The organism is Streptococcus sp. HMSC067A03, from assembly GCF_001814295.1.
In the GTDB taxonomy this organism is placed as follows: Bacteria; Bacillota; Bacilli; order Lactobacillales; family Streptococcaceae; genus Streptococcus; species Streptococcus constellatus.
The window spans coordinates 104,535-162,205 of the sequence record NZ_KV815682.1; the positions used below are offsets into that span (position 1 = coordinate 104,535).

The 57,671-nt window shown below is 36.5% G+C and carries 53 protein-coding genes and 1 pseudogene (2 of these 54 cut by a window edge); 53 read left to right on the forward strand and 1 reads right to left on the reverse strand.

Going from position 1 to position 57,671, the window contains the following annotated elements; translation table 11 throughout:
* The 47 genes and pseudogenes from HMPREF2963_RS08295 to HMPREF2963_RS08515 all read left to right on the forward strand — a co-directional run.
* Nucleotides 1–927, forward strand: partial view of an LCP family protein gene (locus tag HMPREF2963_RS08295; RefSeq protein ID WP_003068586.1) — the 3' portion only. The gene continues 408 nt to the left of window position 1, outside the view; the window shows 927 of its 1,335 coding nt (coding positions 409–1,335); its start codon lies beyond the left edge, outside the window; the stop codon is at nt 925–927.
* A 73-nt stretch (nt 928–1,000) separates the two neighbouring features.
* A complete protein-coding gene (rlmD, locus tag HMPREF2963_RS08300) occupies nt 1,001–2,356 on the forward strand; it encodes a 23S rRNA (uracil(1939)-C(5))-methyltransferase RlmD (protein WP_003068589.1) in 1,356 nt (451 codons plus the stop codon).
* A gap of 260 nt (nt 2,357–2,616) precedes the next feature.
* On the forward strand, nt 2,617–2,832 hold the full coding sequence (locus tag HMPREF2963_RS09750) for an N-6 DNA methylase (protein ID WP_410002516.1): 216 nt from the start codon (nt 2,617–2,619) through the stop codon (nt 2,830–2,832).
* Between the two features lie 32 nt (nt 2,833–2,864).
* Nucleotides 2,865–4,472, forward strand: coding sequence for an Eco57I restriction-modification methylase domain-containing protein (locus HMPREF2963_RS08305; protein WP_410002517.1), 1,608 nt, complete (start codon nt 2,865–2,867; stop codon nt 4,470–4,472).
* 280 nt (nt 4,473–4,752) lie between these two features.
* A pseudogene (locus tag HMPREF2963_RS09685) lies at nt 4,753–5,877 on the forward strand (recombinase family protein).
* On the forward strand, nt 5,877–6,284 hold the full coding sequence (locus HMPREF2963_RS08315) for a hypothetical protein (protein ID WP_003068598.1): 408 nt from the start codon (nt 5,877–5,879) through the stop codon (nt 6,282–6,284). The pseudogene HMPREF2963_RS09685 and the gene HMPREF2963_RS08315 overlap by 1 nt, the downstream one beginning before the upstream one ends.
* Nucleotides 6,285–6,432: 148 nt before the next feature.
* On the forward strand, nt 6,433–7,188 hold the full coding sequence (locus HMPREF2963_RS08320) for a DeoR/GlpR family DNA-binding transcription regulator (protein WP_003068600.1): 756 nt from the start codon (nt 6,433–6,435) through the stop codon (nt 7,186–7,188).
* A gap of 184 nt (nt 7,189–7,372) precedes the next feature.
* Nucleotides 7,373–7,798: a galactose-6-phosphate isomerase subunit LacA gene (gene lacA, locus HMPREF2963_RS08325; protein WP_003068602.1), complete on the forward strand. Its 426-nt coding sequence runs from the start codon at nt 7,373–7,375 to the stop codon at nt 7,796–7,798.
* Between the two features lie 16 nt (nt 7,799–7,814).
* Nucleotides 7,815–8,330 (forward strand): galactose-6-phosphate isomerase subunit LacB, encoded by a 516-nt coding sequence (gene lacB, locus HMPREF2963_RS08330; RefSeq protein WP_070669380.1) that lies wholly within the window; start codon nt 7,815–7,817, stop codon nt 8,328–8,330.
* 12 nt (nt 8,331–8,342) lie between these two features.
* Nucleotides 8,343–9,272 carry a tagatose-6-phosphate kinase gene (locus HMPREF2963_RS08335; protein ID WP_003068606.1) on the forward strand — a complete coding sequence of 310 codons (930 nt, stop codon included), beginning with the start codon at nt 8,343–8,345 and terminating at the stop codon, nt 9,270–9,272.
* 3 nt (nt 9,273–9,275) lie between these two features.
* Nucleotides 9,276–10,256, forward strand: a complete 981-nt coding sequence (gene lacD / locus HMPREF2963_RS08340) for a tagatose-bisphosphate aldolase (RefSeq protein WP_003068609.1) — start codon at nt 9,276–9,278, stop codon at nt 10,254–10,256.
* 391 nt (nt 10,257–10,647) lie between these two features.
* The gene (locus HMPREF2963_RS08345; protein WP_003068611.1) at nt 10,648–11,481 is read left to right on the forward strand and encodes a PRD domain-containing protein; all 834 of its coding nucleotides are present in this window, start codon (nt 10,648–10,650) and stop codon (nt 11,479–11,481) included.
* Nucleotides 11,482–11,501: 20 nt separating this feature from the next.
* Nucleotides 11,502–11,819, forward strand: coding sequence for a PTS lactose/cellobiose transporter subunit IIA (locus HMPREF2963_RS08350; protein ID WP_002894735.1), 318 nt, complete (start codon nt 11,502–11,504; stop codon nt 11,817–11,819).
* Nucleotides 11,819–13,525, forward strand: a complete 1,707-nt coding sequence (locus tag HMPREF2963_RS08355; RefSeq protein WP_070669381.1) for a lactose-specific PTS transporter subunit EIIC — start codon at nt 11,819–11,821, stop codon at nt 13,523–13,525. The genes HMPREF2963_RS08350 and HMPREF2963_RS08355 overlap by 1 nt, the downstream gene beginning before the upstream one ends.
* Nucleotides 13,526–13,620: 95 nt before the next feature.
* Nucleotides 13,621–15,027 (forward strand): 6-phospho-beta-galactosidase, encoded by a 1,407-nt coding sequence (lacG, locus tag HMPREF2963_RS08360; RefSeq protein WP_070669382.1) that lies wholly within the window; start codon nt 13,621–13,623, stop codon nt 15,025–15,027.
* A 96-nt stretch (nt 15,028–15,123) separates the two neighbouring features.
* Nucleotides 15,124–16,017, forward strand: a complete 894-nt coding sequence (locus HMPREF2963_RS08365) for an aldose 1-epimerase family protein (RefSeq protein WP_070669383.1) — start codon at nt 15,124–15,126, stop codon at nt 16,015–16,017.
* A 224-nt stretch (nt 16,018–16,241) separates the two neighbouring features.
* Complete coding sequence (locus HMPREF2963_RS08370) at nt 16,242–16,463, forward strand: helix-turn-helix domain-containing protein (protein WP_003068620.1); 222 nt, start codon at nt 16,242–16,244, stop codon at nt 16,461–16,463.
* 276 nt (nt 16,464–16,739) lie between these two features.
* A complete protein-coding gene (locus HMPREF2963_RS09690; protein ID WP_306665188.1) occupies nt 16,740–16,868 on the forward strand; it encodes an SHOCT domain-containing protein in 129 nt (42 codons plus the stop codon).
* Between the two features lie 55 nt (nt 16,869–16,923).
* A complete protein-coding gene (locus HMPREF2963_RS08375; protein WP_070669384.1) occupies nt 16,924–18,705 on the forward strand; it encodes a recombinase family protein in 1,782 nt (593 codons plus the stop codon).
* A 223-nt stretch (nt 18,706–18,928) separates the two neighbouring features.
* Nucleotides 18,929–19,216, forward strand: a complete 288-nt coding sequence (locus tag HMPREF2963_RS08380) for a hypothetical protein (RefSeq protein ID WP_070669385.1) — start codon at nt 18,929–18,931, stop codon at nt 19,214–19,216.
* Between the two features lie 623 nt (nt 19,217–19,839).
* Complete coding sequence (locus HMPREF2963_RS08385; RefSeq protein WP_070669386.1) at nt 19,840–20,325, forward strand: acyl-CoA thioesterase; 486 nt, start codon at nt 19,840–19,842, stop codon at nt 20,323–20,325.
* 346 nt (nt 20,326–20,671) lie between these two features.
* Nucleotides 20,672–21,598: a glycosyltransferase family 2 protein gene (locus tag HMPREF2963_RS08390; RefSeq protein WP_037596781.1), complete on the forward strand. Its 927-nt coding sequence runs from the start codon at nt 20,672–20,674 to the stop codon at nt 21,596–21,598.
* A gap of 75 nt (nt 21,599–21,673) precedes the next feature.
* On the forward strand, nt 21,674–22,525 hold the full coding sequence (rfbD, locus tag HMPREF2963_RS08395) for a dTDP-4-dehydrorhamnose reductase (protein WP_003068630.1): 852 nt from the start codon (nt 21,674–21,676) through the stop codon (nt 22,523–22,525).
* A 641-nt stretch (nt 22,526–23,166) separates the two neighbouring features.
* The gene (locus HMPREF2963_RS08400) at nt 23,167–24,423 is read left to right on the forward strand and encodes an MATE family efflux transporter (RefSeq protein ID WP_039677221.1); all 1,257 of its coding nucleotides are present in this window, start codon (nt 23,167–23,169) and stop codon (nt 24,421–24,423) included.
* Nucleotides 24,423–25,403, forward strand: coding sequence for a glycosyltransferase family 2 protein (locus HMPREF2963_RS08405; protein WP_037591155.1), 981 nt, complete (start codon nt 24,423–24,425; stop codon nt 25,401–25,403). Before HMPREF2963_RS08400 ends, HMPREF2963_RS08405 begins: the two co-directional genes overlap by 1 nt.
* 29 nt (nt 25,404–25,432) lie before the next feature.
* A complete protein-coding gene (locus HMPREF2963_RS08410; RefSeq protein WP_003068638.1) occupies nt 25,433–26,404 on the forward strand; it encodes a glycosyltransferase family 2 protein in 972 nt (323 codons plus the stop codon).
* Nucleotides 26,405–27,121, forward strand: a complete 717-nt coding sequence (locus HMPREF2963_RS08415) for a glycosyltransferase family 2 protein (protein WP_037591025.1) — start codon at nt 26,405–26,407, stop codon at nt 27,119–27,121.
* A complete protein-coding gene (locus HMPREF2963_RS08420; protein ID WP_070669387.1) occupies nt 27,121–27,480 on the forward strand; it encodes a DUF2304 domain-containing protein in 360 nt (119 codons plus the stop codon). Before HMPREF2963_RS08415 ends, HMPREF2963_RS08420 begins: the two co-directional genes overlap by 1 nt.
* The gene (locus tag HMPREF2963_RS08425; RefSeq protein WP_003068644.1) at nt 27,470–28,252 is read left to right on the forward strand and encodes a glycosyltransferase family 2 protein; all 783 of its coding nucleotides are present in this window, start codon (nt 27,470–27,472) and stop codon (nt 28,250–28,252) included. The genes HMPREF2963_RS08420 and HMPREF2963_RS08425 overlap by 11 nt, the downstream gene beginning before the upstream one ends.
* Before the next feature lie 23 nt (nt 28,253–28,275).
* Nucleotides 28,276–31,263 carry a rhamnan synthesis F family protein gene (locus HMPREF2963_RS08430; protein ID WP_070669388.1) on the forward strand — a complete coding sequence of 996 codons (2,988 nt, stop codon included), beginning with the start codon at nt 28,276–28,278 and terminating at the stop codon, nt 31,261–31,263.
* Nucleotides 31,235–32,542 carry a DUF2142 domain-containing protein gene (locus HMPREF2963_RS08435; RefSeq protein ID WP_070669389.1) on the forward strand — a complete coding sequence of 436 codons (1,308 nt, stop codon included), beginning with the start codon at nt 31,235–31,237 and terminating at the stop codon, nt 32,540–32,542. Before HMPREF2963_RS08430 ends, HMPREF2963_RS08435 begins: the two co-directional genes overlap by 29 nt.
* A 3-nt stretch (nt 32,543–32,545) precedes the next feature.
* Nucleotides 32,546–33,793, forward strand: coding sequence for a glycosyltransferase family 4 protein (locus HMPREF2963_RS08440; RefSeq protein ID WP_070669390.1), 1,248 nt, complete (start codon nt 32,546–32,548; stop codon nt 33,791–33,793).
* A 185-nt stretch (nt 33,794–33,978) separates the two neighbouring features.
* Nucleotides 33,979–35,127: a beta 1-4 rhamnosyltransferase Cps2T gene (cps2T, locus tag HMPREF2963_RS08445; protein WP_070669391.1), complete on the forward strand. Its 1,149-nt coding sequence runs from the start codon at nt 33,979–33,981 to the stop codon at nt 35,125–35,127.
* Nucleotides 35,124–36,059, forward strand: coding sequence for a glycosyltransferase family 2 protein (locus HMPREF2963_RS08450; RefSeq protein WP_049482562.1), 936 nt, complete (start codon nt 35,124–35,126; stop codon nt 36,057–36,059). Before cps2T ends, HMPREF2963_RS08450 begins: the two co-directional genes overlap by 4 nt.
* A 2-nt stretch (nt 36,060–36,061) precedes the next feature.
* Complete coding sequence (locus HMPREF2963_RS08455) at nt 36,062–36,868, forward strand: ABC transporter permease (protein ID WP_150202626.1); 807 nt, start codon at nt 36,062–36,064, stop codon at nt 36,866–36,868.
* The gene (locus HMPREF2963_RS08460; protein ID WP_006270670.1) at nt 36,868–38,070 is read left to right on the forward strand and encodes an ABC transporter ATP-binding protein; all 1,203 of its coding nucleotides are present in this window, start codon (nt 36,868–36,870) and stop codon (nt 38,068–38,070) included. Before HMPREF2963_RS08455 ends, HMPREF2963_RS08460 begins: the two co-directional genes overlap by 1 nt.
* 14 nt (nt 38,071–38,084) lie before the next feature.
* On the forward strand, nt 38,085–39,752 hold the full coding sequence (locus HMPREF2963_RS08465) for a rhamnan synthesis F family protein (RefSeq protein WP_070669393.1): 1,668 nt from the start codon (nt 38,085–38,087) through the stop codon (nt 39,750–39,752).
* Nucleotides 39,752–42,217 (forward strand): LTA synthase family protein, encoded by a 2,466-nt coding sequence (locus tag HMPREF2963_RS08470; protein ID WP_070669394.1) that lies wholly within the window; start codon nt 39,752–39,754, stop codon nt 42,215–42,217. The genes HMPREF2963_RS08465 and HMPREF2963_RS08470 overlap by 1 nt, the downstream gene beginning before the upstream one ends.
* Nucleotides 42,218–42,560: 343 nt before the next feature.
* Nucleotides 42,561–43,250: a tRNA (adenine(22)-N(1))-methyltransferase gene (locus tag HMPREF2963_RS08475; RefSeq protein WP_003068665.1), complete on the forward strand. Its 690-nt coding sequence runs from the start codon at nt 42,561–42,563 to the stop codon at nt 43,248–43,250.
* Nucleotides 43,237–44,034, forward strand: coding sequence for a Nif3-like dinuclear metal center hexameric protein (locus tag HMPREF2963_RS08480; protein ID WP_070669395.1), 798 nt, complete (start codon nt 43,237–43,239; stop codon nt 44,032–44,034). Before HMPREF2963_RS08475 ends, HMPREF2963_RS08480 begins: the two co-directional genes overlap by 14 nt.
* A gap of 12 nt (nt 44,035–44,046) precedes the next feature.
* The gene (locus HMPREF2963_RS08485; protein WP_070669396.1) at nt 44,047–45,144 is read left to right on the forward strand and encodes an NAD(P)/FAD-dependent oxidoreductase; all 1,098 of its coding nucleotides are present in this window, start codon (nt 44,047–44,049) and stop codon (nt 45,142–45,144) included.
* The gene (locus HMPREF2963_RS08490; RefSeq protein WP_070669397.1) at nt 45,145–45,615 is read left to right on the forward strand and encodes an 8-oxo-dGTP diphosphatase; all 471 of its coding nucleotides are present in this window, start codon (nt 45,145–45,147) and stop codon (nt 45,613–45,615) included. It begins immediately after the preceding gene.
* A 142-nt stretch (nt 45,616–45,757) separates the two neighbouring features.
* Nucleotides 45,758–46,627, forward strand: coding sequence for a glucose-1-phosphate thymidylyltransferase RfbA (rfbA, locus tag HMPREF2963_RS08495; RefSeq protein WP_070669398.1), 870 nt, complete (start codon nt 45,758–45,760; stop codon nt 46,625–46,627).
* Between the two features lie 3 nt (nt 46,628–46,630).
* Nucleotides 46,631–47,224: a dTDP-4-dehydrorhamnose 3,5-epimerase family protein gene (locus tag HMPREF2963_RS08500; protein WP_020997880.1), complete on the forward strand. Its 594-nt coding sequence runs from the start codon at nt 46,631–46,633 to the stop codon at nt 47,222–47,224.
* Nucleotides 47,225–47,255: 31 nt separating this feature from the next.
* On the forward strand, nt 47,256–48,302 hold the full coding sequence (gene rfbB, locus HMPREF2963_RS08505) for a dTDP-glucose 4,6-dehydratase (protein WP_070669399.1): 1,047 nt from the start codon (nt 47,256–47,258) through the stop codon (nt 48,300–48,302).
* A 34-nt stretch (nt 48,303–48,336) separates the two neighbouring features.
* Nucleotides 48,337–49,356 (forward strand): UDP-glucose 4-epimerase GalE, encoded by a 1,020-nt coding sequence (gene galE / locus HMPREF2963_RS08510; RefSeq protein WP_006270663.1) that lies wholly within the window; start codon nt 48,337–48,339, stop codon nt 49,354–49,356.
* 257 nt (nt 49,357–49,613) lie between these two features.
* A complete protein-coding gene (locus tag HMPREF2963_RS08515) occupies nt 49,614–50,195 on the forward strand; it encodes a class I SAM-dependent methyltransferase (RefSeq protein ID WP_049481084.1) in 582 nt (193 codons plus the stop codon).
* A 522-nt stretch (nt 50,196–50,717) separates the two neighbouring features.
* Here the strand turns inward: HMPREF2963_RS08515 and HMPREF2963_RS08520 are convergent.
* A complete protein-coding gene (locus HMPREF2963_RS08520; RefSeq protein WP_003068682.1) occupies nt 50,718–51,800 on the reverse strand; it encodes a M24 family metallopeptidase in 1,083 nt (360 codons plus the stop codon).
* Nucleotides 51,801–52,064: 264 nt separating this feature from the next.
* Here HMPREF2963_RS08520 and ccpA point away from each other — a divergent pair, with 264 nt between their 5' ends.
* From ccpA to vicK, 6 genes are all read left to right on the forward strand, one after another.
* Entirely contained in the window at nt 52,065–53,069 is a 1,005-nt protein-coding gene (ccpA, locus tag HMPREF2963_RS08525) for a catabolite control protein A (RefSeq protein ID WP_037596820.1), read from the forward strand.
* A gap of 91 nt (nt 53,070–53,160) precedes the next feature.
* Nucleotides 53,161–54,159 carry an LTA glycolipid anchor biosynthesis glycosyltransferase, IagA/BgsA family gene (locus HMPREF2963_RS08530; protein WP_003068685.1) on the forward strand — a complete coding sequence of 333 codons (999 nt, stop codon included), beginning with the start codon at nt 53,161–53,163 and terminating at the stop codon, nt 54,157–54,159.
* A gap of 1 nt (nt 54,160) precedes the next feature.
* The gene (locus HMPREF2963_RS08535; RefSeq protein WP_006268747.1) at nt 54,161–55,474 is read left to right on the forward strand and encodes a glycosyltransferase family 4 protein; all 1,314 of its coding nucleotides are present in this window, start codon (nt 54,161–54,163) and stop codon (nt 55,472–55,474) included.
* A gap of 26 nt (nt 55,475–55,500) precedes the next feature.
* On the forward strand, nt 55,501–55,833 hold the full coding sequence (locus HMPREF2963_RS08540; RefSeq protein WP_006268722.1) for a hypothetical protein: 333 nt from the start codon (nt 55,501–55,503) through the stop codon (nt 55,831–55,833).
* Between the two features lie 310 nt (nt 55,834–56,143).
* Nucleotides 56,144–56,845, forward strand: coding sequence for a response regulator YycF (gene yycF / locus HMPREF2963_RS08545; protein ID WP_003035055.1), 702 nt, complete (start codon nt 56,144–56,146; stop codon nt 56,843–56,845).
* Nucleotides 56,838–57,671: the 5' portion of a cell wall metabolism sensor histidine kinase VicK gene (gene vicK / locus HMPREF2963_RS08550; protein WP_037596825.1), read on the forward strand. The gene runs 519 nt beyond the window's last position; 834 of the gene's 1,353 nt are visible here — the first part of the coding sequence; its start codon is at nt 56,838–56,840; its stop codon lies off the right edge, out of view. Before yycF ends, vicK begins: the two co-directional genes overlap by 8 nt.

Consider the following 57,671-nt stretch of genomic DNA (forward strand, 5'->3'; position numbering starts at 1 on the left):
ATGTTTATAAAAGGCTTGAACACCTCTAAAAGCAATCCAAATGCAAAAGCTGCTCAAACAGAGATTTTTCATGGGAAAGATACAAAAGACGGCGTGAATATACTTATTTTGGGTACAGATGGACGAATTGGGCAATCTTCTTCTGAAACGCGGACAGATTCGATCATGGTCTTAAATGTCGGTGGAAAAAATAAAAAAATGAAACTCGTCAGTTTCATGAGGGACACGCTCGTTCACATTGATGAAGTCAGCCAAGGATCGGGTTATGATCAAAAGTTAAATGTAGCGTATGCCATTGGAGAGCAAAATAAGAATCAAGGCGCTGAATTAGTACGCCAAGTGTTAAAAGATAACTTTGATATTGACATTAAATATTATGCCTTGGTTGATTTTTCGACCTTTGCAACAGCGATTGATACACTTTTTCCAAATGGTGTTGAAATGAATGCGAACTTTTCAACTATCAATGGCGAAAAAGTGAGTGAAGTTCAGGTGCCGGATGATCTTAATATGAAAGACGGCGTGGTTCCAGAGCAGACGATTAAGGTTGGCAAACAACGAATGGACGGTCGTACGCTTTTGAATTATGCGCGTTTCCGTAAAGATGATGAGGGAGATTTTGGACGTACACGTCGCCAGCAAGAGGTGATGAGTGCGATTATTCAGCAAATAAAAGACCCAACGAAACTGTTTACAGGATCTGAAGCACTTGGAAAAGTCTTTGCGTTAACTTCGACAAATATTCCCTATAGCTTTTTACTAACACATGGCTTATCTTCTCTTACCAATGCTCGTAATGGTGTTGAAAAGATGACTATTCCTAAAAATGGTGATTGGATAGATGCTTATGATATGTATGGTGGTCAAGGATTGCTTGTTGATTTTGAAGCTTATAAGACTAAATTAGCAAAACTTGGACTCAGATAATGATATAATAGAAAGTGATAATTTTGTCGCTTTCTTTTTTTGGGAAATGGCAGAGCAGATAGAAAGAGAAAATATGTTAAAAAAGAATGATGTGATAGAAGTTGAAATTGTAGATTTGAGTCATGATGGTGCAGGAATAGCTAAGGCAGAAGGGTTGGTTTTCTTTGTAGAAAATGCCTTACCAAGTGAAAAAATCCTTATGCGGGTTCTCAAGGTCAATAAAAAAATCGGCTTTGGTAAAGTAGAGGAGTTTCTTCGCACTTCAGACCAGCGTAATGAGAATCTTGATATGGCTTATCTGCGTACGGGAATTGCGGACTTGGGACATCTGAGCTATCCATCCCAGCTGGCCTTCAAACGCAAGCAAGTCAAAGACAGTCTCTATAAGATTGCTGGTTTGTCCAATGTTGAAGTGTCGCCGACACTTGGTATGGAGCAGCCGCTGGGCTACCGCAATAAGGCTCAAGTGCCTGTCCGCCGTGTCAATGGCCAGCTGGAAACAGGATTTTTCCGCAAAAATTCCCATGACCTCCTGCCGATTGAAGATTTCTATATTCAGGATCCAGTCATTGACCAAGTTATCCTCTTTACACGTGACTTGCTCCGTCGCTTTGACCTTAAACCTTACGATGAGCAGGAAAAGACTGGTCTCATTCGCAATCTAGTTGTTCGCCGTGGCCATTATTCTGGTGAAATCATGGTGATTTTGGTGACAACCAGGTCCAAGATTTTCCGAGTGGAGCAGCTGATTGAGCGTTTGGTAGAGGCCTTTCCAGCTATCGAGTCCATCATGCAGAATATCAATGATCAGAATACCAATACTATTTTTGGAAAAGACTGGCAAACGCTTCACGGTCGAGACTATATCACAGACCGCATGCTGAATAATGACTTCCAGATTGCTGCGCCAGCCTTTTACCAAGTTAATACTGAGATGGCAGAAAAACTTTATCAGACAGCTATTGACTTTTCCGAGCTGGCAGCAGATGATGTGGTGCTTGACGCTTACTCAGGCATCGGGACTATCGGTCTGTCAGTCGCTAAGCAGGTCAAGCAGGTCTATGGTGTAGAAGTGATTCCAGAAGCTGTCGAAAATAGCCAAAAGAATGCAGAAATCAACGGCATTACTAATACCCATTATGTTTGTGATTCAGCAGAAAATGCTATGGCTAACTGGAGTAAGCAAGACATCAAGCCAGACGTTATTCTGGTTGACCCACCACGAAAAGGCTTGACAGAAAGCTTCATCGAATCCAGTGTTAGTATGGAACCAAAGAAAATTATCTACATATCCTGCAACCCAGCAACCATGGCGCGTGACATCAAGCTCTACCAAGAACTGGGTTATAAACTGAAGAAAGTCCAGCCGGTTGACTTATTTCCTCAAACGCATCATGTGGAGTGCGTAGCTTTGCTCGCGAAAGCCTAGAAACCTTTGAACTAAAGCCATTTTGAAAAGCCTTGATTCCAAGGCTTTTTGTCGTATAGGGGGAGTATCAGAGTAAGAAAAAATAAATATAAGAATATAGACCTGATAGATGGAAGCGGTTAAGATTTGTTTCCATAAACTCATGGTGGGTAATCCTATGATAGAGACACAGTCATCTGTTAATAGTATATCATATGGAAGAAAGTATTGAACTTTTATTTTAGATAAACAATAATGTAAATAATAATAATTTTGATTTTATAAAACAAATTTATGAATCTGTTGTTCCTAAAAGTTTTAGACATTCTTTAGGGGAGTACTATACACCAGATTGGTTGGCTGAGAGAACTTTATTGAACTCAGTTAAAGAAATTGATACTAACATTCAAGATGTTTCAATAGTCGATCCAACTTGTGGCTCTGGAACTTTTATATTTAAATCTATTGAGCTAAAACGTAATGCTGGTAAGACCTAGGACAAATAATTCGTACGGTTAAAGGTTTTGATATAAATCCACTGGCCGTACAAACTGCTAAAACAAATTATATATTGTCAGTTTTGGATTTACTTTCATTGGATTCAGAATTTCACATCCCTATATATTATAATGATGTATTAAAATTAAATTGCCCAGTGGATAGTTCACAATCAAAAAACGAATTTGTAAATAATGTCTTAGATTCAAAGAGAAGGGACCTCAATATTGTCGAAGAGCTTGATAGGGTAGATTTAGTAGCAGGTAATCCACCTTGGGTAAATTGGGAGTACATGCCTGAAGAATATAGAAAATTGAATCAACACTTGTGGATTGACTATAATTTATTTTCAGCAAAAGGTAGAGATCTAAGTTTTTCAAAAGAGGATATATCAGTTCTAATTACTTATAGAGTGATTGATAGATTTTTAAAATATGGTGGCATACTCGGATTTGTAATCAGACAAGGAGTTTTTAAATCTTCATCAAACGGAGTAGGGTTTCGACATTTTTATGTTAAAGACCTTTTTGAATTAAAGGTATTACGGGTTGATGATTTATCAAAAATAAAAGTATTTGATAATGCAAGTAATACTACGGCAATGTTTTTCTGTAAAAAGGGAGAAAGAAATACTTACCCAGTTCCATACTATTTTTGGGAAAGGAGACATAATTTAAAAAGATTTAGCTATAATTCTTATTCTACATTAAAGGAAGTAGAGAGTCAGATTAATATTAAACCTCAAATTGCAGTACCTGCAATTGAAGATGATTTAACATCATTATGGCTAACTACAGAAGAGAATAAATTGTATGAACTAAAAAAAGTATTAGGGAGCAATGACTATCAGGCAAGAACTGGTGTATTTACAGGTGGTGCGAATGCAGTATATTGGCTTGATGTTATTTCTCGAAAGTCTGACTTAGTGAAAGTAAGGAATATTACAACTCGAGCAAAACGAAAAGTCGAAGATATACAGATGGACATAGAGCCAGAGTATATTTTTCCAATGTTAAAAGGGAGTAACGTAAGAAAGTGGAGATATGAATATAATTCATACTTACTATGCCCACATTCTATGGAAACGAAAATGTGGCCAATCTCCGGAGAAGAATTAAAACAATCCAATCCTAGGACTTATAGCTACTTAGAACATTTTAAGAATAATCTAGATAGTCGAAAAGGTTTTGCAGGTTGGGAAAAAGAAATACAAAGAAAAGAGTTTCACGCAATACTAAGAGTAGGAGAATATACATTTTCTAAATATAAAGTTGTCTGGAAATATATTGCATCAGAGTTTATCTGTGCGGTGGTAAGTGAAGTTGAAGATACGTTGTTAGGCAAGAAGATGCTGTTGCCTAATGAAAAAGTAATGTATGTTAGTCTTGATAATGAGTTAAAGGCTTATTACTTATGTGGTGTATTAAGCTCTTCTCTTATAGCAGAATGCGTGCAATCATATATGAATCCAACAAGTATATCAGCGCATGTTCTAGATAAATTAAATATTCCTAAATTTGAGGCTAACAATACTATTCATTTACAAATTGCTCAAGCTTGCAAACAGGGGCATTTAGATGGAGATATCATAACAAACACCAAAATTATAGATAGCCTTATAATGGAATTAGTGAAATAATACAATCTAATCTAGGTTATGTTAAAATTTAATTTCCTATGTCTATAGAAATGACTTTGAGAGATAAGGTTGCAAAATAGATTGTTTTAAATAACCCATATGCCAATTTCTTAACAAAAAGGAATTAGAGTCAGTATTTCTTAAAAATGTGATTCTGAGTCTTTTATAGTTTCATCAGAGTCTTTTTATTCATTTTCTTAATTACAATTTTATTGATATGCTTCTAATCCCTCACTTCTTTTCTTATAATAAAGCTGCAGATTTCTGGAAAGGAGGAAAAATGGTCAAAAGGAGTTCTAAGAAATTAACGAAGAAGCAAGAGCGTATCCGTAATGCCTTTGAATCTGAGAGAACGGTAGAGGTCATTCCAGCAGTTGTGCAGAATGCTAGCTTGGGAGAGCAGAAGACCCGTGTGGCAGCTTATTGTCGGGTGAGCACTTTTGATGAATCCCAATCAGGTAGTTTTGAACTGCAGAAACAAACTTATTTGGAACGGATTCAGAATACTCCCAACTGGGAGTTGGCTGGTATTTATGCTGATCAGGGCGCATCTGGTACTACCATTAAGCATCGTGAGCAGTTTCAAAAAATGCTTGAAGACTGTAGGCAAGGGAAAATCGATTTGATACTGGTCAAGAGTATCAGTCGGTTTGCTCGGAACCAGCTTGACTTCATCAGTATCTACCGAGAGCTGAAAGCTTTACCTCGTCCAGTAGGTATTTTAATAGAAGACATAAATCTAAATACGCTGGATACCAAAGGTGAGCTGGTATTAGGAGTTATGTCTATAGTAGCTCAAGGCGAGAGTGAACAGAAGAGTGCTTCAATTACCTGGTCGATTATTGAGCGTTTCAAATGTGGCATTCCGATTATTCCGACACATAACCTTCTGGGCTACACCAAGGACAAGTATGGTTAAATCGTGATTGATGATTCGGAAGCCAAGGTAGTAAGGTATATCTATGATTTCTACATGAACGGCAGGACTGCGCGTGAGATTGCTGATGCGTTAATGGAGCACCATATTCCAACGGTCACCGGACTTGAAAACTGGTCTACCCTTGCTGTCAACAATATTCTTAGGAATGAGAAATACAAGGGTGAGATTATTATGCAGAAAACCTATACGGTAGACTGCTTTAGTCATAAGACACGGAAGAATAATGGTGAACGGCCGAAATACCGACTGAGAAATGGAATTCCTTCAATCATATCTGACTCTGACTGGAGTTTAGTACAGGAGCTACTCTCTCAACCGAGAAGAAGAACGAAATCTGCAAAGTTAGCTGTTGTGCCAAAACTCTATGTAAAAAAAGTGAAGTCAGGTATACTGAAGGATTTTATTGTACTCGATTCTTTATGGAAGAAGAAGGAGATTCGAACTGTATTTAAAGGAGAAGAGTGATGAGATTTTCAGACTACGACTTACAGGTTATTACCATTGAGAAAAATGCCAGTGATTACAGTATGACTGTAAACAAGAACTTTGTGACCTTTAGTAAGGCCATAGCTGCTGAGCTGAATTACCCAAGTCATGTCATTGTGGCCTTCAACAAGGACACAAAGGTTATGGGAATTCAAGTTTGCCATGCCAATACCAAAGGCGCTTATGAGTTCTGCAAGTCTAAGAAGGTTAGAAAAGGTGTGGTTCAGATGGTGAACAAGAACCTGAAAGAAGCTCTCTTGACCATCATGCCAGATTGGGAAAGTAATAAACGCTACAAAGTACCAGGTATTCACATTGCTGAAGATAGGGCCTTTGTCTTTGAGTTAAAAGGCTATGAGGTTCTTGAGGACTTTAGAAAGAAATAAATCTAAATCAAAGCAAAAAAAGAGGTAGAGCCTATCCAGACTCTGCCTTTTTATAATGAGTAAATTATGTTTAAAATAAACATAATATGTGGAGTTTTCACAAAAAAAGAGTTATAATGAAGAAAAAGAGAAAAGGAAGGAGTTAGCCATGAATAAGAATCAACGATTGGATGAATTAGTAAAATTAGTTGATAGAGCGGGTTCTGTCACCGTTTCAGAAATTATGGAAAGTTTGAAAGTTTCTGATATGACAGTGCGACGTGATTTGACTGAGCTGGAAAAACAAGGAAAAATAACCCGTATATTTGGAGGAGCTAAAAGTAATAAACCTTCACCATACCGTGAGATTCCCCATGAGGAAAAACTTTTCAAAAATATTGAAGCAAAGCGAACTGTCGCAAAAAAAGCTGTGGAGTATATTAAAGATGGGGATACGATTTTCCTTGGTCCGGGCACCTCTGTAGAAGTGCTGGCTGAAGAAATTTCCAACCGAAATCTGCGTGTGATCACCAACTGTCTGCCTATCTTTAATGACCTGCTCAAGAAAAAATCAGATACCTTTAAAGTCTTTCTTCTGGGTGGGGAGATGAGGGAAGCCACCCAGGCTTTTGTGGGGGAAATGACTAACGCTATCATGGACCGTATGTACTTTACAAAGATGTTCTTTAGTGGCAACGGCATTAAGAATGGTCAAATCATGACTTCCTCTTTTGAAGAAGCCTATACTCAAAAACTAGCTTTGGAACGCTCGACAGAATCCTATCTTCTCATAGACTCGTCTAAGGTTGGTAAAGAAGATTTTACCACTATCTGTCCCTTGTCTGAAATTACAGCTGTCATCACGGATCAGACTTCTGATACCTCACATGAGGAATTGGAAACCTATACCAAAGTTATTTCATAAGGAATTCGAAAGCCCTGAATCGGGGCTATTTGTTTGTCTTTCACATCTTTTAAAATATTTGATTAAAATAAACAAAAAATGTTGACAGATAACCGAAAAAGGAGTATATTATGATTATAGAAAACAGATAGTGATTTATTTAAACACAATTCTGTTAAAAACAATCAAATAAAGGAGAACGCTCATGGCAATTATTATTGGAGCAGATGCTGCTGACAGCAAGCTGAAAGATGTGGTCAAAGATTTTCTCGTTGGGGAAAACTTTGAAGTGGTGGATGTGACCAAAGATGGTCAAGACTTTGTCGATGTGACTTTGGCAGTTGCAGCAGAAGTCAATAAGCAAGAAGAGAATCTTGGGATTGTCATCGATGCTTATGGAGCAGGCCCATTCATGGTCGCAACCAAGATTAAAGGAATGGTAGCCGCAGAAGTTTCTGACGAACGCTCAGCCTATATGACCCGTGGCCATAACAACTCTCGTATGATTACGATGGGCTCTGAAATCGTTGGAGAAGGCCTGGCGAAAAACATTGCTAAAGGCTTTGTCAATGGCAAGTATGACGGCGGCCGCCACCAAATCCGTGTCGACATGCTCAACAAGATGTGCTAAGAAAAGGAGAATTCAAATGAAAATTGCAATTGGATGTGACCATATCGTAACCAACGAAAAAATGGCAGTTGTTGACTTCTTGAAATCAAAAGGCTATGAAGTACAAGACTACGGTACTTACGACCATGTTCGGACTCATTATCCTATCTATGGGAAGAAAGTCGGTGAAGCAGTCGCTAGTGGCAAGGCAGACTTGGGAATTTGTATCTGTGGTACTGGGGTAGGTATTAACAACGCAGTAAACAAGGTACCTGGTATCCGCTCAGCTTTGGTGCGGGACATGACCTCAGCTCTCTATTCCAAAGAAGAACTCAATGCCAATGTTATCGGTTTTGGCGGTAAAATCACTGGTGAACTTCTCATGTGTGATATTATCGAAGCCTTCATTCATGCAGAATACAAACCAAGTGAAGAAAACAAGAAACTGATTGCCAAGATTGCTCATGTTGAGAGCCAAAATGCTGATCAGACCAATCCGGATTTCTTCAAAGAATTTCTTGAAAAATGGGAGCGTGGAGAATACCACGACTAGTGAGGTAGGCTTATGATTCTTACAGTTACTATGAATCCTTCGATTGACATTTCTTATCCCTTAGATGTCTTTGAATTAGATACGGTCAATCGTGTGGCAGAAGTCAGTAAGACGGCCGGCGGCAAAGGTCTCAATGTGACCAGGGTTCTGGCAGAAATTGGAGATAATGTTGCTGGAACAGGGCTAATCGGTGGCACCAATGGCGATTTCTTACTGCAGCACCTTCCTCAAAATACTCAAGCCTACTTTTATGAGATTGCTGGAGATACAAGAAACTGTATCGCCATTCTCCATGAGGGGCAGCAGACAGAAATTTTGGAGGCTGGACCAACCATTGCACCAGAAGAAGCGAATGGCTTCTTACACCACTATCGGTCTTTGATGAAAGCAACTGATGTAGTTGCCATTTCCGGAAGTTTGCCTGCGGGGTTACCGACTGATTTTTATGTTCAGTTAGTTGAAATTGCCCACCAATTTGGCAACAAAGTAGTCCTGGACTGTTCAGGTGCTGCACTTCAAGCAGCCTTGGAATCGCCTGTTAAACCAACAGCCATCAAACCCAATAATGAAGAATTGTCTCAATTATTAGGCCGGGAAGTTTCCAAGGACTTGAATGAACTGAAGGAAGTTCTTTCGGAACCGCTTTTTGACGGAATCGAATGGATTATTGTATCGCTCGGGGCAGGTGGTGCTTTTGCCAAGCATTGGGATACTTTCTACAAGGTGGATATTCCTAAAATTGAAGTAGTCAATCCAGTTGGTTCTGGTGATTCTACGGTTGCGGGTATCTCCTCTGCCTTAAGTCATCAGGTGGATGATCAGTCTCTTTTGAAAAAGGCAAATGTCCTGGGGATGCTCAATGCCCAGGAAAAAATGACCGGGCATGTCAATGTCTCTAACTACGACACTCTATATAATCAAATTACAGTGAAAGAGGTATAAAGAATGGTATTAACAGAACAAAAACGTAAATATATGGAAAAACTGTCTGACGAAAATGGCATCATCTCAGCTTTGGCTTTTGACCAGCGTGGCGCTTTGAAACGTCTCATGGCTCAATACCAAGAGACAGAGCCAACAGTGGAACAAATGGAAGAACTCAAAGTCTTGGTTGCAGAAGAACTGACTCCATATGCTTCCTCTATGCTGCTGGACCCTGAATACGGTCTGCCTGCTACAAAGGCTTTAGACAAAAATGCAGGTCTCTTGCTTGCCTATGAAAAGACCGGCTATGATACTTCCAGCACCAAACGCCTGCCAGACTGTCTGGATGTTTGGTCCGCAAAACGTATCAAAGAACAAGGTGCAGATGCTGTTAAGTTCTTGCTCTACTATGATGTAGATAGCTCTGATGAACTCAACCAACAAAAGCAAGCCTATATTGAACGTGTGGGTTCTGAGTGTGTGGCAGAAGATATTCCATTCTTCCTTGAAATCTTGGCTTATGATGAAAAAATTGCGGATGCGTCTAGCGCAGAGTATGCTAAAGTAAAACCTCGCAAGGTTATTGAAGCGATGAAAGTCTTCTCTGATCCACGCTTTAACATTGATGTTCTGAAAGTGGAAGTGCCGGTTAATGTGAAATATGTAGAAGGCTTTGGCGATGGAGAAGTAGTGCATACGAAAGAAGAAGCAGCTGCCTTCTTCAAACAACAGGATGAAGCAACTAATCTTCCTTATATCTATCTGAGCGCTGGTGTAGCAGCTAAGCTTTTCCAAGAAACTCTGGTCTTTGCCCACGAATCTGGTGCTAACTTCAACGGAGTGCTTTGCGGCCGTGCAACTTGGGCCGGCAGTGTCAAAGACTATATTGAGCAAGGGGAAGAAGCAGCTCGTCAATGGCTCCGGACAAGCGGCTTTCAAAATATTGATGAGCTCAATCAAGTGCTTAAGCAAACAGCGACTTCTTGGAAAGAAAGAGTCTAATTCTGCTATTTTATAATGAAATTTTTAACAGCTCTGATTTAAAATAGAAGGGGGAAATAAAAATCCAACGTAAGCGTTTCTGCATAAAATAGAGCTTCTGGAAATTTCCTAAAATAGGATCAGTCATTGGTATCCATTTAGGGAGAGTTATCAATGACTGATTTTCGTTTAAAATCACCAAAAAAAGAAAAAAATGTTTAAAAAGCTCAAAGAAAGGGTTTACAAATTATTAACCTTATGATATACTATAGTCACAAGTTAATAAAAGGTGAATGTTAGTAACTAAGATTACGCATGATCACAGACGAATTAGAGGTAAAAAACTTTCTAAGGGTGTTTGTGGTCATTTTTTATTTTCACAATTCTTGAATATTCAAGTAAGGAGGTTACCATGTATCGGATTCTAAATCCAATGAACCACAATGTCGCTCTTGTCAGAAATGAAAAGGGGGAAGAGTTGGTCATTGTTGGGAAGGGAATCATTTTTGGTAAAAAGAAGGGTGATTTTATCCCAAAAGAAAAGGCTGAGAAAGTCTTTCGGATGAAAACGGAGGAATCGAGAGAAAACTTTGTGAGTCTTCTCAAAGATGTTCCGCTGGATTTCATCACTGTGACCTACGAAGTGATTGACAGTCTTTCAAGGAAGTACAGCTATCCGGTTCAAGATTATATCTATGTCACTTTGACGGACCATATCTACTGTTCTTATCAAGCAGTACAACAGGGACGCTACAAGGACAGCGCTCTTCCAGATGCTAGAGAGAAATATCCAGTTCCTTATCAAATCGCTCAAGAAGCAGTTACTATCTACAGAGAGCGCTTGTTAGATACTTTCCCTGATGATGAGGTAAACCGAATAGCCTATCACTTTATCAATGCCGAGGGCAATTCTGATCCTGAGGGGCAAAGCCATCTGGATAAGCGAAAGGAAATCCTGGGAGCTGTGGAAGCTGAGTTAAGGAAGAATGATATTAGAAGAACGGCTGAAAACAGCAACTTCTATGACCGCTTCATGATTCACTTAAATTATTTCTTAGACTATTTAGATAGGAGTCGGGATGATAATGTGTCACTCCTTGAAATGGAAAGTCAGATAAAGCTGACTTATCCAGAAGCCTATCAAATTGGAAGTACCATTTACAAGATTGTCGCTCAACAAACTGGAGTAGATGTATACAACAGTGAGCGAGTCTACCTTGTTTTACATATTCAACGATTACTTTAACTAAAAAAGGAGGTTCTGTCATGAACAGAGAAGAAGTAACATTACTTGGTTTTGAAATTGTAGCCTATGCAGGCGATGCCCGTTCCAAACTGTTGGAAGCCTTAAAGGCTGCAGAAGCGGGAGATTTTGCTAAGGCAGATGCCTTGGTGGAAGAAGCCAATGGCTGCATCGCTGAAGCTCATCATGCTCAGACCAGTCTCTTGACAAAAGAAGCTGCTGGCGAGGACTTGGCTTACAGTGTGACCATGATGCACGGCCAGGATCACCTAATGACTACTATCTTGCTAAAAGACATGATGCACCATTTGATTGAACTATACAAAAGAGGAGTAAAATAATGAACAAACTCATCGGACTTATTGAGAAAGGGAAGCCTTTCTTTGAGAAGATTTCTCGGAATATCTATCTCCGTGCTATTCGGGATGGCTTTATCGCTGGTATGCCAGTCATCCTCTTTTCATCTATCTTTATCTTGATTGCCTATGTGCCAAATGCTTGGGGCTTCCACTGGTCTAAGGACATTGAAACTTTCCTTATGACTCCTTATAGCTATTCGATGGGGATTCTGGCATTCTTTGTAGGCGGAACAACCGCTAAGGCTCTGACAGACTCTGTCAATCGTGATCTGCCAGCGACAAACCAGATTAACTTCTTGTCTACGATGCTGGCTTCCATGGTCGGCTTCCTCCTGATGGCTGCTGAACCTGCTAAGGAAGGTGGCTTCCTGACTGCCTTTATGGGAACCAAAGGTCTTTTGACAGCTTTCATCGCAGCCTTTGTAACGGTTAATGTCTACAAGGTTTGTGTGAAAAATAATGTCACCATTCGTATGCCAGAAGAAGTTCCACCAAATATTTCCCAAGTATTTAAGGACTTGATTCCATTCACTTTGTCAGTGGTTATCCTTTATGCCTTTGAACTGATTGTTAAAGCATCTCTTGGTGTAACTGTTGCAGAATCTATCGGTACGCTTCTGGCTCCTCTCTTCTCTGCAGCTGATGGTTATCTCGGAATTACCCTTATCTTTGGTGCTTATGCTTTCTTCTGGTTTGTGGGTATCCATGGTCCATCAATCGTTGAACCAGCTATTGCAGCCATTACTTATGCCAATATCGATGCCAACCTGCACTTGATTCAAGCTGGTCAACATGCGGATAAGGTCATCACCTCTGGTACACAAATGTTCATCGTTACCATGGGTGGTACTGGTGCAACCTTGATTGTTCCATTCCTCTTCATGTGGCTCTGTAAATCAGAACGAAACAGGGCTATCGGACGTGCCTCTGTTGTTCCTACCTTCTTTGGAGTTAACGAACCAATCCTCTTTGGAGCTCCTATCGTATTGAATCCAATCTTCTTCATTCCATTCATCTTTGCCCCAATTGCCAATGTCTGGATTTTCAAATTCTTTGTCGATACCTTGAACATGAACTCCTTCTCAGCTAACCTTCCATGGGTAACCCCTGGACCTCTGGGAATTGTTCTTGGTACCAACTTCCAACTCTTGTCATTCGTCCTTGCGGCTCTTCTGGTTGTAGTGGATATTATCATCTACTACCCATTCGTCAAGGTTTATGATGAACAAATTCTGGAAGAAGAACGTTCTGGTAAATCAAACGATGCTCTGAAAGAAAAGGTTGCGGCTAACTTCAATACAGCTAAAGCAGATGCGATTCTTGAAAAAGCAGGTGCTGCAGAAGAAGCTCCAGCTCAAAATAATATTACAGAAGAAATAAATGTCCTTGTTCTTTGTGCTGGTGGTGGGACCAGTGGTCTCTTGGCTAACGCTCTCAATAAAGCGGCAGCCGAGTACAATGTCCCTGTTAAAGCAGCAGCTGGTGGCTACGGAGCTCACCGTGAAATGCTTCCTGAGTTTGACCTTGTTATCCTGGCTCCTCAAGTCGCTTCTAACTTTGAAGATATGAAGGCCGAGACAGATAAATTAGGCATCAAATTAGCTAAGACAGAAGGAGCACAATATATTAAGCTCACTCGTGATGGACAAGGCGCTCTGAAATTTGTTCAGGAACAGTTTGAAGACTAAATCAGTTAGCTTATTTGAGATGAAGCAAAATAAGTACTTTCCCTGTTTCCTTTCCAATGCTTCATCTCAAATACTATTATAAAGAGGAGAAAAAGATGGCAAAAACACTCCCAAAAGATTTTATTTTCGGTGGGGCTACGGCAGCTTATCAGGCTGAAGGAGCTACTCACACAGATGGTAAAGGTCCCGTTGCTTGGGATAAATACTTAGAAGATAATTATTGGTATACGGCAGAACCTGCCAGTGACTTTTATCATAAATATCCAGTTGACCTGGCATTGGCTGAGGAGTACGGTGTGAATGGTATCCGTATTTCGATTGCTTGGTCTCGCATATTCCCAACTGGATATGGTCAAGTCAACCAAAAAGGTGTCGAGTTCTACCACAATTTGTTTGCGGAATGTCATAAACGGCATGTGGAACCATTTGTGACCCTTCATCACTTTGATACTCCGGAAGCCTTGCATTCAAATGGTGATTTTCTCAATCGTGAGAATATCGAACATTTTGTGGACTATGCAGCTTTCTGTTTTGAAGAATTCCCAGAAGTTCGCTATTGGACGACCTTTAATGAGATTGGGCCGATTGGAGACGGCCAGTATCTCGTTGGAAAATTTCCGCCGGGCATCCAATATGACCTAGCCAAGGTCTTCCAATCCCATCACAATATGATGGTCTCTCACGCTCGTGCAGTAAAGCTCTATAAGGATAAGGGCTACAAGGGTGAAATCGGAGTTGTTCATGCACTCCCTACCAAGTATCCTCTTGATCCGGAAAATCCGGATGATGTGGTTGCAGCAGAGTTGGAAGACATTATCCATAACAAATTTATCTTGGATGCGACTTATCTGGGATATTATTCCGAAAAAACCATGGCTGGAGTCAATCATATTCTGACTGCCAATGGTGGTACTTTGGATTTACGAGATGAAGATTTTGAAGCACTCGAAGCGGCTAAAGACCTCAATGATTTCCTGGGCATCAACTACTACATGAGTGACTGGATGCAGGCTTTTGATGGAGAAACTGAAATTATTCACAATGGAAAAGGTGAAAAAGGCAGTTCTAAATATCAAATCAAAGGGGTCGGCCGTCGGGTAGCGCCAGACTATGTTCCAAGAACGGACTGGGATTGGATTATCTATCCGCAAGGACTCTATGACCAAATCATGCGGGTTAAGAAGGACTATCCAAACTACAAAAAAATCTATATTACCGAGAATGGATTAGGTTATAAAGATGAGTTTGTGAACAATACGGTCTATGATGATGGACGGATTGACTATGTTAAACAACACTTAGAAGTCTTATCTGATGCCATTGCTGATGGAGCAAATGTCAAAGGTTACTTTATTTGGTCGCTGATGGATGTCTTTTCTTGGTCTAATGGTTATGAAAAACGTTATGGGCTTTTCTATGTGGATTTTGATACGCAAGAACGCTATCCAAAGAAGAGTGCTCACTGGTATAAACAAGTAGCTAAAACACAAATTATTGAGTAGGTTTTAAAGATACTTCTTTATTATAATTTCTAATATAAAACGAGAATGTGAGTCTTTGAACTGATATTCTCGTTTTCTTTTGTTTTGGAGGAAAAAATGGTTATTGAATTAAGAAATAATGAATTAACTGTACAGTTTAAGGAGTTTGGAGGTGCTTTATCATCAATTAAAGATGAAGATGGAATAGAATATCTTTGGCAAGGGAATCCACAATATTGGAGTGGCCAGGCCCCTGTTTTATTCCCCATTTGTGGAAGTGTTCGTGACGATAAAGTTAGTTTTGATTCTGACAACAAAGATATTCTAAGGATTATTCCTAGACACGGTTTAGTTAGAAAAGAAAATTTTTTATTTAGACAGATTGATGAGCAAACGATAGCTTTTACTTTTAAATCCACAGAAGTTACTTTGAAAAATTATCCTTTTAACTTTGTATTAAAAATTATTTATCGCTTACACGAGTCAACGATAACGACTCAATATCAAGTGACGAATACTGAAAATAATAGGATATTACCCTATTTTATTGGAGGACATCCAGGTTTTAATTGCCCGTTAATAGATAGCGATATTTACGAAGATTATTATTTGGAATTTTCTGAAGAAGAGACTTGTAGTATCCCTAAAAGTTTCCCAGAGACAGGGTTGCTTGATTTACAAAATCGTACACCGTTTCTCATGAATGAAAGAAAGATTGATTTAGTACATTCACTGTTTTCTCATGACGCCATTACATTTGACAAACTTAAGTCTCGTAGTGTCAGTTTGAAATCTAAGAAAAGTAATAAAGGACTGAGAGTGGATTTTAAAGATTTTTCTAACTTAATTATTTGGTCAACAACTAATAATGGTCCGTTTATTGCTTTAGAACCATGGAGTGGTTTATCTACTTCACCTGAAGAAAGTGATATTTTTGAAGAGAAACGACAAGTGACATTTGTGGAACCAGGAGAAACAAGTATTAAATCATTCGATATTACAATTTTGTAATCACAAGAAGATCAATATGTCCAGAAAAGTTAAAAACTAGTTTCAAAAAACATGCATCTGTCTTATGAGAAAAGGAAAAATATTATACCATTTTTTGATAGCTAACAGCATTAGAAACCTCAAATGGCATTCAGATAAGGATGATATAAATTTTGCTGTCATAACATGACAATTTCCCAGCTTTTTTCTGAAAGTGACATATACTTTTCTTAGGAGAAAGCTAGATGTACCAACGTATAAGAGATTTGAGGGAAGATCATGATTTCACTCAAAGATATGTTGCAGAAGTGCATTCCTTTTCTCATACTAACTATGCAAAAATTGAGAGAGGGGAGGTGGTTTTAACAGCCGATGTTCTTATAAAACTCTCTAAACTCTATAACGTTAGTACAGATTATATTTTAGGACTAACTGATTATCCTCATAAAATCAATTTTAAAAAATAGTCTCTCCTTGATTTGTTCTTTGACAATTGAATAAACCGAGGTGGGACTTTCTTATTTGTTGAGCAGCTTAGTATGATACGCTGGGATATGAGCGGTAATTGTCAGCTATAAAATAGAGTGGTCCTCTATATGCCAAGATTACAAATAAGGACAATGATACTTCTGAACGTTCAGGCTGCCAGCGTAAAAGGACAGCGGGTGAAATGCCCATGAGTGATCTAACCAATCATACCCACGGAGGATTTTATATAGTACAATTTACGAGGAGGGGAGAGTTTGAATCAATCAGCAGTAAAATATAGTATGCAACTATCAATGCTTAACTTTTTATACTCAAAAAATATGCTATCGAAAAATGAGTATGAAAAGATAAAAAACAAACTGCGTATTAAGTACACAAAATAGCTGACCTTTTTGTTTGAACGCGGTAATATAGAATCAAAAAGGAGGAATTTCAGTTATGAAAAAAAATAATGTTGAAATAATAAAGGCTGATTCTTTAGTTAGACGAAGAGGTATCAATGTAGAAAGACATTTAAAAAGGGTTGCTGCGTATTGTCGAGTGAGTTCTGATAGTGAGGATCAAAAAAACAGTTATGAATCTCAAGTAAGACATTACAAAGATTATATCTCTCAGTGTTCAGATTGGGAACTTGCAGATATTTATGCAGATGAAGGAATTTCAGGAACACAAACAGGAAAGAGACAAGATTTTCAACGTTTAATAACTGATTGTATGAATGGAGAAATCGATTATATTGTCACTAAAGCAATTGCTAGATTTGCAAGAAATACCTTAGATACTTTGAAGTATGTCAGAATGTTAAAGGATATGCAAATTGGAGTATATTTTGAAGAAGAAAATATAGATACCCTCACAATGGATGGAGAACTGCTTCTGACTATTCTGAGCTCCGTTGCACAGCAAGAAGTAGAGAATACTTCTGCCCATGTGAAAAAGGGATTGAAAATGAAGATGCAACGTGGTGAATTGATTGGTTTTCAAGGGTGCTTAGGCTATGACTATGATATAGAAACTAAGAAACTTTCTATAAATAAAGAAGAAGCAATAATAGTTCGTTATATTTTTGAAAGATACTTAGAAGGTATTGGAGGGAAAGTCATAGCAAGGGAACTTGATGAACTAGGTTACAAATCTCCAAGAGGATTAGATCATTGGAATGATACAACAGTCTTAGGAATCATAAAGAATGAAAAATATAAGGGTGATATTCTTATGGGAAAAACTTTTACAGTTGATCCAATAAGCAAGAGACGGTTGAGTAATTTGGGAGAAGAAGATAAGTACTATATCAAAGATAATCATGAAGCAATAATATCTAAAGAAGATTTTGAAAAAGCTCAGGAAATTAGATTGCGTCGAGCAGGAAATAAGAAGACTGCTGCAAATGTAAATGGCAAACGTGAACGCTATTCAAAAATGTATGCTTTTAGTAGCATGTTAGAATGTGGTTTTTGTGGTTCATTATTGTCTAGAAGAAGTTGGCACTGTCGTTCAGATTATCGAAAAGTTGTGTGGCACTGTGTTACTTCGATAAAAAAAGGGAAAAAATATTGTAAACATAGTAAAGGATTAGAGGAGGTAGCTATTGAGGGAGCTTTCATGGAAGCTTACAGACAACTATATCATTCAAACGAAAATATAATGACAGACTTACTTGAAACGATTGAATCTGAATTGAATGACAATAGTCTCAATAAGGAGCTAAAAAAAATTACTAATAAACTTCATGCATTGTTAAAAAAAGAGGAGAATCTTGTAAATTTAAGGCTAGAAGGGGAAATTAGTGATTCTATCTATACCGAAAAATACAATGAGATTTCATCAGAAAAAGAGTATCTTGCTGAAGAAAAAGTAAATATTGAAGCAACTTTAAAATCAGAAATCGATGTAAAGAAGAGACTTACTGAGTTTAAGCAATTACTATCTTCTCAGAAAATACTCACGGAGTTTGATCGTACAGTTTTTGAAAGCATTGTTGAGAAAATTATCGTAGGTGGTGTTAATAGTGATGGAAAAATTGATCCAGCAATGTCAACTATTATTTTCAAAACAGGAGAAACTCAAAATAAGAATGGAAAAAAATTTAAAAGTAAACGCAAAAATGCTAAACTAAAATCAGATAAATTGTGTTCTCAAAACAGTGACGAGAATAAAAAATTGTATTCCCAAGAGATAGACAACACATGTGGAGGTAGTATCACTGCTTATACGAGATGATCTATCGGCGAAGTGTAAGGAAATGGTCTGTTCTGAGATAAGATAAGACTTTAGATAAGAAGTTTTTATTAAAGTATTGTATTGATATGTAGGCTATATTTTAATTTTGGGAATTAGGACGTAATACGAAATCTGGGAATGCTGATATAACAGTTGAAGATAATGAAGGTACACCTTTTCTTATAATTGAAGCTAAGACTTTTGGAAATGAATTTGATAAAGAGTGGAAAATACAGAAGTTGATGGTGGTCAACTTTTCTTATATGAAAAACAAGAAAATAAGGCAAGAGCTCTAGTTTTATATGCTTCTCAAATTGAAGCTGGTGAGATTAAACGGATGTATCATGCAATTCATTTGATTGATAATACCGATTTTCTTTCAACTCTGGATAATCCAAAATCATATAATGATGCTAAAGGAGGAAATGACAAATTCGAAATTTGGCGTGATATCTATCAACAAGATTATGTTACAAATGGAGTATTAGAAGCTAACATTAAGACTTTTTAAATTGGACAAGCGAAATCTTCAATTGCTGATTTAAAAGAAATCGCACATGATGAAGTTCAAAAAAAATATAATCAATCTGCAACAATTCTTCGTAAGTATAATGTTGGCGGACGTGAAAATGCCTTCGATAAACTCGTCAATCTCTTCTTAGCAAAAATTGTAATATAGAACATCAGAATGAAGCAATAAAACAAATAGAAAAATTAGAAGATTTGATTGTGATTGAAGAAAGTAAGATTGTAGAAATTCAAAAACAGAAAACAGATATCTTAGAAAGATATTTAAATGAATAAAAAGTATTTTTGAGTAGGTGTAACATTTACCTGATGTAAATCTGTTGAATTTCAAGGGCAAATCAATCAATTTTATTTCTCAGTATAGATAATCGTCAAGCATATATAGGAAACATTCTCCTCTTTGTCAAGTCTAACTTTTTAGCACGCTCATTCAGACTAAACGAACTGAATATTTTCAAGCTGAGCCTTTCTCACGCCACTTTTCTATAAATTCTGCTTAGACGAACGATTAAAATATTTTGAATCTACTTCGTATTTACTCTTCATAAAAAGATTGATATAATAGCTTTGAAAGCGCTTAAAAATTCAATTTAAAAAGGAGATTAAATGACTTTAGAAACAAAAAACATTGCCATTCAAGATACTTATGGCGATCGATTCCAACATTGTTGGGGATGTGGTCCTAAGAATGAGTCAGGCTTGCATTTAAAAACTTATCCTAGTCTTGATGGAACAAGCTGTATTAGTAAGATAACACCAGCTCGCCAGTATACTGGTGGTGTTCCAGCTAATCTATTTGGTGGCATGATTGCCATGATTTTTGATTGTCACGGTACCGCTTCAGCAGCTTGGTTTGCCCATCAAAATAAGGGGTTAGATTTAACAGAAGAAACGGTGATTGGACGATTTATTACAGCTCGATTGGAAGTGGATTATAAAAGTCCAACACCTATTGATGAGGAAATTACGGTTGTCTCTCGACTTGAAGAATTGGGTGAAAGAAAAGTCATTGTGACAATGGAGATGACAGTAGCGGATCAGGTACGTGCCAAAGCAAAAATGGTAGCAGTAGCAGTGAAAGATAATATGTAACGGATTTTCCCTTGGTTCATTACACCAAGGGATTATTTTGATTATTTAAAAAATCTCTTTAATATTAAATTAATAGTAAACATCTCAGTTAAAACGATGAAGAAATGACAACAAAGCTTTAGAAACTATGGATTTCATTACAAAAATATTTAACCAGTATTTGGTCTATGTAAAATTTGTTTTTCTAATGCGGAATTTTTGGTATAAAATAAAAGTATCTTGATTTATAGAATTGAGAATTTCTTGTTTCTTTTGTGGAAATAGTAGAAAATGGAGCGTAGATGTAGTATAATGCGATTGTTATGGGTTTTAATTTTAAAAGGTAAATCTTAAGAAAGGGCGAAAAATGACAATCTCAATCATCATTCCTTGTTTTAATGAGGAAGAGTCGCTTCCGTTGTTTTATGCGGAAATGGAAAAAATTAAATCTCAGATAAATGATCATTTTGAATATATCTTTGTCAATGACGGCTCAAAAGATAGAACTTTATCTATTTTACGAGAGCTCAGTGAGAAAAATAACAGTGTTCGTTATCTTTCTTTTTCGAGAAATTTTGGGAAAGAAGCAGCTCTGTATGCAGGTCTCAAATATGCAACTGGTGATTTAGTGACTGTCATGGATGCGGATTTGCAAGACCCACCTGCATTATTGATTCAAATGAAAAATATGCTAGATGAAAATGCTGAATTGGATTGCGTAGGAACGCGTCGTACAACACGCGAGGGAGAACCTCTGATTCGTAGTTTTTTTGCGAAGATGTTTTATAAATTGATTAATAAAATTAGCCAAGTTGAAATGGTAGATGGAGCGCGTGATTTCCGTCTCATGCGTCGACAGATGGTAGATGCTGTTTTAGAGGTTTCTGAGTATAATCGTTTTTCCAAAGGGATTTTTGCTTGGGTTGGATTTAAAACAAAATATTTGGAATATAAGAACGTGGAGCGAGTTGCAGGAAAAACCAGTTGGAATTTCTGGCAATTATTGAATTATTCTCTAGAAGGGATTATAAACTTTTCAGATGCTCCTTTGACAATAGCTTTTTGGGGAGGTATTGTTGCCTGCTTATTGGCATTTTTCCTTATCATTATTGTCATTATTCGTACCTTGATTTTTGGGGATCCTACAGCTGGCTGGCCTTCTATGGTTTCGATTATTCTTTTTCTAGGTGGTTTTCAGTTGTTGACAATTGGCATTCTTGGTAAGTATATTGGGAAAATTTTTATGGAAACCAAAAAAAGGCCAATTTATGTTATTAAAGAAAAGAGCGAGTAGAAAAAGCAGATTTTTTCTGCTTTTTTTGGTATAATTAAGTTCATTGAATGTTTATTATTCAGAAAGGAATGTCAAATGATTTTAATTACAGGTGCTAATGGACAACTTGGGACAGAACTTCGTTATCTTTTAGATGAACGCAATGAAGAGTATGTGGCAGTTGACGTGACAGAAATGGATATTACCAATGCCGAAATGGTAGAGAAGGTTTTTGCAGAAGTGAAGCCAAGTTTGGTTTATCACTGCGCTGCCTATACAGCTGTAGACGCAGCAGAAGACGAAGGTAAAGAACTGGACTATGTCATTAATGTGACCGGGACAGAGAATGTCGCAAGGGCGGCAGAAGCCCATGGAGCAACACTTGTTTACATCTCTACAGACTATGTCTTTGCTGGAGATAAGCCAGTTGGGCAAGAATGGGAAGTAGATGATCGACCAGATCCTCAAACAGAATATGGTCGCACGAAGCGTATGGGAGAGGAGTTGGTTGAAAAATATTCTAGCCGTTTCTACATTATCCGCACAGCTTGGGTCTTTGGAAATTATGGAAAGAACTTCGTTTTTACCATGCAGAATTTAGCCAAAACACATAAAACCCTGACGGTTGTTAATGACCAGCATGGTCGTCCAACTTGGACGCGAACGTTGGCTGAATTTATGACTTACTTAGCAGAAAATCAAAAAGAATTTGGTTATTACCATTTGTCAAATGATGCTATAGAAGATACGACTTGGTATGATTTTGCAGTAGAAATTTTAAAAGATACAGATGTTGAAGTTTTACCAGTAGATTCTAGTAAATTTCCAGCGAAAGCGAAGCGACCATTCAATTCTACTATGAGCCTAGCTAAAGCTAAGGCAACCGGTTTTGTCATTCCAACTTGGCAAGATGCCCTCAAGGAATTTTATAAACAAGGGAAGAAATAGCATATTTTTATCAATTGTAGTGATTGGTGTTAGCCGATTTTTGGAGAGGATTATTTTCATCTTCTCTTTTTTTGATCTTTAGAGTAATGAAGATATGAAGTTAAAATTTGTGGTAATGACTTTAATTTTATATTTTACTTTTTGAGATAACGTATGAAGTGTTATTTGATGTTCTAACGTCAAAGATGGATAAGAGTTTTCCAGAAGAAATCTTGTGGAACGAAGCTCATTCTGGCTTTCTTAAAACTGAGCAACTCCCTACTCAATAATCAAGGTTAAATCAGAGAAGTAGGTTAATTGAAACTTTTTGAATTTCCAAGTAACATTTTATACCGAGACAGTTAACTATTTTGCGATGCTTGTTATATGAATCCTTCCAATTAGTTTTTGGGTGATTTTATACTAAATAAGGTGAGTCACTTGGATAGGATAAGTTTTAGTAATAGCTATTTTTCTTTAGTAATGTGGGGAATTGGGGGCTAGATACTTCAACTTGCATACGAGTACCTTCATCTAATTTATTCGTAACAGAGATTATAGAATTCAAAAATAGAGGTAATCGATTGATTGTTTTTCCTTATACACAAATCTCCTAGAAAATGGTATAATTAAGAAACTATAATGTGGGAGAGAGTTAAAATTTGAAAGAAACAACCCAGCAAAAAGTATTCTTTTGGAATATATTTGGCAGCCTGTCATCAGCTGTCGTTTCGGTCATTCTTTTAGTTGTTGTTACCCGTGTATTGTCAAGTGAATCAGCTGATTTATACAGTTTCGCTTATGCGATTGCCAATTTATTAGTAATTGTTGCTAGTTTTCAGGTGAGAGATTTTCAAGCGACTGATATTCAAGAAAAGTATTCTTTTGATGCTTATCTTGTAACAAGAATTTTATCTAATATTTTGATGGTGCTAATTCTTATTGGCTATATTATCGTGACCCCTTCAACACATAACAATATGGATATTATTTTTGGAGTATCTTTCTTTCGCGTTAGCGAAGCATTGTCGGATGTCTTTCAGGGATTGTTTCAACAAAGAGAACGACTTGATATTGCAGGTAAGTCCTTATTTATCAGAAATAGTCTATCAACCCTTGGATTCTTTATAAGTTTGATTATTTCAAGAAATCTACTATTGTCGGTGATTATTCAAATAATTATTGCTTTTTTCTGTATCGGATTATTTGATTACCCACAATCAAAAGCATTTCATAAAATTAATTTTTTTAAAGTAAATGTGAAAGATATTTTTAGTATTTTAAAAGACTGTTTTCCGCTTTTTATCAACGCCTTTTTACTGGTTTCTATTTATAATCAGCCTAAATATGCTTTGAATGATATCTTTAATAAAGGCTTTATTGGAGCAGGTGTGCAAAGGGATTTCAGTGTTCTCTTCACCCCGATATTTTCCATGAATCTTATGATTGTATTCTTGAGGCCAATGATTACCCAGCTTGCAATTTTTCGAGAAGAAAAGAAAATAAGTCATTTTATAACTTATAAAAACAATCTGTTTAAAACGTTATGGTTAACGAGTGTATCTATCTTTTTATTAGGAACATTTTTAGCGATACCTATTTTAGATATTGTTTATGGTACTGACTTAAAGCATTATCATTCTAGTTTTTTGATTTTGTTATTTGGAGGGGTAGCAAGTACTTTTTCTACAGTGTGTGATAATATTCTAACTGTTTTTCGTAAACAACATTATTTGACTATCTCTTTTTTAACGGGATATCTAGTATCTGTGTTGACTGCAAGACCGTTGGTTATGAACTACGAGGTTTTTGGAGCCGCTTTATCATTCCTTTTTTCAATGGTAGCGTGGCTAAGTGTATCCTTGATTATATATTTTGTAACAAATCCCTATACATGGTTTAGAAAGAAAAACAAATGATGAAATTTTCAATTATAGTTGCGGCTTATAATGTGGCAAACTATTTAAATGAATGTGTTGGAAGCTTAGCAAAGCAAAATTTCCCTATGTCGCAGTTTGAGGTATTAATTATTAATGACGGTTCAACGGATGAGGCTACGGGCCCACTCAGTGATGCTTTATCTGATAAATATGATGTTGTTAGAGTTATTCATCAAAAGAATGGAGGCCTGTCTGCAGCTAGAAATACAGGTATTCAAAATGCTGTGGGAGACTACTTGTTGTTTGTTGACGGTGATGACTTTTGGAGTGACAATCATTTTCTCAAAAAGTTGAGTGATAATATTGAACAAAACAAGAGCGATATAGTAATCTTTTCGTATAATAAATTCTATGATATAGATGATATCATTCAGGTTGGTTTTGAAACTGTTCCTTCTTTTGGACTTTTCAGTGATCATGTCTTGGATTTAGTATCAAAAGAAGTTTTGACTGCTCCTGCGTGGAATAAGTGTGTAAAGAAAGAGTTATTTAATCAAGGATTGGGCTTCCCTGTAGGTTTTTTATCAGAAGATTGTCTTTATTGTGCAAATCTTTTGAAAATGGCAGGTAGTTTTTCTATTCTTAATTCGGATAATTACATGTATAGACAAAACCGAGATGGGAGTATTACTAATATAGTGAAAGAGAAGAATGTCTATGATATTTTAAAAAGTATTGACATTGGATTAAAAGGTATTGAAACATATAATCAAAATCTTAAGACTGCACTTGAGGTTTATTTCACAATATCTTATATTTCAATATTGCCTTTTGTTAATCAGTATCTTCACAATAAAGATATTGGAAGTTTACTGAAAAAATATCAATATCTATTAAAATTTTCTAAAAAAATAAACAATAGGACATTCAAAATGGTTGGTATTTTTACGAAGATTATGGGACTTAGCATATCAATCAAACTTTTTCCACGTTTGATAGGATATTACAAAAAGAGTTAATTAAGTGAATGAAAGTAAGAGAAGTATAAATGTCTAATAATCTAGCAGTTTCAGTTATTATTCCCGTTTATAATGCGGAAAAAGGCATTAGAAAATGTCTAGATTCGCTTTTAGAACAAACTTTTAAGAATTTTGAAATCATATTATTGAATGACGGATCGACTGATAATTCTTTAAAGGTGCTTCAAACCTATGCCAATCATTATCCATTCGTTCGAGTGATTGATAAGGAAAATGAAGGTGTGGCAAAAACAAGAAATAGAGGGATTCTCTTAGCTAAAGGGGATTATATTGTTTTTATTGATAATGATGATTATGTAAACAGTGATTATCTGCAAGTATTTTATGAATCCATCTCCAAAGAGGAAATGGACATTGTACTTGGTGGTTATAGACGTGTCAACCAAGAATATAAAATTATTTTTCAACAAGATTTGATTGACACAGATTGGTCGAAATATATTGTGGTAGCTCCTTGGGCTCGCATTTATCGAACATCTTTCTTGAAAGAAAATCAAATTCAATTTTTTGACTATCCAATCGGTGAAGATGTTGTCTTTAGTTTAAATGCCTATAATAAAACAGATAAAATCAAAATTATTGATTATAATGGTTATAATTGGTTTTTTAATGAGTCTAGCATTTCAAATACGTCTCAAAGAGGATTTAATCCTAAGATTGATATAGTTTACTTTTTATCACAATTGAAAGAAGTCGCTGGTGATTCGATTTATTTGAGGTACTTTATTAAACGTTATTATATTTGGTATTTGTTGTTTTCAGGCCGTTCTGCATCAAGTTCTGAGTTTATGAATCAGTATAGGATGATAAAAGAATGGATTGGACAAGAGCAAGTGGATTCTAATCTATCACCTCTGTCTAATAAGGTTCATGGTGAGAGATTTCAGATAATTATATTCATCTTGCTTTTTAGAAGCTTAGAATCTTTGAGACTGATGCCACTATTTTCAAAAATCTACTGTAAAGGAAAGAAAACGTAATTGAAAGTTTTAATGATTATTCCTGCTTATAATGAAGAGGAAAGTATTTTAAATACCGTTTTAAGCATTGTCGAATATCGGAAAAAAGTTGATTTTGAATTGGATTATGTCGTCATAAACGACGGTTCGACAGATCACACCAAAGAGATTCTTGATGAAAATGGACTGAATGCAGTTCATCTTGTGATGAATCTTGGAATTGGTGGAGCCGTTCAGACAGGTTATAAGTATGCTTTAGAGCATGGCTATGATGTTGCAGTTCAGTTTGACGGGGATGGACAGCATGATATCAGTTCTTTGGCATCTTTATTGGAGCCTATTTGTAAGAATGAAGCGGATTTAGTAATTGGGTCACGTTTTGTTGGAAATAAAGCATCAGAATTTCAGACGACTTTTATGCGTCGATTTGGTATTACGATTATTTCTGCTTTTATTAAATGTACAACTGGAAAAAGAATTTTAGATACCACATCTGGTTATCGCTTGGGCAATCAAAAGATTATTCGACAGTTTGCGATGCGCTATCCTATTAAATATCCAGAACCAGAGTCTATCGTTCATATTTTAAAACGAAAATATAGAGTAGTAGAAGCTCCGGCAAATATGTTTGAGCGTTCTGGCGGAGTTTCTTCCATAACGCCTATCAAATCAATTCGGTATATGATTGAAGTTTGTTCATCTATTTTGATTGCTGCTTTTATGAAAGAGAGTGAATAATGTCTATTTTGTCTATTGCTATGCTGGTTGCTTCTGTTTTATTTTTATATTTTGTGTTTAGAAGTATCAATAGGAATAACATATTGTTTGAGCAAGCCTTTATGTGGATTGTGATTGGTTTTGTATTGATTATTATTTCAATTTTTGATTTCATTCCAGTTTATTTTGCTCAACTTTTAGGTTTTGAATTGACCTCAAATTTTTTGCTTTCTCTGGCAGTTTTTTTCTTGTTGATTATCGTATTTTTTCATACAATTGCTATTTCTAAACAAAAGGAGCAAATCAAGCAGTTGGTGCAAGAATTATCAATTACAAAGCAAAAAATTTCTGAATTAGAAAGCGAAAAAGATGAAAAATAACCATACTTGGGTCATTTGTGCTTATGGAGAAAGTGAGTTTTTAGAAGCTTGTATTTTATCTCTGAGGGCTCAGACAATAAGATCGAAGATTATTTGCTATAGTTCGACCCCTCTTGATTCAATCAGGCAACTTTGCCAAACATACGAGATTCCTTTTTATACTAAAGAGGGTGGAGGGATTGGCAAAGATTGGAACAATGCACTTTCATTCGTCGATAGCCAGTATGCAACTATTGCTCATCAAGATGACTATTATGAGCCGACTTACTTAGAAGCTGTGTTGCAAAAAATAGAGCAATCTAAAGATGTTTTGATTGCTTATACAGATTACTTTGAAGAAAAAAATGGTGTCAAAATTTTAGCTAATAAAAATCTGAAAATTAAGACATTTATGCTCAAAGTATTGAATATAATGCCAGCTAGCCATTTCTGGAGAAATCGAGTATTAGCTTTAGGAAATCCTATCTCATGTCCAGCTGTTACCTATAATCTGGCTCGGATCAAGGAGTTTCGCTTTGATGAAAAGATGCGGGTCAGTCTAGATTGGTATGCCTGGTACAAGATTAGTGAATACAAGGGACGATTTGCTTTTATCTCTGAAAAACTTATGTGTCACCGGATTCATGAGGAGTCAGAGACGACCAAAACCATTTCAGACAATACTCGAACCAAAGAAGATTTATATATGTATCAGCTCTTTTGGCCTAAATGGATAGCCAAGCTGATTAATCGTGCCTATATAAAAAGTCAAGATTCTAATTCTAATGACTAGACTTGATATGATAAGGAAAGTGTATGAAAGATTTAATATCTGTCGTTGTGACATGCTACAACCATGAAGACTATATTGAGCAATGCTTGCGCAGTATTTTTAAGCAGAGCTACAGAAATATTGAACTTTTTGTTTTAAATGATGGCTCTACAGATAAGTCTGCTCAGATTATTCAAGAAACTCTGGTAGATTCTCCTTTTCCAACACAATTTAAAAGCCATGAGAATATGGGTTTGGTCATGACCCGCAATAAAGGCTTAGGTCTGATTAATGGAGAATTTTTTCTTTTTGTGGATAGTGATAACTTTTTAGATGAAGCTTATATTGAGAAATGCCATCAAAAGCTCTGTCAAGCAGGCGCGGACATCGCCTATAGCGATTTATATGACCCAGAAAGAGAAAAAATATATTTAAAGGGACAGCCCTTTGATTTATCCTCTTTTTTGGAGAGAAGTTATATCGATAGTTGTTCCTTGGTTCGAACAGAAATAGTTAAAGGTGTAGTTTATGATGTGGAACTCAACTATAAGAAGCTAGAGGATTATGATTTTTGGCTTAATTTAATTATCAACAGACAAGCTGTTCCAATCTATGTTCAAGATACGAAATTAAATTATCGAGTTCTTGAAAGCTCCATGTCTCAGAGAAATTCTACCAAGTATTATTTTGACGTTTATCTTTATGTTTTAAAAAAATATCTAGATAAAATACCTAAGGAAGTTTATCAGGCTCTGAGCGACAATATCTTTACTTTAGAAGGACGGCTGGATGATTTAATCCAGCATACTGCCAAGGTAGCTGACTATGTTTCTGAATTAAAAGGAGAATTAAGCACTGCAAAAGAAACTATCAAAACTTTGAAAATAAATGTGAAAAAGATTAAATATCAGAGAGATGAAGCGATTGAAGAGCAGTTTGAAATTCGTCGTTCTATTTCCTATCGTTTAGGAAATGCAATGATTACACCTCTAAAATATATGGGGCAGATTATTCGGAACCCTAGAAACATAAAAGGTGTTCTTAGTCTGATGAAACAGCAGCTAATTCGACTGAAAAGAAAGGCAAAATCTCCTAAGACATATTATTATCAACTATTGCGCAATTCTCAACGTAAGCAGATTGCAAATTTAAATGGAAAAAAAGTGCTCATTTATGTTATTTTTGAATCTGAAAGACGTTTACAGCAATATAAAATCCTCTTTTTAGAGAAATTAGCGGTTTTAGCTGATGAGACTTTAATTGTAGTGAATGGTGAGTTGCTTGCAGAAGATATAAAAATTTTAGAGAAATATGGTCAAGTGTTAACAAGAGATAATATTGGTTATGATACAGCAGCTTTTCGTGAGGGAATTTTGTCTCTTGGAAAGGATAAGTTGCAACAATATTCTCAGTTAATGCTAGTGAATGATACTAATATTGGTCCAATGAGAGATTTAACAGCAGTCTTTCAATCTATGATTGAAAAAAATCTTGATTTCTGGGGCATTTCTTATGGAGAAACACAAGAAGATATTACAGGATTTAATAAGTACGGTTATATCCCTGAACATTTACAATCATATTTTCTTGTCATTGAGCCTTTGCTACTTCGGTCAGAAGCTTTCTATAATTATTGGGAACAATTGACCGATACTGATTCGCGTGATGAGGCTATTGGAAAACATGAAACAATTTTTACCAAACATTTTGCAGACCTGGGCTATCGTTATGATGCACTCGTTCATGAAAATAAAGATTCAGCTATGTATATTCACCCCTTAAAAATGTTAGAAGCTGGAAGTCCTCTAGTTAAATACACTGCTTTACGAAATTATGACGATCAGCAGTTTCTATGGCAAGGATTGGAAAGAGAATCTGAAATAGGTGATTTGTTAGAGTATATTCAAGAGAAGACAGATTACCCTGTCGCCATTCTTGAAAATATAATTAAAAAATTTAAAGAAATTCCAAGAAATCAGTACATCTTAATCATCGATGGAGTAGAAAATATCATTCCTCAATGTACCCGCTATCGTGTTTTGAATAAGGCTGAACAGCTTAGAAAAAACGGTTTTGCTGTTAAGGTAGTAAATGCCTCTGAGTTTCAGGTTTCGCAAGCTCAATATGCTAGCCATATCATTATTTATCGTGCTTCTTGGTCTATCCAATTACAGCTTCTATGTGATTTGGCTAAGAGTGAAAATAAGCCAGTATATTTTGACATTGATGACTTGGTGTTTGATACAGTTTACACAGATCAATTAAGTTATACACAGGGCTTGTCTGAAAAAGAAAAAGGCAATTATGATGCCGGAGTTAGAAATTATGGAAAGATGTTGGCGGCTTGTGATGGAGCCATTACTTCAACCAATCAACTGAAAGAAGAATTACTCAAGTATCAGGATATAGTTTTGTTAAATAGAAATTTAGCTTCGAGTGAATTGATGGAAGTTAGCTCATGTTTTATCAAGGATTACAATCAGCAAAGCCAACAAGTTAAGATTGGCTATTTCTCAGGGTCAATTAGTCATAACGAGAACTTTGAATTGATAAAGCCGGCTCTTAAAAAGCTGCTAGAAGCGTATCCATTTATCGAACTTCATATTGTAGGACATCTAGATATTCCGACAGATATGAAAGTTTATGAGCAACAGATTATTGTTCATGATTATGTTGATTGGAAGACTTTACCACAGTTGATTAGTCAGGTAGACATTAATTTGGCACCTCTGGTAGATTCAATTTTCAACCGTGCTAAATCTGAGATCAAATGGTTAGAAGCAGCAATGGTTAAAGTTCCTACAATTGCTAGTGATATAGGTGCTTTTGCAGATATGGTGATAGATGGTCAGACGGGGCTTTTAGCCAAAGAGGACGAATGGAAAGAGAAGCTAGACAGCTTGATTTTTTCAGCTGAACTGCGGCAGAAATTGGCAGAAAATGCCTATCATTTTGTTTTAGAAAATTGCAGTTTAGATAACAAAGATGAAATGGTGACATATTTTGAAAAGAATAAAAACAATAAAAGTTGAAACAATCTTCTTGATATTAGCGAGTATTTTTATCCTGACGTTTATGATTGTCCAGCCAATCAATCGTGTACCTGATGAAAGTAATCATGCTCGCATGACTTGGGAAGTTTTTCATAAACCCACATCCGAAACTTATAAATGGATGGAGAAGATTCCTGCTACACCAGATGTTTCTCCTAAGGACTACAAACAATTATTTACTAAAAAAATTGCTTTATCAAAAGAAACATTTTCTTTTAGATTCACTCTAAAATCCCTCTCTTTTCTTCCTCAGTTAATTGGAATGACTCTTGGAAGTTTCCTTTATCCCTCTGTTGGTGTAATTGTCATGATGGGACGTCTTTTTAATGCTTTGGCTTACGTTATAGGAATTTACTTTCTTATTAAGTATTTTAAATATGGTAAGAAAGCTCTGCTTTTTATTTCCCTTTTGCCTATTATGGTTCAGCAAGCTGCTTCACTGTCTTATGATGTGATGAATTACTTGGAGATTATGCTGGTAATTGGCTTTTTCACTAATATTGCTTATAAAAAGAAATTTACAAATAAGAATTTGCTTGAATTGTTCTTTATTTCAATTGGACTCTTTATAACCAAGCCTAATAATTTACTTTTGCTGGGATTATTGCCGTTTATTGATTTTGAATTTGAAGGTTTTTTATCAGCTCTAAATAGAGGTTTTTTAGCAACAAAAAACTTTGTTGATCGTTATCGCTATGTTTTCTATATATTGGGATTTATTGCATTTTTCTTAGCACTTCATCTGGCTTTTCGCAATCAAGGCGGATTAATGCATTACGGTCGGGTTTTGCTTAATACTCTCTTTAAACAGCGTCTAAATGGTGATTTGAATACAATTTTGACGATTGGAATATTTGGGTTCTTGGGAAATTTCACCATCCAATTACCTCTCTGGTTAATTTTTATTGATGTTGCAGTACTTGTCATCATTTTCTTGCAATCCCAAAAGGATTTTATGAGTCGGAGCTACACTATTATGTCTTGTTATCTTTTTGTAGTGCAGGTTATTGCTGTTATCTCTATTATGTATCTACAGTGGACACCGATTGTCCTTGGTAAAAATGCACCAGTGTCCGTAGGGGCTCAAGGTCGCTATTTCACGCCCTTTCTCATTTTGCTACTACCAATAGTCGCAAACTTTGGTGTATTGGAGATAAAGGAAGAAAAAGTTAATAGACTAATGGTTGGTACCTTGATTGTCAACTTCTTGATTTCTCTGTATTTAATGGTACCATTTTATTGGAATTTATTAGGATAAGCTATGAAAAAAACTATATTATTTATTTCCCCAACAGGAACACTAGACAATGGTGCAGAAATATCAATTGTTCATTTGATGGAATATCTAGTGCAAACGGGCCATACCGTCATAAATGCTATTCCCGACTACCATGTGTCAGTTCAGCAGGATTATATGGCAAAACTTGCTAAAAAAGGTATCGAAACACTAGCTTTGCCATCTGTTAAGTGGTGGTGGGAAGATGCACCGGGTGGTTTAGCAGGAACTCATAACGAAAGAGTTATATCCTATCAGGAAAATATTGCTGCACTTAGGAAAATCATTACAAACAAACAAATTGAATTGGTCATTACGAATACAGTTAATATGTTTCAAGGAGCAGTTGCAGCAGCCTGTGAGAATATTCCGCATTTTTGGCTGATTCATGAATTTCCTAATGGAGAGTTTGGCTATTATAAAGAAAAATTAACTTTCATAACTGATTACTCACAGGAAATTTTTGCTGTAAGAGGCGCTCTACAAAGGCAGCTGAAAGAATTGCTACCCAAGCAGAGTATCTTATCTTTTGCGCCTTTTACACAAATTGTTTCTACTGGAATTAAGGGAAAAGACGCAGCAAAACGTCGCATTGTGTCCGTTGGTCGCTTAACTGAACGGAAAAACCAATTAGAATTGATTAAAGCTTATAGTAAGTTACCTCATCCTAGTCCAGAGTTGATTTTTATTGGTGCTTGGGATGAAGAATATAAGAAAAAATGTGAGGCTTACATAGCAGAAAAGAACCTTAAAAATATTCATTTTTTAGGTCATAGAGACCAGCCTTGGGAAGAAGTGACAGCCGCAGATCTTGCTGTCTTCCCTTCAGCTATGGAAACTTTTGGTTTGGTTTATATTGAAGCTATCATGAACGGAATTCCAGTCATTATCTCGGATAATTTGGGTCATTTGTCGGCTTATGAAATTTTTGAAGAAGGGCAGCTATATCCATCGGGAAATGTGGAAATTCTCACTGAGCGAATAAAAGAAGCTTTGGATTCATTTGAACAGTTAAAAGAAAACTCTTTAGCTAATCTAGAAAAGATTCGCAGCCTTTATACTGTTCAGGAAGTTTATTATGAGATATTGGACCGGATTGAAAACCTGACATTTACTGATGGAAATTCCTTGTATCACCTGAAATTTTTATTTGAGTCATCTGTTTCTGCTTATCCTACAAGTTCTTTTTTGAAAAAATTAAAGAAAAAATTGTGTTTAATCCTACAAGAGTAGAGGGTCAGGATGATAAAATCATTCTGTTTGAGTTTTTTGGTATCGCATCAGAAAAAGACGGATAAATCAGTATTCTAGTTCATACTATTGGCTGTTTTAACCGCCTTTTTATTTATTGTATTACACAAACGATTTATAAAGTGATATAATAGATTAGATTGCAAAATCTTGAAATGAGGAAAATCATGCAACATGTATTCATTATTGGAAGTCGTGGTCTTCCTGCAAAGTACGGTGGATTTGAGACTTTTGTAGAAAATTTGGTTGAACATCAAATTTCATCACATATTCAGTATCATGTGGCTTGTTTATCAGATGATGAAGCTTATCATCATTTTGATTACAAAGGCGTAGATTGTTTTACGATTAAAGCGCCAAAACTTGGTCCAGCTCGCGTTATTGCCTATGATATGATGGCAATTAACTATGCTTTGAAGTTAGTGAAAAATCAAAAAATTGATCAACCGATTTTTTATATTTTAGGGAATACAATTGGAGCTTTTATCGCACCTTTTGCTCGAAAAATTCATCATGCTGGTGGTGTCTTTTATATCAATCCTGATGGACTTGAATGGAAACGAGCTAAGTGGTCCAAGTCCGTTCAAAATTACCTTAGATATTCTGAGAAAATGATGACTAAACATGCCGATTTAGTCATTTCGGACAATCAAGGAATTGAAACCTATATCAAAAAGTCCTATCCATGGTCTAAAACGACTTTTATCGCTTATGGAACAGATTTGTGCTTGTCGTCTTTAACTATTCAGGATGAAAAAGTCCGACACTTTTTTGACACATGGGCAAGTAAGGAAAAAAGCTATTATTTGATTGTTGGACGTTTTGTTCCAGAAAATAACTATGAAATTATCATTCGTGAGTTTATGAAGTCACAGACGCAACGAGATTTACTGATTGTCTGCAATCATCAAGGCAGTGCTTATTTTGAAGAACTACGACAAAAAACAAATTTTGACCAAGATGAGCGAATTAAGTTTGTTGGAACCATTTATGATCAAGATTTATTGAAGTATATTCGCAATCAAGCTTTTGCTTATATTCATGGTCACGAAGTCGGAGGAACCAATCCTGGACTGTTAGAGGCGCTAGCTCAGACAGATTTGAATTTAGTGCTGGGTGTTGACTTTAATCAACAAGTGGCAAAAGAAACAGTTCTTTACTGGGATAAGAAAGAAGATAGCCTAGTTGATCTCCTTCATCAGGTAGATAAACAGTCCGACTTTTCAGACCAAGGTCAAGCTGCCAAAGAAAATATGAAAGAAAACTACACCTGGGAAAAAATTGTGGGTGAATACGAGGAATTATTTTTATCATGAAAGTGACGATTCTCATGTCCACCTACAATGGTGAGCGGTTTTTAGCAGAACAAATTGAGAGCATTAGGCAACAGACCTATACAGACTGGCAGCTGTTAATTCGAGATGACGGATCTAAGGACAGGACACGTGAGATTATTCAAGATTTTTGTCAAAAAGATAATCGCATTCATTTTGTCAATCCTGATAGCGTTGAAAATCTTGGTGTTATCAAAAGTTTCTTTCATCTTTTGAAACATCAAATGTCAGATGTCTACTTTTTTAGTGACCAGGATGATGTTTGGTTGCCTGAGAAAGTAGAAATGCAGCTAGAAGAAGCGATTAAATACGATGATAATCAGCCTTTATTGGTTTACACGGATTTAAAAGTTGTTGATCAAGAGTTAAATGTCGTACATGAAAGTATGATTCGAACACAGTCGGATCATGCAAATACAGAATTGCTTCAGGAAATAACAGAAAATACTGTGACTGGTGGCGTTTCGATGATTAATCAAGCTCTAGCTGACTTATGGACTGGGCAGGAGGAGTATGACTTACTCATGCACGACTGGTATTTGGCTTTGCTGGCAGCAGCCTTTGGCCACTTAGTCTATATAGATCGACCAAGTGAATTGTATCGGCAACATTCAAATAATGTTTTAGGTGCAAGAACACTCAGAAAAAGAATGCAAAATTGGATTCGCCCGCATATCCTCTTTGCAAAATATTGGAATCTCATCCAAGCGAGTCAAAAACAAGCAAAAAACTTATTGGGGTTATCATTGAGCCCTGCTAATAAAGAAATTATAGAAAATTTTGTAACGATTATGGAAGTACCTTTGACAGAACGATATAAGCGTCTACGGAAATATGGCTTCCGAAAAAATCGTGCTTTCCATACTTTTGTCTTCACCACTTTAATTCTCACAAAATTTGCTTATAAGGAGTAATGATGGACTTATTTAGTCGAAAAAATATGATTCTCTTACACGAGATGATTAAAACAGATTTTAAATTACGGTATCAAGGAAGTTTGATTGGGCATTTATGGTCCATTTTGAAACCTTTTATGCTATTTACAATTATGTATTTAGTATTTGTTCGATTTTTGAAATTTGACGATGGAACTCCTCATTATGCAGTAGGATTGTTGCTAGGAATGGTAACTTGGAGTTTCTTTACAGAAGCTACCAATATGGGAATGCTATCGATTGTTTCACGTGGAGATTTGCTGAGAAAATTAAATTTCTCTAAATCAATTATTGTTTTTTCAGCCATTGCCGGTGCAGCTATTAACTATGCAATAAATATTTTAGTAGTCTTTGTATTTGCTCTGATTAATGGAGTTTCTATAAATGCAGGTTGGTTGATTATTATTCCTTTGTTTGTGGAATTGATTTTAATGGCTACAGGAGTTTCTTTGGCGTTATCTACTCTATTTGTTAAATATCGGGATATTGGTCCGATTTGGGAAGTTGTATTGCAGGCTGGTATGTACGCAACGCCTATTATTTACTCTTTAACATTTATTCTTCAGCGTGGACAAGTAACTATCGCTAAATTGATGATGCTCAATCCTTTGGCACAGATTATTCAGGATTTGCGACATTTTGTGGTTTATTCTGGAAGTATGAGAGGTTGGGATTTGATTAACACCCCTTGGATTGCAGCGTTTCCTTATGTGTTGCCAGTTTTAATTTTTGTCTTTGGTCTATATATTTTTAATAAAAATGCTAAGAGGTTTGCGGAGATTTTATAATGTCGAATAATATTGCAGTAAAAATTGATCATGTTAGTAAATTTTTTCGTTTGCCAACAGAAGCAACTCAAAGTTTAAGGACTAGTTTGGTCAATCGTTTTAAAGGAATCAAGGGTTATAAAGAGCAACATGTGTTAAAAGATATTTCCTTTGAAGTTGAAAAAGGTGATTTCTTTGGGATTGTTGGTCGAAATGGTTCTGGTAAGTCGACGCTTTTGAAAATTATTTCAGAGATTTATGTTCCTGAGAAGGGAACGGTGACTATTGATGGAAAGCTAGTTTCCTTTATTGAGCTAGGAGTTGGTTTCAATCCTGAGCTAACAGGTAGAGAAAATGTCTATATGAATGGTGCCATGCTTGGATTTTCTACTGAAGAGATAGACACTATGTATGATGATATTGTTGAATTTGCAGAACTTGAAGAATTCATGAATCAGAAACTGAAGAATTATTCTAGCGGAATGCAAGTCCGTTTAGCTTTTTCGGTTGCTATTAAAGCTCAGGGAGATATTCTCATTCTTGATGAAGTGTTAGCAGTGGGTGATGAAGCTTTTCAACGCAAGTGCAATGATTATTTTATGGAACGCAAAAAATCTGGAAAAACCACTATCCTAGTAACCCATGACATGAATGCAGTGAAAAAATATTGCAATAAAGCAGTTTTGATTGAAGACGGGCTAATCAAAGTGGTTGGTGCACCGGATGATGTTGCAAACCAGTATAGTCTTGATAATGCCAGCCAGAAAAAAGCCTTAAATGACGACTTTACTGCAGAGCATGAAGCTATCTCTGATTTAAAGGTTGAACTCTTGACTCCTGCACAAATAACTCCGAATCAAGAAATCAAATTTGAAATTTCGTATCAGGTAAAACAAGATATTCCGACTTATATCGCTTTTTCTTTGACTGATATTGACCGCAGTATTTGGATTTACAATGATAATTCTTTTGATGATATGACAAATGGAAAAGGCGAGAAGAGATTTGTATATACTTGTTCACTTGCTGAAGTAAATGATATCAAGCTTAAATTGCAAGTATCAGTCCGAGACCATCATGATCAAATCCTTGCTTTTGCCAATTCAAAGAATACTCCCATTATCCTTATCAATCGTAACGATATTTCTGATGATGACATATCAGCAAAAGACTCTGCGACTGGCTTGATTCAGCGGAATGGAAGTTGGATAATTTCACAATAGAATAAGGTGATTCTATGGAGCGAATACTACTGTATACTCATTTTAACAAACTACATCAAGTGAGTGGTCATGTATTTTACCAATTAAAACAGATAAAACCGTTATTTTCTACGGTTGTCTTTATTTCAAATAGCCCTTTAGAAAAAGATGACAAGACTAAGTTGCAAAAAGAATTAAATATTGATATCGTGATTGAGCGAGACAATACCGGATTTGATTTTGCAGCTTGGCGTGATGGGATGCAGTTCATTGGCTTTGACAAAATACAAGGCTATGATTCTCTTACCATTATGAATGATACTTGTTTTGGTCCCCTATGGGATTTGCAAAAAATATATGAAGATATGGAAGCAAATCAGATAGTTGATTTCTGGGGAATGACGAATTTCCGAAAGACAAAATATTTTAAAGAGCACTTACAAAGTTATTTTGTATCGTTTAAACAGTCTATGCTTGGAACAGAGGTTTTTCAAAGGTTTTGGTCACAAATAAAAGAATTTACAGATGTTCAGAGTGTTATAGATCAATACGAGACACAGTTTACGATGTATTTTCAAAAAGAAGGCTTTTATTATCAGACATTCTATGATACTCGCCGAGAAGAAGCAGGAGGGCTGGTGCATCCTGACTTTTCTTATTATAAACCACAAACTATTCTTGAAAAGAAAGTTCCCTTTTTAAAAGTAAAAGCTATTGATGGCAATCCATTTTTAGTTGCCTATCTTTTAGAGAAGATAAAAGCAACTTCTTCTTATCCTGTTTCGTTGATCATTGAGCATATGCGTGAATATTTTTTTCCAGATGCTCCTTATCTTTTAAAAGGGAAGCTTCTTAGACAGCCTAAGGAAGCAATTTCTATTCCTAAAGATGTTGTACTACATATTCATGTGACAAATTTGACAATTTTTGAGCAATTTATCCCTAAATTTGTGAATCTATTTCCTCAATTTGAGTATTTACTAACAACACCTGATCAAAAGATAGCTAAGCAACTCAGTTATGATGTAAATGGGATTTCTGGCAAAAGTCAAATAGTATTAACGCAAGAGCAGCACCCTTTATTAGCCATGTTTGCTCAAGCTGAACAATTAAAAGCATACCAATATATTGGTCATCTATCTACTCATACTTTGGTTACTGAAACGGTTGATTTGGATGAGTGGATGCGAAGCGAATTATTGGATATGATGATTGAAAATTCCAGCAATAGTCTCCATGCTTTGAAACATTGTTCTGATTTGGGTCTTATCCTACCTGACCTTCCAAGCATAGTCCGAAATGGTTTATTTTATCAGGAGCCTCTTAAAGAAGAGATGGGGAAAATCTGGAAAACATTATCTTGTCGCAAATCATTTACATTTACTGATACAGCAACTCTGACGAGAGTCTACGGTGGCTTTATGTGGTTTAAGTATGAAGCCTTAGAGCCTTTCTTTAAAATGCGTTTGGAGAACTTGAGTTGTTATTCGCTTCAGGAGAAATCAACTATTTTAGAAAATTTACTGGTGTATGTTGTTTGGGACAAAAATTATGATTTTCAAATCATGCCTTTATCACAGTCATATCCATCATTATTAGATTTGCAATATTTAAATAATCAATTAGTGAAACAGCAAGAAACTTTAAAAGATAAAAAAAGTATTGTAAAACGACTTGCTAGATTCATTGGTAAGGAAGTATAATGAAATTTTTACGAAAAAATTTTGAGCAAATTAGTTTTATTCTGATTAGCTTTTTGATGCTTGATGTGACTATTGTGAATATTAGTATGGCATTAAGCAGTCATACTAATATAATGACTTATCCTTTTTTAGGAGTAGAAATTTTACTATCTAGTCTTTTATTATTTGGTATTAGTTTTCTTATTTCTAATTTGTTATATAAGAAACTGATAAGTTGGGCTATTATTATTTATTTTTTATACACTAGTTTTTCTTATTTACTGCAAGTGACTAGAAATGTTAATGATCCGTCATTTAAAGTTGAAAAAATATTTCAAAATCATTTTTTACAGCTATATTTTTTACCAGTTTTATTTGTGATTACCGTCATGGTTGTTCTGTATAAATTGGTTTTTAAATTAAAGAGATGGACTACTTTTGAAGGATTACACATTGATGAAAGCAATTCAAACAGGATAGAAGATTTACTTTTAGCTCAATTCTTGTTATCCCTTGTCTTTTCTGATAATAAATTTTTGAATGTTATTACAAAGACAGGATTTTTAAGTAAATTTTATAAAGAGAAACTTCAGATAAATGAATTATTTGTTTTTTCGCTCACTAGTCTAATATTCTTGATATTTGCGATTGGTTCTGTGCTTAGTTTTTTAGCAGTAAAAGGAATGAGAGATCTCTACAAAAATAAAAACAGTGTTTCCGTTACTGTTCTATTTAGCGCCGTTTTTGCCATGATATTTAACTATACAATACAAAATAGTATTAGAGGGGATATATCGGTTTTAGACCTTCGCTTATTTGCAGGAGCTAGTCTGTTTCAAATTATTATCTTTTTTATAACTTTCGTTTGGCTATATGTGATTTTTAATAGATTTCTTCTACCGACTATGCTCATTTTAACAGTAGGAGTAGGGAGTTCCATTGCTAGTTCTTTAAAATTTCAATACCGCCAGGAACCGATTTTACCAAGTGACCTCGTGTGGCTACGAAATCCAAAAATATTACTTGATTTTCTTAATGGTCATTATATTATTTATGTTATTCTGGCTTTGTTGCTTCTCGGATTTCTTTATTGGATTTTTAGAAAAAAGATTCTACCAAATAAAATGATTCTAAGCACAAAATATCGTATGATTTTGCTTGTCTTGCCAATTATTTTTTACTTAGGGCTGTTTCAGGTGTTTTCTTCTAAAAAGGATGGGAAAATTACTGAAAATATCCCAGTAGTCTCTATCTTAAACAATTATCATGATTTAACATGGTTTGGAAATACTGTCAATTCGCAAATCCGTTCTTTAGCATTTGTGTGGTTTGCTCAGTTGTCAGATACTACTATGACACGTCCTAAACAATATTCCAAAAAAACAATTAAAAATTTAGAGGAAAAATATAAGCATATTGCTGCAAATTATAATCAATCCAGAATCGAGAAAATTGAAAACCAGACAGTAATCTATCTCCTGAGCGAAAGTTTTTCTGATCCTGCTCGTGTTGAAGGGGTTACGATGTCAGAAAATCCAATTCCAAATATTCAAGAAATTAAAAATCAAACTACAAGTGGCTTAATGAAATCAGATGGCTATGGCGGCGGTACTGCCAATATGGAATTTCAAACACTGACAGGGCTTCCCTTCTACAACCTCTCTCCGTCAATTTCCGTCATTTACACAGAAGTAGTGCCTGGAATGAACAAATTTCCATCAATCAGTGATTTTTATAATCGAAAGAATCGTACAGTTATCCACTTAGCTTCGCCAAGTAACTATTCCAGAAATATTATCTATAATGATTTAGGATTTAATAAATTTATCCATTATGGAACCAAAGGGTTGAAGGGGGAGAACATTGGCGGCAATTATAGTGATAAAACAACATATGACCAAGTCTTAAAGAATTTGAAAGAAAACCAAAGTCAGTTCTTTTCTGTCATGACAATGCAAAATCATATGCCTTGGACAGAGCCCAATCCTGTGACTATATCTGCTAATTATGCTGGTTTTTCTGATACCGACAATCAAACTTTGTCCAACTATGTTAGGATGTTGCATCACACAGACATTGCTACAAAAGACTTTTTGGCTCAACTTTCAAAAATAAACAAAAAGATTACAGTTGTTTTTTACGGAGATCATTTACCAGGGCTTTATCCACAGTCAGCTTTCAAAAATAACCCAGATAGTCAATATTTAACAGATTATTTTGTCTGGAGTAATTACGATACTCCTAAGTTAAATTATCCTGTTGTAAATTCGAGTGATTTCACAGCTCTGCTTTTAGAACAGACGAATTCAAAAGTGTCCCCTTATTATGCTTTATTAACAGAAGTTTTGCATAAGGCTAGTGTTGATAAAAAAGATTTAGATGTAGAAGGGCAGCAAATTGCAAAAGACCTAAAACTAATTCAGTATGATATGGTGGCTGGTAAAGGCTATTTGTCAAAGAATTTTTTCAAAGTACATAGTGAATAAAAGTTGTAATATGTGGTTTTGGAATTACATCATTAGTTGGAAAAAGCCAACCATTATCAATCTCCATCTAAAATGGACGAAAATTATACTAGTTAATAAGACTTGACTCCTATGCATATAGAGGTCAAGTCTTTAATTTTTTATGGTCTGTCATAGTTATATGAATCCAGATAATCTCTAATTTGAATAAGTGTTTTCTCTGTATTGCAAGGTGGACATAATCACAAAGTTTCTTCCGTTTGGCTTGACAAGTGGATGATTGATTCCTTTGGGATAAGCTCTTTTTTTAGTTCTTTAAAAATGATATACTAAAATAAAACAATTATGTTAGAAATGAGTTGTTATGCAAGTAAAGAATATCTCAAAGCGATTGGGGAAAGTGGCTAGTTTTGTTCCACAGGGTGCTAAAATTTTGGATGTAGGGAGTGATCATGCTTATTTGCCTATTTATTTAATGCAGCAGAGACGAATTGTGTCGGCTATTGCTGGCGAAGTTGTTGATGGGCCTTATCAATCTGCAGTTGCCAATGTGTCGGACAATGAATTGTCCGATAAAATTTCTGTCCGCTTGGCAAATGGTCTGGCAGCTTTTGATGAAAAAGATCAGATCGATGTTATTATCATTGCAGGGATGGGAGGACGATTGATAGCAGATATTTTAGCCAATGGCAGTGCGAAATTGGCATCTGTTAAGCGTCTGATTCTTCAGCCTAACAATCGGGAAGATGAACTTCGCAGGTGGTTGTGTGGTCATGATTTTCAAATTATTGAGGAGACTCTTGTGGAAGAAAATGGGAAATTCTACGAAATCATAATAGCTGAGCAGGGGAAGCAAGTGTTGAATGCTGATCAAGAACGTTTTGGACCATATCTGATGAGAAAGCAGTCGGCTATTTTTCAAGATAGATGGCAGCGGGAAGCAGATAAGCTAGAAAAAGCTCTGGCTAAAATCCCGATGAAAAATCTGGCAGAACGCTCTGCTATATCCCAAAAAATCAACCAAATCAAGGAGGTGCTCCATGCTGGCGAGTGATTTTATTAATCGGTATGAAGCTTACTGCCCTCAGGACTTATCCGAGGAGGGAGATGTTCGAGGATTGCAAATTGGAACTCTGAATAAGGAAGTTAAGCGGGTGCTGGTGGCATTGGATATCCGCGAGCAGACAGTTGCAGAGGCGATTGAAAAGGGAGTGGATTTGATTTTGGTTAAGCATGCTCCAATTTTTCATCCTATTAAAGATTTGGTGGCGGAGCGATCTCAGAATCAGATTTACATCAATCTGATTAAGCATGATATTGCAGTTTATGTCAGCCATACCAATATTGATATTGTAGATGATGGTCTTAATGACTGGTTCTGTGATCTACTGGAAATCACCGATACGGATTATCTTAGCGAAACGGCTCCCGGGCACGGTATTGGTCGTATTGGTAAAATCGCACCTCAGACTTTCGGAGAATTTGCAATCAAGGTTAAGGAAGTTTTTGATTTGGATAGCCTGCGTTTGGTGACTTATTCGGTTGTGGATCTGGAGAGAATGATTGAGAAAGTAGCGATCTGCGGTGGCAGTGGTCAATCCTTGTACAAAGAGGCATTTGTTAAGGGAGCACAAGTTTATATTACAGGCGATATTTACTACCATACAGCACAAGATATGCTAAGTGATGGTCTTTTAGCTTTGGATCCGGGCCATCATATAGAAGTGCTCTTTGTGGAAAAATTAGTTAAAAAGTTTCAAGACTGGAAAGTAGAAGAGGGCTGGGAAGTTGAATTTTTAGCCAGTCAGGTTTCTACAAATCCGTTTAAACATATCTAAGTAGGAAATTGTATGAAAAAAGTAGCGATTATCGGAGCAGGGATTGTCGGATCGACTGCTGCTTATTATCTATCGAAAAATTCTATCTTTCAGGTGACCATTTTTGATCATGGAATAGGTCAGGCAACCAAGGCAGCAGCTGGTATTATCAGCCCATGGTTTTCCAAACGGCGTAATAAAGCGTGGTATCGTATGGCACGACTGGGAGCAGATTTTTATCTGGATTTGATAGCTGATTTACAGAAGGACGGTTTTGCAACGAAGTTTTATCAGCAAACTGGCGTCTTTTTGTTGAAGAAAAAAGAGAAAAGTCTGGAGACGCTCTATGAGTTAGCAAACCAACGGCGGCATGAGTCGCAACTAATTGGTAACTTGCAGTTATTTTCACGAGCGGAAGCAACGGAGTACTTTCCGGGGCTTCAGGGTTTTGACCGGCTGCTCTATGCTTCTGGAGGAGCACGCGTGGAAGGTTCTTTATTGACTCAGATTCTGCTTGCGGCTAGTGGTGCAAACCTAATCCAAAAGAAAGTAAATTTGGATATTCGAGATGATGTTTGCTGGGTTAATCGTTCTTGTTTTGATCAAGTTATATTAGCAACAGGAGCGTGGTTGCCTGAGCTGTTGAAACCACTAGGTTATCAAGTGGATATTCGTCCACAAAAAGGTCAATTACGAGATTATCAGACTGATCTGGTGACAAATGATTATCCAGTGGTCATGCCAGAAGGAGAGCTAGATATTATTCCTTTTCAAAATGGCAAGATCAGTATGGGTGCTACCCACGAAAATGAAATGGGCTATGATTTAAGAGTGGATCAAGACTTGCTGGATAAAATGGAACAGGAAGCTTTTTACTATTTTCCTAGCTTGTCTCAAGCAAACAGAATGAGCGAACGGGTCGGAATTCGAGCCTATACCAGTGACTTTTCTCCCTTTTTTGGTCAGGTGCCAGATCTTTCGCAAGTATTTGCAGCAAGTGGTTTAGGCTCTTCTGGTTTGACGACAGGTCCTCTCATCGGTTATCATTTAGCTCAGATGGTTCAGGGAAAAAGCGGTAGCTTAAATCCAGCGGATTATCCTATTGAAAGATACATTAAGAAAGAGAAATAGATGACAGAAAAAATTTTAAATTGGGTTAATATTTGTGTGAAAAAAGGGGACAAAGTTCTTTTGCTTAACCGCCAGCATGATGATTTTAAAGGCTGGATTCAACCAGGTGGGAAAGTTGAGTTTCCAGAATCTTTTTTTGAAGCAGCTGTGCGAGAGTTGAAAGAGGAAACAGGATTGATAGCTTCGAATTTACAGCTTAAAGGCATTTCAGGTTTTACCAATCCGACAAAAGCAGAGCGTTATGTCTATTATGATTTTCTATGTGAGAATTTTGAAGGAGAACTACTAACAAAATCACGAGAAGGTCAGCCAAAATGGTGGTCAATTGATGAACTGGATTCAATATCTATGCAGGATGATATCAGGGATAGGCTTTCTTTGTACTGGCGCAAAGGATCCTTTGAGTGTATTCACTATTGGGATGAAGAGCATCATTGTATCAAAGAAACCAAGACGATATTGTATGACTGAGTTAGCAATGATTTTAGATTAAATGTAAATCCAAGAAACTCTTACAGGAGTGTGCTTTCAAATTTTAGTTCTTAAGTAAAAAGTGACATCCGCTTTCAAAAATGGTAAAATAAAGAGAATACATTAAGAGAGGAAACTCATTATGAAAGGTATTATTCTTGCAGGCGGCTCTGGTACGCGTTTATATCCTTTGACTAGAGCTGCATCTAAACAACTCATGCCGGTTTATGATAAACCCATGATTTATTATCCGCTATCAACCCTCATGCTGGCTGGTATCAAGGACATCTTGATTATCTCAACCCCGACAGATCTCCCTCGCTTTGAGGACTTGTTGGGTGATGGATCGGAGTTTGGTATCAGACTTTCTTATGCTGAGCAACCAAGTCCAGATGGCTTGGCTCAAGCCTTTATTATCGGTGCTAACTTTATCGGCGATGACCATGTGGCTTTGATTTTAGGTGATAATATTTATCATGGTCCAGGCCTTAGCAAAATGTTGCAAAAAGCTGCTTCTAAAGGAAAGGGAGCTACTGTTTTTGGTTATCAAGTGAAAGATCCAGAGCGTTTCGGTGTGGTTGAATTTGATGAAAATATGAATGCGATCTCTATCGAAGAAAAACCAGAACAACCCCGTTCTAACTACGCAGTTACAGGACTTTATTTCTATGACAATGACGTAGTAGAAATTGCAAAAAATATCAAACCTAGCCCACGTGGAGAGCTGGAAATCACTGATGTCAATAAGGCTTACTTAGACCGCGGTGATTTGTCTGTTGAGCTGATGGGACGAGGTTTTGCTTGGTTAGACACTGGTACACACGAGAGCTTGTTAGAAGCTGCTCAATATATTGAAACCGTCCAACGTATGCAAAATGTTCAAGTAGCAAACTTAGAAGAAATTGCCTACCGTATGGGGTATATTACCAAAGAACAAGTGCATGATTTGGCACAATCGCTTAAAAAGAACGAATACGGTCATTACTTATTGCGTTTGATTGGAGAAGAATAAGACATGTCTGAACAATTTTTTGAAAAAAAATTAGCAGCCCATAAGATTGAAGCTATTCCTGGCATGCTGGAATTTGACATTCCAGTTCATGGGGACAACCGTGGCTGGTTCAAAGAAAACTTTCAAAAAGAAAAAATGGTGCCACTTGGTTTTCCAGAAAGCTTTTTTGCAGAAGGGAAATTGCAAAACAATGTCAGTTTTTCTCGTAAAAATGTTCTCCGTGGTCTTCATGCAGAACCTTGGGATAAGTATATTTCTGTCGCAGATGGCGGTAAAGTTCTTGGTTCTTGGGTTGATTTGCGTGAAGGAGAGACATTCGGAAATACCTACCAAACGGTCATTGATGCCAGCAAGGGAATTTTCGTTCCTCGCGGTGTAGCAAATGGCTTCCAAGTATTGTCAGATACGGTTTCTTATAGTTATTTGGTCAATGATTACTGGGCATTGGAATTGAAGCCTAAGTATGCCTTTGTCAACTATGCTGACCCTACTCTTGAAATTAAATGGGAAAATCTTGACCAAGCAGAAGTCTCTGAAGCAGATAAGAATCATCCAATGCTTAAGGATGTTAAGCCTTTGACCAAAGATATGTTATAATACTCTCAGAAAAATAGGAGAAAATCTTTTCATGACTGAATATAAAAATATTGTAGTGACAGGTGGAGCAGGATTCATCGGCTCTAACTTTGTCCATTATGTCTATAATAACTTTCCAGATGTGCATATCACGGTTCTGGATAAGCTAACTTATGCTGGTAACCGAGCTAACATTGAAGAAATTCTAGGTGATCGCGTGGAGTTAGTCGTTGGAGATATTGCAGATGCAGCAATTGTTGATCAAGTAGCTAAGAATGCGGATGCAATTGTTCACTATGCAGCCGAAAGTCATAATGACAATTCGCTAAATGATCCTCGTCCATTTATCGATACGAACTTTGTTGGAACTTATACGCTTCTTGAAGCAGCTCGTAAATACGACATTCGTTTCCACCATGTGTCGACTGACGAAGTTTACGGAGACCTTCCTCTTCGTGAAGATCTTCCAGGGCACGGTGAAGGACTGGGTGAAAAATTCACACCAGAAACGAAGTACAATCCAAGTTCACCTTATTCGTCAACCAAGGCAGCTTCTGACTTGATTGTCAAAGCTTGGGTACGCTCTTTCGGTGTCAAGGCAACTATTTCTAATTGTTCAAATAACTATGGACCATATCAACACATCGAAAAATTTATTCCGCGCCAAATTACCAATATCCTCTCAGGTATTCGTCCAAAACTTTATGGCGAAGGTAAGAACGTGCGTGATTGGATTCACACGAATGATCACTCATCAGGGGTTTGGACTATTTTGACAAAAGGCCGTATCGGTGAAACCTACTTAATCGGTGCAAATGGTGAGAAGAACAACAAAGAAGTGCTAGAGCTCATTCTCAAAGAAATGGGACAACCGGCTGATGCTTACGATCGTGTAACAGACCGTGCTGGTCACGATTTGCGCTATGCTATTGATGCTAGTAAGTTGCGTAATGAACTTGGCTGGAAACCTGAATTTACTAACTTTGAAGCTGGTTTGAAAGAAACTATAAAATGGTATACAGACCACCAAGATTGGTGGAAAGCTGAAAAAGAAGCTGTCGAAGCTAACTATGCTAAGACTCAAAAAGTGTTGAAATAAACTAGTATTGAAGCTTTGTCTTTAAAGGAGAATCATGAAACATAAAATTTTAGTAACAGGTGGAGCGGGATTTATCGGAACTCACACCGTTATTGAGTTAGTTAATGCTGGACACGAAGTTGTTATTGTTGATAATCTAGTGAACAGCAGTAAAAAAAGTGTAGAAGTTGTAGAACGAATTGTTGGTCAAAAAGTTCCATTTTACCAAGTAGACATTCGTGACAAGAAGGCTTTACTTGAAATTTTTAAAGACGAACAACCGACAGGAGTTATTCATTTTGCAGCCTTGAAAGCAGTCGGTGAATCAACACAGATTCCGCTAACATATTACGAAAACAACATTACAGGAACATTGACATTGTTGCGTGTCATGGAAGAAGTTAAGTGCAAAAATATTATTTTTAGCTCTTCTGCAACAGTTTATGGTGATCCGCAGACTGTTCCAATCTTGGAAGATTTCCCGCTTTCAGTCACGAATCCTTACGGACGTACAAAACTAATGATTGAGGAAATGCTGACAGATATTTACAAAGCTGATTCAAACTGGAATATTGTTTTGCTTCGTTACTTCAACCCAATTGGTGCGCATGAAAGCGGTGATCTGGGCGAAAACCCAAATGGCATTCCAAATAATCTTTTGCCATACGTGACACAGGTTGCAGTTGGAAAATTAAAAGAAGTTCAAGTATTTGGTAATGACTATCCAACAGTTGACGGTACCGGTGTGCGTGATTATATTCACGTGGTGGATTTAGCAAAAGGACATGTCGCAGCTCTTTCAAAACTTGAAGGAGATGCAGGAATGAATATCTACAATCTTGGAACTGGTAAAGGATATTCTGTATTAGAAATCATTCAGAATATGGAAAAAGCAGTAGGTAAGCCAATTCCTTATAAAATTGTTGACCGTCGTCCTGGCGATATTGCCATTTGTTATGCCGACTCTACAAAAGCAAAAGAGGAATTAGGTTGGGAAGCACAATTTGATATTACGCGTATGTGCCAAGACGCTTGGCATTGGCAAAGCAAACATCCAAATGGGTTTGATGACTAAATAAAAGGATATTTCAACTAGTAAGCGAGGTCGGGATAATGGTTTCTCAACCTCGCTTTTTAATAGAAATAAGCCTGACGCATAGTAGTTGATTGCTCAACCTATTGCTTTGAGATTTGGGAAAGAGCTTGCTATTTTTTAGGAAGCTTGTATGAATGATAAGCTGATAGTAATTTCAAAATGAATTTACTAAGAAATTAGAAAACCGGTTAAGCATTTTTCTGGAAGAATGATTTACTTTCTGTTAAACTAAAAGTATGGAACATAATTTTAATCATAAAGCAGAATCATTTGATTCTCCCCAAAATAGATTTATTGCCGATCTCATTCGTCAAGAGTTGGAAAAGCAAGTTGTAGATTTTTCTGACAAGCATATTTTAGATTTTGGCGGTGGTACCGGATTGGTGAGCCTGCCATTGGCAACTCAATCCAAGTCAGTCATGCTTGTTGATATTTCTGACAAAATGCTTGAGCAGGCTCATCTAAAAGTAAAGAAGCAAGCCATTAATAACGTTCATTTATTGCAGCAGGATTTACTGTCAACTCCATTAAATCAATTGTTTGACATCATTTTAGTCAGTCGTGTTCTTCATCATATGTCAAATATTGAAGAAACTTTGAATGTGTTTAGAAATCATCTTGCTGATGACGGACAACTTTTTATTGCTGATTTTGTCAAAACAGATACAAATCATCATGGTTTTCATCTTGCTGATTTGGAAGGAAAACTGTCTCAAAGCGGTTTCTCATCAGTCCAATCTCAGATTATTTATAGTGCAGATAAACTCTTTTTAGGAAATTATGCGGAGCTTTTCTTGACACTAGCACAAAAAATATAGAATTGAACAAAAATCTTTTTTTGTAGACTTTGATTTTCTTTTACTTTATAAGTTCAGTATGAAAAATATTCTCGGATTTTACAGTAGTTACTGCCCCTATCAGTTGTTTATATTATAATAAGTATCAATATATAAAGGGTTTATGGGTTTATGAAGGTATTGTCACAAGATTTTTTCGACGCATATCAGACTGACACTTTTTCATTAAACTGGAAGCATTCTACTAGAATAGTACATCTTTATTTTTTGAGTTTTCAAGTTATTTAATTTCATATTGAGCAGAACAAAGTGCGCTCCCATAATTTGGGAACGCACTTTCTCTATATTTCTTATATTCTTGAACCTAACGATATAAGCTGGTCGGATGAACACCCAAGGGTGTTTGTACAGGTCAAACTTCTTCTAAGATAAGGTCAATAACCGTTAGATTGCAAGCTTTATTGAACATTTTTCGTGGTAAAATATTTCTGCGTTTCCACTTAATTTGTAGTTACTTTATTATACCAAGCCTAATTTTAGCATTTAATCAAAATAGAGTAAATCTTTGCTTGTGCTTGTAAAGACTTCAAAGCCATTTTTTGTGACATGACCACAGTCTTCGATACGGACACCGACTTTTTCTGGAATGTAAATTCCTGGTTCAACAGAGAAGCACATGCCTTCTTCGATAACCATGTCGTTACCTTCCATGATAGATGGAAATTCGTGAACACTCATACCGATACCATGTCCTAAGCGATGATTGAAATATTCTCCATAACCGGCTTTTTCAATGACCGTACGAGCAGCACGATCGACTTCATGAGCGGTTACACCTGGTTTGATAAAGTCTAGAGCAGCCCGTTGAGCTTCAAGTGTTAGATTGTAAATCTCCTTTTTAAATTGATCTGGTTTCCCAACAGCAACTGTCCGTGTCATATCGCTGGCATAACCGTTGACCATACAACCCAAGTCAAACAGAAGAAGTGCATTGTTTTCTACTTTGTTAGCACCTGGAATGCCATGCGGATTAGCAGCATTATTGCCTGTCAAAACCATTGTTTCAAAACTCATTTCATAGCCAAGTTGTTTGATACCGAAATCAATTTGAGCAATGATATCTGTTTCTGTCTTATCGAGAGAAATAGTATCAAAACCAATGCTGACAGCTTTATCCGCGTATTCTCCTGCGACAAACATTTTCTTGATTTCATCTGCTGATTTGATGAGACGCATACGATTGATGTAAGGCGTTAAATTGGTAAATTCAGCTTGTTCGAAAACGGTGTGTAATCCATTGTATTTGGTCAAAATCAAGTTATCAAATTCAACAGCAGTGTTTCGGAAACTGCCCGCTGGCAAGGCTGCTTTGATTTTTTTCCAAGGGTTTTCCGAGTCAACATAACCGACAACCTTAAAATTAACAATCGCACTAGCTCGTTCTACCTCAAGAGCAGGAACAAAGAGCAGCGGTTCATGATTTGTGAAAATAAAAAGAAACATTTGGCGTTCATGAGGGTCGCTATAAAATCCTGTTAAATAATTGATCGTGACAGGATCAGAAACGACAGCAACGTCTGCTTTTTCTGTTTCCAGATAAGAAATAATTTGATTTATTTTTGTCATTCTATTACCTTCTTTCTATGCTCTATTTTTGCAAAAAATAGAGCAAAAAGCAAGGGTAGAATGATAACTTTTTTAATACTTCAGAGATTTTATCAATTAAGTAAATTTTTCTTGTAAAATAATGGATAAAATTGCTAAAAAGTTACCGAAAGAACAAGATTTTTCAAAAAGTTATCAAAATGCTTGAAAGTGTTTCCAATAAGTGATAAAATGATTTTGGTAGGAATGTGAAAACGATATTTTCAATAATAGAAAGGATAATTTATGAACACAGACGATACTGTAACGATTTATGATGTCGCCCGTGAAGCGGGAGTTTCAATGGCGACCGTTAGCCGTGTCGTAAACGGCAATAAAAATGTAAAGGAAAATACAAGAAAAAAAGTCTTGGAAGTCATTGACCGCCTTGACTATCGACCAAATGCAGTTGCTCGTGGACTTGCCAGTAAGAAAACGACAACAGTAGGAGTTGTCATTCCAAACATTACAAGCAGTTATTTTGCAACGCTTGCGAAAGGAATTGATGACATCGCAGAGATGTATAAGTATAATATTGTTTTGGCAAATAGTGATGAGGATGATGACAAGGAAGTTTCTGTTGTCAATACCTTGTTCTCAAAACAAGTGGACGGCATTATCTTTATGGGATATCATCTAACAGAAAAGATTCGTTCTGAGTTTTCTCGTTCAAGGACGCCGGTTGTACTTGCAGGAACGGTTGACGTGGAACATCAGTTGCCAAGTGTTAATATTGATTACAAACAAGCAACTATGGATGCAGTAGAGCACCTCACTAAAAACAATAAAAAAATTGCTTTTGTGAGTGGACCTTTGGTAGATGATATAAATGGTAAGATTCGTTTGATTGGTTACAAAGAAGCGTTGAAAAAAGCAAAACTTTCTTATAGTGAAGGGCTTGTCTTTGAGTCTAAATACAGCTATGAGGATGGCTATCAATTGGCAGAGCGTGTCATTGCTTCTAAAGCGACAGCGGCCTTTGTGACTGGCGATGAACTGGCAGCTGGATTGTTAAATGGCTTATCAGACAAAGATGTAAATATACCAGAAGATTTTGAAATCATTACTAGTGATGATTCGCAGGTAGCACGTTTTACTCGTCCGAATTTGACGACAATTGGACAACCTTTGTACGATCTTGGTGCGATTAGTATGCGCATGTTGACTAAGATTATGCACAAGGAAGAGTTGGAAGAACGTGAAGTGGTGTTAGCTCATGGTCTTATTGAGCGCCGTTCAACAAGGAAGTAAGGGAGAGACCGCAAGGTCTTTTTCTTTTGCTTTTATAATGCATTGACCTTCTTGGTTTAATTTTTTCCATCTTTTGGGTATAATAGAAGACATGAAAGTATTACTTTATTTAGAAGGCAAGGCCGTTTTGGAAAAGTCGGGTATTGGTCGAGCTTTGCAACATCAGATGAAAGCTCTAGACTTGGCTGGGATTCCCTACACGACAGACCCTTCGGGAGATTATGATGTGGTGCATATCAATACCTATGGACCTAGGAGTTTGCGACTTTTGCATAAAGCTAAAAAGCAAGGAAAAAAAGTGATTATGCATGGGCATTCGACTAAGGAGGATTTTCGCAATTCATTTATTGGGTCGAATCTTTTTGCTTCTGCTTTTGGTAAGTATCTAGCACATATGTATCAAATGGCAGATTTTATCATTACACCGTCGGAGTATTCCAAAAAGTTAATCCAGGCTTATGGCGTGACAACACCAATTGTGGCTGTTTCTAATGGGATTGATCTCAATAAATATAAAAAAGATCCTCATAAAGAGATGGTATTTAGAAAGCATTTTAATATTCAAGAAGGTGGTAAGGTTGTCGTCTGTGCAGGGCTTTATTTCAGACGCAAAGGGATTGAAGACTTTGTAGAAGTAGCACGCAGAATGCCAGACGTTCGCTTTATTTGGCTGGGAAGTATTAACAAGTGGATCATTCCACGGAAAATCAGAAATCTTGTACTGTTTAATCATCCTAAAAATGTTGAATTTCCAGGTTATTTCAAGGGGGCTGTTTTTGAAGGAGCTATGAGCGGCAGTAGTCTCTTCTTTTTCCCTAGCTATGAAGAGACGGAAGGAATCGTTGTGTTGGAAGCGTTGGCTAGTCATCAACACGTGGTTTTGCGAGATATTCCCGTATATGAGGGCTGGATTGATGAGCAATCAGCTGAATTGGGGCATAATGTAGATGAATTTGTAGACTCTATCCAAAAGATTTTGGATGGTAAAGTAGATAAGCGAGAAGCTGGCTATAAGGTGGCGCAGAGTCGTTCAATTGATGATGTGGCTTATAAACTTGTGGATGCTTATCAAGAAGTATTGGAGATGTAGCATGCGAATTGGTCTTTTTACGGATACCTATTTTCCTCAAGTTTCTGGAGTGGCAACGAGTATTCGTACTTTGAAAACAGAATTAGAAAAGCTTGGACATACTGTTTTTATTTTTACAACGACAGATAAGGATGTCAATCGCTATGAAGATTGGCAAATTATTCGAATTCCGAGTGTGCCATTTTTTGCTTTTAAAGATCGTCGGATTGCCTATCGTGGTTTTTCAACAGCCTTAGAAATTGCACGTCAATATCAATTGGATATTATTCATACTCAGACTGAATTTTCTTTGGGTCTATTAGGTGTTTGGATTGCGAAAGAGTTGCGAATTCCAGTTGTTCATACTTATCATACACAGTATGAGGATTATGTACGCTATATTGCTAAAGGCATGGTTATTCGTCCTAGCATGGTCAAATACATTGTTCGCGGATTTATGAGTGATTTGGATGGTGTGATTTGTCCGAGCGAAATTGTTTATGACTTGCTCATGAAATACAAAGTAAAAGTAGAAAAACGTGTTATTCCGACTGGAATTGAGTTGGCTAAATTTGAACGTCCAGAAATTACTTCTGAAAATATTGCAGATTTGCGAGACAAATTAGGGATTGCTAAAGATGAAACCATGCTTCTCAGTCTGTCGCGTGTTTCTTATGAAAAGAATATTCAGGCAATTTTAGCTGCTCTGCCGGCTGTTTTGGAAGAAAATCCAGATGTGAAATTGGTAGTGGCAGGAGATGGACCTTATTTGTCTGACTTAAAAGCACAAGCCAAACGGTTGAACATTATAGATGTAGTTATTTTTACAGGTATGATTGCACCCAGTGAGACAGCCTTGTATTATAAAGCGGCGGACTTCTTTATTTCAGCTTCAACTAGTGAGACGCAGGGTTTGACTTATTTAGAAAGTCTAGCAAGTGGCACTCCGATTATTGCTCATGGTAATCCTTATCTAGACAATGTTATCAACAATAAAATGTTTGGAACGCTTTATTATGAAGAACGTGATTTGGCGGGAGCAATTTTGGAAGCTGTTATTGCAACACCGGATTTAGATGAAAAGAATTTTGCTGCAAAATTATACGAAATCTCTGCTGAAAACTTTGGACGTCGTGTCTATGAATTTTATCTAGATTTGACCATTTCAAAAGATTTCAACAATGACTTGTATCCAGAAGTTTCAGCCAGCAGGAGGTTGGCACAATCAGTTATGCATTTGCCACAAAAAGCAATTGCTCTTCCTGTAAACGGTTCAGCGCGAATATTTAAAGCCTCAAAACGACAAATCAAAAATATACAGAAATACCTAAAATAAAACTTCTAGACCAGTGAGGTAAGAAAATGCGGCGTGCTCTTCCTTTCTTAGCTATATTACTCTTTTTCTATTTATTATTTGATGGCATTGTTCAGATGATACCGATGGACGAATTGTTACGAAAGAGTTTGGTGGTGAATAATCTTCTTGTTTATTCACCACTGGCAACATTCTTTGTGGCAGCTATTTATGCAGGTTTGTACGGTTTTTCTCGTCGTTTCGTGCTTTTAGCGACGTTGATGTTTTTTGTGACTATTTTGACCTTTGGTGAATGGATTTTACTATATCATGTGGCTTATTTTATATGTTTATTAGTGGGGACGCTGCTGGGTTATGGAGTATTTCGCTGGAGAAAGTGAGATAAATGATCACTAAGCAGTTGGACATTTGCTCCTTTAGGAAGTTACTACAGTAGCAGTGAAAAGTTAAGATCATTGCAGCGTGTCTTGGAATCTTTTCATAAAAATTTAATGAATGGTCTAAGACTTTTGTCTTGACCTTTTTTGATATTCAAAAGAACACCCTAGAACACCCTATCGAAGAGAATGTGTTATATTTTTAACATATTTGTTCTAAAATTGTAAAGTAAAGAAATACTGTTTTATGGGTTGAATTGGTAAATTTTAAGGAAATTTTGGTATAATGAAAAGATAGAAAAAGGTGAATAAAATGAAAAAAATATTAGTTGTAGATGATGAGAAACCAATCTCAGATATTATAAAATTTAACATGGTAAAAGAAGGTTATGAAGTAGTGACAGCCTTCAATGGTCGTGAAGCATTAGAGATGTTTGAAGCAGAACGTCCAGATATTTTGATTTTGGACTTGATGTTGCCTGAACTGGACGGCTTAGAGGTGGCGCGAACGATTCGGAAAACGAGCAATGTTCCCATCATCGTTCTTTCTGCCAAAGACAGTGAATTTGATAAAGTCATTGGTCTCGAAATCGGAGCAGATGACTATATGACAAAGCCGTTTTCTAATCGTGAGTTACAGGCGCGTGTCAAAGCTATTTTGCGTCGCACAGATTTGACAATTGAAAATCAAGAAGCAGAAGCTGCTCCGACAGAAATTGTGATTGGAGATTTGCAGATTTTGACCGATGCTTTTGTCGTGAAAAAGCATGGTGAAGAATTGGATTTAACACACCGTGAGTTTGAATTGCTACACCATTTGGCCACGCATATCGGGCAAGTAATGACGCGTGAACATCTACTAGAAACGGTGTGGGGATATGATTATTTTGGAGATGTTCGGACTGTTGATGTGACAATTCGCCGTTTGAGAGAGAAGATTGAGGATATTCCTAGCCGACCAGAGTATATTTTAACACGGCGCGGTGTTGGATATTATATGAGAAACAATGATTGATAATATTAGACAATTTGTTGTATCAAGGGATTTTGTTTTTGTCTTACTTATTTTAGGATTTATTTTGGTCATTACGCTGCTCTCCTTGGAAAACAGACGTGATAATATTCGTATTCGCCGATTGAATCAAAAAGTGAAGGATTTAATCGCGGGAGATTATTCAGAAGTTTTAGATATGCAAGGTGGTCCGGAAATTACTGATATTACAAATAGTATCAATGACTTATCTGAGGTAATTCGCCTAACGCATGAAAATTTAGAGCAAGAAACCAAACGCTTGTCTAGTATTTTGTCCTATATGACAGATGGCGTTCTTGCGACCAATCGTCGTGGGCAGATTATTATGATTAATGATATGGCGACCAAGCAATTGGGAGTCAAAGAATCTGAAGCACGAAAGATGAATATCTTAAAATTGTTGGATGTTGAAGACGAATATGATTTACGAGACTTGATTACGAAAGTTCCAGTGTTGACCATTGATTCGCAGGATGAAAATGGAGAGTTTTTAAGTTTACGTGTCCGATTTGCCTTGATTCGTCGAGAATCAGGCTTTATTTCAGGGCTGGTTGCTGTGCTGCACGATACAACGGAGCAGGAGAAAGAGGAGCGTGAGCGGAGACTATTTGTTTCCAATGTTAGTCATGAATTGCGTACTCCCTTGACCAGTGTCAAGTCTTATCTGGAAGCATTAGATGAAGGTGCCTTGTCAGAACCAGTCGCACCAGATTTTATTAAGGTTTCGTTAGATGAAACCAATCGGATGATGCGAATGGTTTCAGACTTGCTGAGTTTGTCACGTATTGACAATGCTACCAGTCATTTG

Coding starts and splice junctions, on each gene's coding strand:
- HMPREF2963_RS08500 (WP_020997880.1), top strand. CDS start 46,631: ATGTCTGAACAATTTTTTGAAAAAAAATTAGCAGCCCATAAGATTGAA.
- HMPREF2963_RS08405 (WP_037591155.1), top strand. CDS start 24,423: ATGAAATTTTCAATTATAGTTGCGGCTTATAATGTGGCAAACTATTTA.
- HMPREF2963_RS08375 (WP_070669384.1), top strand. CDS start 16,924: ATGAAAAAAAATAATGTTGAAATAATAAAGGCTGATTCTTTAGTTAGA.
- HMPREF2963_RS08430 (WP_070669388.1), top strand. CDS start 28,276: ATGAAAGATTTAATATCTGTCGTTGTGACATGCTACAACCATGAAGAC.
- HMPREF2963_RS08350 (WP_002894735.1), top strand. CDS start 11,502: ATGAACAGAGAAGAAGTAACATTACTTGGTTTTGAAATTGTAGCCTAT.
- HMPREF2963_RS08535 (WP_006268747.1), top strand. CDS start 54,161: ATGCGAATTGGTCTTTTTACGGATACCTATTTTCCTCAAGTTTCTGGA.
- lacA (WP_003068602.1), top strand. CDS start 7,373: ATGGCAATTATTATTGGAGCAGATGCTGCTGACAGCAAGCTGAAAGAT.
- HMPREF2963_RS08485 (WP_070669396.1), top strand. CDS start 44,047: ATGAAAAAAGTAGCGATTATCGGAGCAGGGATTGTCGGATCGACTGCT.
- yycF (WP_003035055.1), top strand. CDS start 56,144: ATGAAAAAAATATTAGTTGTAGATGATGAGAAACCAATCTCAGATATT.
- HMPREF2963_RS08335 (WP_003068606.1), top strand. CDS start 8,343: ATGATTCTTACAGTTACTATGAATCCTTCGATTGACATTTCTTATCCC.
- galE (WP_006270663.1), top strand. CDS start 48,337: ATGAAACATAAAATTTTAGTAACAGGTGGAGCGGGATTTATCGGAACT.
- HMPREF2963_RS08470 (WP_070669394.1), top strand. CDS start 39,752: ATGAAATTTTTACGAAAAAATTTTGAGCAAATTAGTTTTATTCTGATT.
- HMPREF2963_RS08365 (WP_070669383.1), top strand. CDS start 15,124: ATGGTTATTGAATTAAGAAATAATGAATTAACTGTACAGTTTAAGGAG.
- HMPREF2963_RS08385 (WP_070669386.1), top strand. CDS start 19,840: ATGACTTTAGAAACAAAAAACATTGCCATTCAAGATACTTATGGCGAT.
- HMPREF2963_RS08320 (WP_003068600.1), top strand. CDS start 6,433: ATGAATAAGAATCAACGATTGGATGAATTAGTAAAATTAGTTGATAGA.
- rfbD (WP_003068630.1), top strand. CDS start 21,674: ATGATTTTAATTACAGGTGCTAATGGACAACTTGGGACAGAACTTCGT.
- HMPREF2963_RS08515 (WP_049481084.1), top strand. CDS start 49,614: ATGGAACATAATTTTAATCATAAAGCAGAATCATTTGATTCTCCCCAA.
- lacB (WP_070669380.1), top strand. CDS start 7,815: ATGAAAATTGCAATTGGATGTGACCATATCGTAACCAACGAAAAAATG.
- HMPREF2963_RS08450 (WP_049482562.1), top strand. CDS start 35,124: ATGAAAGTGACGATTCTCATGTCCACCTACAATGGTGAGCGGTTTTTA.
- HMPREF2963_RS08465 (WP_070669393.1), top strand. CDS start 38,085: ATGGAGCGAATACTACTGTATACTCATTTTAACAAACTACATCAAGTG.
- rfbA (WP_070669398.1), top strand. CDS start 45,758: ATGAAAGGTATTATTCTTGCAGGCGGCTCTGGTACGCGTTTATATCCT.
- HMPREF2963_RS08480 (WP_070669395.1), top strand. CDS start 43,237: ATGCTGGCGAGTGATTTTATTAATCGGTATGAAGCTTACTGCCCTCAG.
- HMPREF2963_RS08355 (WP_070669381.1), top strand. CDS start 11,819: ATGAACAAACTCATCGGACTTATTGAGAAAGGGAAGCCTTTCTTTGAG.
- HMPREF2963_RS08315 (WP_003068598.1), top strand. CDS start 5,877: ATGAGATTTTCAGACTACGACTTACAGGTTATTACCATTGAGAAAAAT.
- HMPREF2963_RS08345 (WP_003068611.1), top strand. CDS start 10,648: ATGTATCGGATTCTAAATCCAATGAACCACAATGTCGCTCTTGTCAGA.
- HMPREF2963_RS08420 (WP_070669387.1), top strand. CDS start 27,121: ATGTCTATTTTGTCTATTGCTATGCTGGTTGCTTCTGTTTTATTTTTA.
- HMPREF2963_RS08390 (WP_037596781.1), top strand. CDS start 20,672: ATGACAATCTCAATCATCATTCCTTGTTTTAATGAGGAAGAGTCGCTT.
- HMPREF2963_RS08530 (WP_003068685.1), top strand. CDS start 53,161: ATGAAAGTATTACTTTATTTAGAAGGCAAGGCCGTTTTGGAAAAGTCG.
- HMPREF2963_RS08460 (WP_006270670.1), top strand. CDS start 36,868: ATGTCGAATAATATTGCAGTAAAAATTGATCATGTTAGTAAATTTTTT.
- rlmD (WP_003068589.1), top strand. CDS start 1,001: ATGTTAAAAAAGAATGATGTGATAGAAGTTGAAATTGTAGATTTGAGT.
- ccpA (WP_037596820.1), top strand. CDS start 52,065: ATGAACACAGACGATACTGTAACGATTTATGATGTCGCCCGTGAAGCG.
- lacG (WP_070669382.1), top strand. CDS start 13,621: ATGGCAAAAACACTCCCAAAAGATTTTATTTTCGGTGGGGCTACGGCA.
- HMPREF2963_RS08455 (WP_150202626.1), top strand. CDS start 36,062: ATGGACTTATTTAGTCGAAAAAATATGATTCTCTTACACGAGATGATT.
- HMPREF2963_RS08540 (WP_006268722.1), top strand. CDS start 55,501: ATGCGGCGTGCTCTTCCTTTCTTAGCTATATTACTCTTTTTCTATTTA.
- HMPREF2963_RS08410 (WP_003068638.1), top strand. CDS start 25,433: ATGTCTAATAATCTAGCAGTTTCAGTTATTATTCCCGTTTATAATGCG.
- HMPREF2963_RS08520 (WP_003068682.1), bottom strand. CDS start 51,800: ATGACAAAAATAAATCAAATTATTTCTTATCTGGAAACAGAAAAAGCA.
- rfbB (WP_070669399.1), top strand. CDS start 47,256: ATGACTGAATATAAAAATATTGTAGTGACAGGTGGAGCAGGATTCATC.
- HMPREF2963_RS08475 (WP_003068665.1), top strand. CDS start 42,561: ATGCAAGTAAAGAATATCTCAAAGCGATTGGGGAAAGTGGCTAGTTTT.
- HMPREF2963_RS08425 (WP_003068644.1), top strand. CDS start 27,470: ATGAAAAATAACCATACTTGGGTCATTTGTGCTTATGGAGAAAGTGAG.
- HMPREF2963_RS08440 (WP_070669390.1), top strand. CDS start 32,546: ATGAAAAAAACTATATTATTTATTTCCCCAACAGGAACACTAGACAAT.
- lacD (WP_003068609.1), top strand. CDS start 9,276: ATGGTATTAACAGAACAAAAACGTAAATATATGGAAAAACTGTCTGAC.
- cps2T (WP_070669391.1), top strand. CDS start 33,979: ATGCAACATGTATTCATTATTGGAAGTCGTGGTCTTCCTGCAAAGTAC.
- HMPREF2963_RS08370 (WP_003068620.1), top strand. CDS start 16,242: ATGTACCAACGTATAAGAGATTTGAGGGAAGATCATGATTTCACTCAA.
- HMPREF2963_RS08490 (WP_070669397.1), top strand. CDS start 45,145: ATGACAGAAAAAATTTTAAATTGGGTTAATATTTGTGTGAAAAAAGGG.